Source organism: Pantoea sp. R13S299 (assembly GCF_048515925.1).
GTDB lineage: Bacteria > Pseudomonadota > Gammaproteobacteria > Enterobacterales > Enterobacteriaceae > Pantoea.
In genome coordinates this window covers 1-56,900 of sequence record NZ_JBLYEF010000006.1, presented here as the reverse complement: position 1 = coordinate 56,900, position 56,900 = coordinate 1, and the positions used below count along the sequence as shown (strand labels likewise).

Here is a 56,900-nt window from a genome sequence, read left to right as displayed (position 1 = left end):
GTTCCGCCTGTTCTATCTGGTGCGCCGCATAGCGCAGGGACGGGTTGCACAGGTTTTTGCGACCCGTGGCGACCTGCACCACTACCAGCAACGCCATCGCCGGGTTCCTGGTTCACTGCTCTATTTCCCGACCCGGATGCCAGCCGCCGCCGTTGAGTCTGCGCCGTCAGAGCCGTTTACGCTGCTGCTGGGCAACTCGGGCGATCCGAGTAACCGGCACATTGAAGGCTTAAAGGCGATTCACGCACAGTTTGGCGAGCGGGTGCGTATTGAGGTGCCGCTGGGCTATCCGCCAGGCAATGAGGCATACATCAGTCAGATTCAGGCCGCAGCAGAGAGGCTGTTCCCTGACGGTCAGGTGAATCTGATGCGTGAAAATCTGGCATTTGATGATTACTTAGCGCTGCTGGCACGCTGCCATGTCGGCTATTTTATGTTTGAACGTCAGCAGGGGGTGGGAACACTCTGTCTGCTGATCCAGGCCAACGTGCCGTTTGTCCTGACCCGCAAAAATCCATTCTGGCGTGATGTGGCTGAGCAGCAGCTTCCGGTATTGTTCAGCGAAGATACGCTGTCGCCTGCGGTCATCGCCGAGGCACGCCGTCAGCTGATGAGCCTTGATAAACAGGCAATTGCCTTTTTTGCGCCGGGCTATCTGGCTGGCTGGCTGGCAGCGTTACAGCTCAGTGAAGGGGAGTTGCCATGAGTCTTATGCAATTTGGCGGCCTGCTGGTGGTCTATCTGCTGTCGCTGGTTTTTATTCTGACCCTGACCTGGCGGGAGTTTAAGCGCGTCCGTTTTAACTTCCATCTGTTCTTTACACTGCTGTTCCTGCTGACCTTTTATTTCGGCTTCCCGCTGACCGCCGTGCTGGTGTTTCGCTTTAATGTTGAAGTGGTGCCGGTGGAGAATCTGCTGGAGGCGCTGCTGTCGGCGACGGCGTTTTACGCTATCTATTACGTCAGTTATAAAGTGCGGCTGAAACCTGCCGGTGCGCCTCCGGCGAAGCCCTGGCTGCAGATGAATCGGGTTGAAACCCACCTGACCTGCGTGATTCTGGCGCTGGTGGCGCTGGGAACCGTAACAGTGTTCTTCATCCACAATGGTTTTCTGCTGTTCCGCCTGACCGCCTATAACCAGATTTTCTCCAGCGAAGTGTCGGGCGTGGCGCTCAAGCGCTTCTTCTATTTCTTTATTCCGGCGATGTTGATCCCCTATTTTCTGAGTCCGACGCGACGCAACTGGTTGCTGTTCCTGGTCGTGACGGTAGCCTTTGGTTTGCTGACCTATGCACTGGTAGGCGGCACCCGCGCCAATATCATTATTGCGTTTGCCCTGTTCCTGTTCATCGGGATTACCCGTGGGTGGATCACGTTGTGGATGCTGGCAACGGCAGGCGTACTGGCGATTGCGGGGATGTTCTGGCTGGCGCTGCGCCGCTATAACCTCGACGTGATGGGCGATGAAGCGTTCTATACCTTCCTCTATCTGACGCGTGATACCTTCTCGCCGTGGGAGAATCTTGCCCTGCTGCTGGATAACTACGCCAGAATTGAGTTCCAGGGACTGGCACCGTTGTGGCGTGATTTTTATGTGTTTATTCCGACCTGGCTCTGGCCCGATCGGCCGCTGGCGGTGTTAAACAGTGCGAACTACTTCACCTGGGAAGTGCTGAACAACCATTCTGGCCTGGCGATTTCCCCCACGCTGATCGGGTCGCTGGTGGTGATGGGCGGCGTCTGGGCGATTCCCATCGGTGCTGTCGCGGTTGGGATGATTATTAAGGCCTTTGATGCGATTTATCAGCGTGGCTGCCTTGAGACCAACCGCTATACCGGCGCCATCCTGCAAAGCTTCTGTTTTGGCGCGGTGTTTAACATGATTGTGCTGGCCCGCGAAGGCCTCGATGCGTTCGGTTCTCGCGTGGCGTTTTTCTGCATCATTTTTGCTGCCTGTCTGGGCATGGCTAAATTACTTTTCTGGTTACTGGATCGCGCAGGTTTGATTCGCGACCGCAGCAGGCGGGTATTGCACAGCCCGCTCTGATTAACCTCTGGGATTGACAGAAGATATGACAACGTTAACTGAGACGCCGCAGTACCGTATTCGCGGCGTTGATTTGTATGGCTTCGAAAACATGCCGTCGGCGGTAAATTTCCTGATGCCGCCGCAGAGCGTTCGCAGCGGTATTTTAGTGGCGATTAATGCAGAGAAGATCCTGACCGCTGAGCGGGATGAGGGATTACGCACGCTGTTAGCGCAGGCGGAATATGCGTATGCCGATGGCATCAGCATTGTGCGTTCGATTCGTAAAAAATATCCGCAGGCGTCGGTGCAGCGCATTGCGGGTGCTGATCTATGGGAAGCGCTGATGGAACGCGCCGGGCGTGAAGGGACGCCGGTGTTTCTTATCGGCGGTCGTCAGCAGGTGCTGGATGAGACCTGTAATAAGTTACGTCGTCAGTGGAATGTGAATATTGTTGGCGCACAGGATGGCTATTTTGCGCCAGCCGATCAGGATGCGCTGTTTGCCAGGATTGCGGGCAGCGGCGCGAAGCTGGTGACAGTCGCCCTTGGATCGCCACGTCAGGAGCTGCTGATGCTGGCGTGCCGTGCGCACTGGCCTGATGCACTCTATATGGGTGTAGGTGGAACCTACGATGTTTTCACCGGCCATGTGAAGCGTGCGCCTAAGATCTGGCAGCGTCTGGGGCTGGAGTGGCTCTATCGTCTGATTCGACAGCCGAGTCGCCTGCGCAGACAATTAAAACTGCTTAAATATTTGCGCTATCACTGGCGCGGCGATCTCTGATATTGCTGATAAATGCCGCATTTTTAGGCGTTGTGAGAGAGGAAATGCACTATTTGTCGAGAAAGTGCACAAAGCGTAATCAAACGCGTCTTTTTATTTAAAAAGCACTAGACACGATGGGCGCTTATCTCTAGTATGCACATCCGCAACGGCGCTACGCGCCCGTAGCTCAGCTGGATAGAGCGCTGCCCTCCGGAGGCAGAGGTCTCAGGTTCGAATCCTGTCGGGCGCGCCATATCGTTTGTGCGCATGAGCTTCGGTGGTTGATTTACCGCGGTTGGCAGTAGAGATTTAAATGCTGCAGGTTTTAAATCTGTAACATTAAGAATTGTGGTGGCTATAGCTCAGTTGGTAGAGCCCTGGATTGTGATTCCAGTTGTCGTGGGTTCGAGTCCCATTAGCCACCCCAGATTTTGCTGGGAAACGCGAAGGTGGCGGAATTGGTAGACGCGCTAGCTTCAGGTGTTAGTGTCTTAACGGACGTGAGGGTTCAAGTCCCTCTCTTCGCACCAGGCAAAACAGTTAAAAAAATCGGCGAGTAGCGCAGCTTGGTAGCGCAACTGGTTTGGGACCAGTGGGTCGGAGGTTCGAATCCTCTCTCGCCGACCATTTTTAGAAACCTGTCTGAAAAGACAGGTTTTTTTTCGTCTGTAGAAAAGTGGGTGAGGACCTTTGCAGAAGGTTTAAGCGGGTACGGCGAGATAAGTTTGCTGTAAATCTGAGCCTGCGAAGGGAACACGGTCAGATCGGAAAGTCGCTAATGCCATCCATGGCCGCTCGGCCCGCACCGTCCCTGGCGCGGGACGCTTTCCTCTTCTGACCGTGTTCCCTGCGCGTTGAGCATATTTATTGGTGCAAGAGTCACTCTGCTTTGGATCCGTCAGTCGTCTGAAATGCCCATGTGAGTTCCTGATGCGTCTGCCATACGTGAAGCGAAGGGAGCATACGCCTGTAGCAAAGCATCGCGGGCCAGGGATGGGCCGCGCTGAGCCTGCCAGGGATGGCGTCTTTTGCGTCTTTGCGAAAGGCGTATGCTCCCTGAAGCCCGCACAGCAGTGAGAGAGGGCGGTGCGTTGCAACCAAAGCTACTCTGCTTTTATTTGGCCAACAGTCTGAGCAACGTCGTGAATCGCAGACAAATAAGCTATTGTAATTGTTGAAATTACCGTAAGAATCACCTCGCTGTCTCCATTCAGAGACAGAGAAAATGCCAGCTGTCGCCTGATACCGACACTTCCTGCCGTACCTCGCTGTAGAAAGCCTTAACGCTCTGCTTAATATATTGATTTATAGGTATTTTAAAAATAAATCTTAACCTGGCACGGCTTGTGCAATACTTCTGCTGTAGATGCTCATTCCACCTCTTATGTTTGCTGATGCTACATAAACCTGGGAATGATGCAGAGCCAATTTTAGGTACCTGTTGTCTGCCTGCCTGTATCGCAAAAGCCTTACAGGGTTAACAGACACCACGTTGAGTCAGGTACCTCCCGGTTGTCTTACCGACCTGATCTTACACCTGCCAATGGCAGGTGTTTTTTTTTGCCTGCGAGAACAGGGCGGCAGATTGCGGGCACAAAAAAGCCGGGCAAGCCCGGCTTTATCCTGTCTTACAACGGCATCAGACGTTGGGATTATTCTTCAGCGTCAGCAGTAATCCTTCACGACGCATCTTCGCGGCCTCTTCCGGACGATGCAGACGATCATAAACATCCGCCAGCCACGCATAATCGAAGGCATCCGGACGCTGTGCCAGCGCCTGCTGCAGCGCTTCAGCAGCCTGCTGCCATTCACCATGACGCATCAGCAACTGACCCAGCGTACTGTGCAGCAACGGCGTTGCACCATGCTGTTTGATCTGATGGCGTAATGCTTTCTCCAGCGCTTCCGGATTGCCGCTTTTGATGCGAGGCATCAGCAGCACCAGACGATCGTCATAATGACGCTTGAGGCCTTCCAGCACGATCGACTGCGCGGTGTCGTGATCGTTACACTCAATCAGATGATCCGCCATAGCGACCTGCAGTGTCGTATCCTGACGGGTCTTGCGGCTCAGCGTGCTCCACCAGCGCTTCAGGCCATCGCTGCCCTGGTCGGCCATCGCCTGATTCATCAGACCCAGCCAGGCCTGCTGCTGCAATGCATCGCGATGCGGCTCATCGCCAACCTGCGACTTCTGCATAGCAGGCAGAATATCCAGCAGGGCACTCCAGGCACCGGTGCGGACATACGCCTGTTCAGCCAGACGCAGCACTTCAGGGTGACGCGGAGCCACTTCCAGCAGACGGTCAATGCTGTGACGCGCAGCGTGATCTTCGTTACGGGCCAGCTGAATACGTGCGCGGGCAATTTCCACCGGGATGGTATTGCTTTCAGACAGCTCAGCGGCACGTTCAAGATGCTGATTGGCACGAATTTCATCACCACGCTGCTGGGCGGCTTCGGCTGCCAGCAGATAGTTGGCTACCGGCACATCGGCGTGATCGGCATCTTTAGACAGCAGTTTCTCCACCTGACGGTGGTCGCCTTCGGCCAGCTTCATCAGCGCCGACTGAGTATGACGCTGAGCGCGACGGCGTTTACGTCCGGTAAACCAGCCACGGGTACGCGCGCCGGTGTGCAGCACGCGGCGCAGCAGCCATTCCACGGCCAGAATCACCAGCAGGCTCAGGATAAGAATAATCACCAGGCCGGTCACGCTGGTTTCGATGTTCCAGTTATCGGTCTGAATCAGCACATAACCCTGATGACCGGCAATCATCGGTCCCAGCACTACGCCAGCAATCAGCAGGATAAAGAGGATAAATACCTTAAGCATGCTTAGCCTCCCTGCTGATTAGCAGCGGCAGAAGGTTGCGCTAACAGGTTCCGCACGCGGGTCTGCATCAGCTGTTCCAGCAATGGCTGACTTTCCAGGTTATCCGGCAGATCCATATTGATGTTCTGTTGGCTCAGCTCATCCAGCTGGGCAAGGAAGGCTTTGGTGGCGGCATCATTGGTGTCGTACCAGGCGCGAACCCAGGCGGACACGGTATCGATAGATTGTTTATAAATCTCATCCTGATGACGCGGTACGGCCTGCGCAGCAATCAACAGACGCGAGCGGATATTCTCACGCAGGTAAACATCCTGATTCGGTGCCAGCAGCGGCTGTGCAGTGTTATCGCGGCGGCGGATGGTAATAAAGTCATCCATGAAGTTATGCCAGCTTTTCACCAGATTCTGACGCCATTCGCGCACGGAACCTGAGAGTTCGCCGCCATCGCTGTCCATCGGCGCATCATCACTGTCGTTGTCGGCCAGACGCAGATTATCGACATTGTTCGAGAGCTGATTCAGCTTGAGGATCACGCCGTCGTAGTCGACCTGCGTAACAGAAGAGAGGTTACTGATATCCTGGGTCAGCGCACGACGCACATTCATGACGCTGGGATCGTTCATATCGGCCAGGCTGGCATCAGCGCTTTTCAGCAGTGCAGCAGCGGTCGTGACATCCTGATCGCTCCAGAGTTTACGGCCTGCCAGTTTCACCAGATAGTCCGCCTGTGCCAGCAACCAGCTGCGCACGTCGTTGCCAGAGATCACGGCCACTTTTTCACGCAGGGTTTCCAGCTCTTTAGCTGACGCACTCTGCTGTTGCTGCGCCGTCTGCAACGCGGTTTCGGCGCCACTCAGTTGCTGTGTCAGCTGCTGCTTATCGCTGCTGGCCTGCTGCTGCAACGCGCTTAACTGATCGCTCAGCTTCTGATTGGTTTGTGCCTGTAAATCAGCCTGATGTTTCCCGTTAAGGTATAAACCCGCACCAATCGCCAGCGCTATGACAATCGCCACTGCTCCCAACACCATGCCACCATTTTTCGCATTACGCGGTGGTGTGCTGTTGCTGGAAGGAGAGCGGTCGACCGCTGGGGTGGTTTCTTCAACCATGGCGGAGGAGTCTTTTTGTTCCGTCATATGTGGCACATCCCATTGTTAAAGTTCAGCGTAACGCGCGCAGCAGCGCATCGTTATCGGCACCATCGGCTACCTGAATATCCTGCCAACCTAATCCAGCGGCCAGGGTAGCCAAACGTTCACTGACGACAATCAGTCGGCAGTGGAGCAGCCATTCCTCGCGATCAACCGCAGGGAACAGCGAAAAGAGCTGTTGTAACATTTCACCGCTGGTCACTACCAGCACAGAGACGCCGCGATCGCGCCAGCGGCGGCCTTCAATGGGTCCATCATAATGCTTCTGGCAGCGCTGATAGCACGCAGCAAACGTCACCTCAGCACCTCGCCGGGTTAAGGTCTCTGCCAGCAATTCGCGACCGGGATCGCCACGCAGAATCAGCGCACGTTTACCGGCAACCTGCTGAAGCGTGTTTATCTGGATCAATTCCTCACTGGTTTCATGAGCATGAGGCCAGGTCACCTGCTGTCCGCTGACGGTGTGAAACGCCAGCGCGGTGCTGCGACCAATTGCATAATAGTCCAGCTCAGTGGGCCATGCTTTGATCGCGTGCTGTGCGTAGTGAATAACCTGCTGAGAAAGGATAAAGACGAGGTCGCCAGCACGAAGTCCGGCGAGCTTCTGGGGCAGAGAGGCGAGGTCAGCGCCCGGCGCAAACTCGATCAGCGGCAGGCTCCACGCCTGTTTGCCAAGGGCATGCAGGCGTGACACCAGCTCTGCCGCTGCGGGTTCCGGGCGCGTCACCAGGATGGTCATGCCGGCGGCTGCCCCTGGTAAACTTCTTTCAGGATTTCACGTGCGCCGCCATTCAGCAGTTCATCGGCCAGTGAAATGCCCATCTGTTCTGCCTGCGCGCGTGGACCACGACGTTCACCGCTGACCATCACCCGGCCATCCGGTGCGCCGACCATGCCGCGCAGCCAGAGGTCATCGCCTTCCAGCACCGCGAAACTGCCGATGGGTACCTGGCAGCCACCCTCTAAGCGGGTATTCATGGCGCGTTCCGCTCTGACACAAACTTCGGTGTCATCGTGGTTCAGTGCCCGTAACAGGTCAATTAAGACGCTGTCGTCCAGACGGCATTCAATGCCGACCGCACCCTGACCCACAGCGGGCAGGGAGACTTCGGCAGGCATCGCCTGGCGAATGCGATCTTCCAGTCCCAGGCGTTTCAGCCCGGCGACGGCAAGAATAATCGCGTCATACTCGCCGGCATCGAGCTTGCCGAGGCGGGTGCCCACATTGCCACGCAGCGAGCGGATCACCAGATCCGGGCGGCGCGCGCTAATCTGGCACTGACGACGCAGGCTGGAAGTGCCGACGATGGCACCCGGTGGCAGCGCGTCAATAGAGTCATAATGATGAGAAACGAACGCATCGCGCGGATCGTCGCGCTCGCAGATGGTCACCAGGCCCAGACCTTCAGGGAAACTGACCGGCACATCTTTCATAGAGTGCACCGCCATATCGGCACGGCCATCCTGCATCGCCAGCTCAAGCTCTTTGACAAACAGACCCTTGCCACCCACTTTTGCCAGCGGGGTATCAAGGATAATGTCACCTTTCGTGACCATAGGCACCAGCTCAACGCGCAGTCCCGGATGGGCACTCATGAGGCGTTGCTGTACATAATGTGCCTGCCATAATGCGAGCGGGCTTTGTCTTGTAGCAATTCTGAAAATTTTGTCTAACATGCTGTTAACCATTTTTATCGTTCACTGAATATCCTATCATCTCTGGGTGAATACTGTCAGTTTCAACGGATTGAAAACGGTCTGCGCGTGGTTTCAGGCCCGGTTTATCAAGCCATAACGTGGGAACCCGTGCTGAACAGGCGGGAAGCGGGTAAGAACGTGCTAAACTGTTAAGTAGCGCAACTTTCTTTACGGTCAATCTGGCGAGTGTTAGATTGATCACGTTTCCAGCAATTATCTGCCCACTTTTTACTTTAATAAGCGGCAGAGCGTGGAAACAGGGTGCTTAAACACTGGGACAATCAGGCGAAACGTCTTGTACCTCTACATTGAGACACTGAAACAGAGACTGGATGCAATTAACCAGCTGCGCGTTGATCGTGCGCTGGCTGCCATGGGACCCGCTTTTCAGCGCGTCTACAGTCTGCTGCCAACCTTATTACATTATCAACACCCTCAGATGCCGGGTTACCTTGAAGGTAGCGTTCCACATGGCATCAGCTTCTACACGCCTGATGAAAATCAGCGCCAGCTGCTGGCCGATCTCACCGGCGACAGCGACCTGCGCCATGCCGATGCGCCGAAAGGCGAAATGCCGATTACGGCGATCTACTCCATGGGCAGTACCTCCTCAGTCGGCCAGAACAGCGTCTCGGATCTCGATATCTGGGTCTGCCATCAATCCTGGCTCGATAATGAAGAGCGCCTGAATCTGCAGCGTAAATGTACGCTGCTGCAGAAGTGGTGCGTCTCGATGGGCGTGGAAGTCAGTTTCTTCCTGATTGACGAGAATCGCTTCCGTCATAACGAAAGCGGCAGCCTGGGCGGTGAAGACTGCGGCTCAACCCAACACATTTTACTGCTGGATGAGTTTTACCGTACCGCGGTTCGTATGGCGGGCAAACGCCTCCTGTGGAATATGGTGCCGGGTGAAGAAGAGCATCATTACGACGACTACGTAATGTCGCTGTACGCCAAAGGCGTGCTGACCCCGAATGAGTGGCTCGATCTGGGCGGCCTCGGCACGCTGTCGGCAGAAGAGTATTTCGGTGCCAGCCTGTGGCAGCTCTATAAAAGTATCGACTCGCCTTATAAAGCCGTACTGAAAACGCTGCTGCTTGAAGCCTACAGCTGGGAATACCCGAATACGCAGCTACTGGCGATGGATATCAAACAGCGCCTGCACGACGGTGAAATCATCTGCTTCGGACTCGATCCTTATTGCATGATGCTGGAACGCGTCACGCACTACCTGACCAGCGTGGACGATCAGCCGCGCCTTGACCTGGTGCGTCGCTGTTTCTATCTCAAAGTGTGTGAAAAGCTCAGCACCGAAGATCATCAGCACCGTACCGGCTGGCGTCGCGAGATTTTATCGCAGCTGGTGAAAGAGTGGGGCTGGAACGAAGAGAAGATCGCCATTCTGGACAACCGCGCCGAGTGGAAAATCGAGCGGGTGCGTGAAGCCCATAACGAATTGCTGGATGCGATGATGCAGAGTTATCGCAACCTGATCCGCTTTGCCCGCCGCAATAACCTGAGCGTCAGCGCCAGCCCGCAGGATATCGGTGTATTGACCCGTAAACTGTATGCCGCGTTTGAAGCGCTGCCGGGCAAAGTGACGCTGGTGAATCCGCAGATTTCGCCCGATCTCTCTGAACCGAATCTGACCTTTATTCATGTGCCGCCTGGCCGCGCCAACCGTTCCGGCTGGTATCTCTATAATCAGGCACCGGATATGGATTCGATCATCAGCCATCAGCCGCTGGAATATAACCGCTACCTGAACAAGCTGGTGGCGTGGGCATGGTTCAATGGTCTGCTGACCCGTAAAACCCGGCTGCATATTAAAGGCAATGAGATTTGCGATCTGGCGCGCCTGCAGGAGCTGGTTAACGATGTTTCCAGCCACTTCCCGCTGCGTCTGCCTTCGCCGACGCCAAAAGCGCTCTACAGCCCGTGCGAAATCCGGCATCTGGCGATTATTGTTAACCTTGAGCATGACCCGACTGCGGCCTTCCGCAATCAGGTGGTGCACTTCGACTTCCGCAAGCTGGATGTCTTTAGCTTTGGTCAGCAGCAGCAGTGCCTGATTGGCAGCATCGATCTGCTCTATCGCAATTCCTGGAATGAGGTGCGTACGCTGCACTTCAGCGGCGAACAGGCGATGATCGAAGGGCTGAAAACCATTCTCGGCAAGATGCATCAGGATGCCTCACCGCCGGATACGGTGGAAGTGTTCTGCTACAGCCAGCATCTGCGCGGTCTGATTCGCACGCGCGTGCAGCAGCTGGTCTCAGAATGTATTGAGCTGCGCCTCTCCAGCACACGTCAGGAGCCTGGTCGCTTTAAAGCGCTGCGCATGGCGGGTGAGACCTGGGGACTGTTCTTTGAACGCATGAGCGTCTCTGTGCAGAAGCTGGAAAACGCGGTGGAGTTTTATGGCGCGATCTCCAACAACAAGCTGCACGGGTTGTCGATCAAAGTCGAAACGAATCAGACGCCGCTGCCACCCGTGGTCAACGGCTATGCCAGCGAAGGCATCATTCAGTTCTTCTTTGAAAACACCACGGATGAGCGCGGCTTCAATATCTACATTCTCGATGAGACCAATCGGGTTGAGGTCTATCATCACTGTGAAGGCAGTAAAGAGGAGCTGGTGCGCGACGTCAGTCGCTTCTACTCCTCATCGCACGATCGCTTCACCTATGGATCGAGCTTTATCAACTTCAACCTGCCGCAGTTCTATCAGATTGTGAACACCGGAGAGCGATTCCAGGTGATTCCGTTCCGTAGTCAGACGCTGACGCAGCTGTGTACGACGCAGCCTGACAACGACAACAGCGACTATCAACCGCGCTATCAGGTGCATTGATGCTGACGGGCTGCCTGCGCTCTGCAGGTGGCCGCTATCTTTCTGGCTTGTCACCCGGCTCACGCTATTAGCGGGGATTTCCTGTTGCTTTTCCACCTTCAACTGCGATGATAAGCATCCAGGTAAAGGACATGAAGAGCATAAAGAATGAAGAAAGTAATAAGCCTGTTGGCCATGGCACTGGCAATAACCAGCCTTACAGGTTGTGGTCTGAAAGGACCGCTCTACTTCCCGCCGAAGGATCAGCCGAAGAAACAACAATCGCCGACCGAAAGCCAGAAAGCGGATGCCACGAAAGCCGATGTTGGCGGTCTGGTGACCGGCAATTCAGGCGCACAAGCGAACTAATCTGATGGCTTATCCGGCGGAGCAAAAAATGCAGTTCTCCAAAATGCACGGTCTCGGCAACGATTTTATGGTTGTGGATGCGGTGACACAAAACGTCTTCTTCTCGCCGGAATTGATCCGCCGGCTGGCCGATCGTCATCTGGGGATCGGTTTTGATCAGCTGCTGATTGTTGAACCGCCTTACGATCCCGATCTCGATTTCCACTATCGCATTTTCAACGCTGACGGCAGTGAAGTGGCCCAGTGTGGCAACGGTGCGCGCTGCTTTGCCCGCTTTGTTCAGCTGAAAGGGCTGACCAACAAAACCGATATCCGGGTCAGTACCCAGAATGGCCGCATGGTCCTCACCGTGACGCCTGATGATCAGGTGCGTGTGAACATGGGCGAGCCCAACTTCGAGCCTCAGCAGGTGCCATTCCGCGCCAACAAAGCCGAAAATCTCTATCTGCTGCGCGTGGCCGAGCAGACGGTGATGCTGGGTGCGGTGTCGATGGGTAATCCTCATTGCGTTATTCAGGTGGAAAGCGTTAAAACCGCACAGGTTGAACTGCTGGGCCCGATTCTGGAGAGCCACGAGCGCTTCCCGGATCGCGTCAATGTCGGTTTTATGGAGATCATTAATCCCGAACATATCCGCCTGCGCGTCTACGAACGCGGAGCGGGTGAAACGCAGGCGTGCGGCAGTGGCGCCTGTGCTGCCGTTGCATGCGGCATTCAGCAGGGCATTCTGGCACCGAAAGTGCGTGTCGATCTGCCTGGCGGAACGCTACACATTGCCTGGAAAGGTGCCGGTCAGCCGCTCTACATGACCGGGCCTGCGACACACGTCTACGATGGGTTTATTCATCTATGAAAAATATCGAAGAGCAGGCTGACAGTTCGGTTCTGCTGGACGATCAGGCCGTCAGTGATTATCTGCGGCAGAATCCTGATTTCTTCATCCGCAATGCCCGCGAAGTGGAACAGATGGCTGTGCCGCATCCGGTGCGCGGCAGCGTCTCACTGGTCGAGTGGCATATGGCGCGGCAACGCAACCATATCCAGCGGCTGGAAGAAGAGATCACGCTGCTGATGGAGCAGGCCAGCGCTAACCACGAACTGTTTGACCGTCTGCTGTCGCTGGAAAGCCATCTGGCCGCGGCTGACTCGCTGCAGGATATGCTCAACCGTCTGCATCGCTGGGCGCGTGAGCTGGGTCTGGCGGGCGCCAATGTGCGGCTGTTCAGTGATAAATGGCTGCTGGGCGCGCCCTCCGATTTCTTTCAGCTAAGCCTGTCGCGTCAGGCGTTTGAACCGCTGCGTATTCAGCGCTTCGGCAACCAGCATCACTATCTCGGCAATATTAACGGGCCGGAACTGTTGTTGCTGTTGCCGCAGGCCAAAGCGATCGGCTCGGTTGCGATGTCGCTGATGGGCGAAGAGGGCGATCTCGGCGTGCTGGTGTTCAGCAGTCGCGACAGCCAGCACTATCAATCGGGGATGGGGACACTGCTGTTACAGCATCTGTCGCAGATGATGCCTGATCTGCTTTCCCGCTGGGTTGAACGCGCATGAGCAGCGCGCTGCAGGAGGCCGTCGACGGATTCCTGCGCTTCCTGAAAGTGGAGCGCCAGCTCAGTCCGTTAACCCAGAGCAGCTATGCGCGACAGCTTGCCGCGTTGCTGGCGATTGCGGATGAGATGAAGCTCAGCAGCTGGGCAGAGCTGGAACCCGCGCAGGTGCGCAGCATGGCCGCACGCAGTCGTCGCGCCGGACTCTCTGCCAGCAGCCTTGCGCTGCGTCTCTCCGCCCTGCGCAGTTTTCTCGACTGGCAGGTGAGCCAGGGTTTGCTTTCCGCTAATCCGGCCAAAGGGGTGATGACGCCGCGTAAAGCGCGCCATCTGCCTAAAAATATTGATGTTGATGAAGTCAATCAGCTGCTGGAGATCGACCTGGACGATCCGCTGGCGGTGCGTGACCGGGCGATGCTGGAAGTGATGTATGGCGGCGGTCTGCGTCTCTCCGAACTGGTGAATATGGATTGCCGCCACGTCGATCTCGATTCAGGCGAAGTATGGGTCGTGGGTAAGGGCAGCAAAGAGCGGCGCGTACCGATTGGCCGCACGGCGGTCACCTGGATCCAGCACTGGCTGCCGCTGCGTGAAACCTTTGGCGGCCAGGATGATGCGCTGTTTCTGTCGACGCGCGGCAACCGCATCTCGCCCCGTAACGTGCAGAAACGCTTTGCCGAGTGGGGCATCCGTCAGGGTCTGGCGAGCCATATCCATCCGCATAAGCTGCGACACTCCTTTGCCACGCACCTGCTGGAGTCCAGCGGCGACCTGCGCGCCGTGCAGGAGTTGCTGGGGCATGCGAATCTGTCGACCACCCAGATCTACACCCATCTCGACTTCCAGCATCTGGCTTCGGTGTACGATGCTGCGCATCCCCGCGCCAAACGAGGAAAGAACGAATGAAGTTTTATCGTCCGCTGTCGGCCATAAAAGCCATGACCTTCGACCTTGATGACACGCTTTACGATAACTACCCGGTGATTCGTCGTACCACGCTGGAGTCCCATGCGGCGTTGCAGGCTTACCATCCGGCGCTGCGTGACTTCACGCCGCAGGATTATCAGCAGTTGCGTGACGACCTGCTGCAGCGTGAGCCTGAAATCTATCATGACGTATCGGAGTGGCGACGCCGTTCGGTGGAGCTGGCGATGCTGAATGTCGGCCTCTCTGCTGCTGAAGCCACTGCGGGCGCGGCAGACGTGATGGCGGTCTTCCATCAGTGGCGCAGTCAGGTTGAGATGCCGGATGAGACACATCAGACGCTGAAAGCACTGGCGGAAAAAATCCCGCTGGTGGCGGTCACCAACGGCAACGCCTGCCCGGAAAAAATGGGCATTGCGCAATACTTCCAGTTCACGCTGCGGGCCGGGCCTGATGGCCGCGCCAAGCCGTGGCAGGATATGTATCAGCTTGCCGTGCAACGCCTTGATATTGCCCCGCACCATATTCTGCATGTGGGTGATGACCTCACCACCGACGTCGCCGGTTCACTGCGCTGCGGACTGCAGGCCTGCTGGATTAACCTGCGGCAGGGCAACCTGATGCATATCCCGGATGCGCGCCTGTTGCCGCATGTCGAAATTTCGCGGTTGGCATCACTCACCTCACTGCTATAATGGCTGTAAATTTATCCAGTCGTCTCTTCTTCTCTGCTTTGCCGCTGTCCCTTATCCGGCATCAGTGTCGCCGCCTGACTGGCAGCGACACTGCCTTGCGGCAGGCGGAATAAACCGCGCGACGACGACGCTTTTTCTCTGGTAAACGGTGCTTATGGACGTTTCTGAACTGCTCGATGGTTTGAATGACAATCAGCGCGCTGCCGTTGCGGCTCCGCGCAGTAACCTGCTGGTGCTGGCAGGCGCGGGCAGTGGTAAAACGCGGGTGCTGGTGCATCGCATTGCCTGGCTGATGTCAGTAGAGAATTGCTCGCCCTATTCGATTATGGCGGTGACCTTTACCAACAAAGCGGCCGCAGAGATGCGTCACCGTATCGAGCATCTTATCGGCACCAGTCAGGGCGGAATGTGGATAGGGACCTTCCACGGCCTGGCGCACCGCTTACTGCGCGCTCATCATCTTGACGCCGGTCTGCCGCAGGATTTCCAGATCCTCGACAGTGAAGATCAGCTGCGGCTGCTCAAGCGCCTGATCAAATCCATGAATCTTGATGACAAGCAGTGGCCTGCGCGCCAGGGCATGTGGTACATCAACGGCAAAAAAGATGAAGGCCTGCGGCCAAAACATATCGAAAGCTACGGCAATCCGATTGAGCAGACCTGGCTGCGCATTTATCAGGCCTATCAGGAAGCCTGTGATCGCGCCGGTTTGGTCGACTTTGCCGAGCTGCTGCTGCGCGCCCATGAGCTGTGGCTCAACAAGCCGCACATTCTTAATCACTACCGCGAACGCTTTACCAACGTGCTGGTAGATGAGTTTCAGGATACTAACAACATTCAGTACGCCTGGATTCGGATGCTGGCGGGCGACAGCGGTCGTGTGATCATCGTGGGTGATGATGATCAGTCGATCTACGGCTGGCGCGGCGCGCAGGTTGAGAATATTCAGCGCTTTCTGCAGGATTTCCCTGGCGCGGAAACGATCCGTCTGGAGCAGAACTACCGCTCGACTAATAACATCCTGAAAGCCGCCAACGCCCTGATCGCCAACAACAATGGCCGCCTGGGGAAAGAGCTGTGGACCGAAGGCAGCGATGGTGAACCGATCTCTATCTACTGCGCCTTTAATGAGCTGGATGAAGCACGCTTCGTGGTCAACCGCATCAAGGTCTGGATGGAGAACGGCGGCGCGCTGAACGACTGCGCCATTCTCTATCGAAGCAATGCCCAGTCGCGTGTGCTGGAAGAGGCGCTGCTGCAGAGCAGCATGCCGTACCGTATTTATGGCGGCATGCGCTTCTTCGAACGTCAGGAGATCAAAGATGCGCTCTCCTATCTGCGCCTGATGGCCAACCGCAACGATGACGCAGCGTTTGAGCGCGTGGTGAATACCCCGACGCGCGGCGTGGGCGATCGCACGCTCGATGTGGTGCGTCAGACGGCGCGTGAACGTCAGATGACGCTGTGGCAGGCAACGCGGGAACTGCTGCAAAGCCGCGCGCTGGCTGGCCGGGCCGCCTCTGCGCTGCAGCGCTTCTGTGAGCTGGTCGATTCACTGGCGACCGAAACCGCCGATTTACCGCTGCATGTTCAGACCGACCGGGTTATCAAAGACTCTGGCCTGTGGCTGATGTATGAGCAGGAAAAAGGCGAGAAGGGCCAGGCGCGTATCGAAAACCTTGAGGAATTGGTGACGGCAACACGCCAGTTCAGCTATCAGGACGAAGATGAAGATCTGATGCCGCTGCAGGCCTTCTTATCTCATGCCGCCCTTGAAGCGGGTGAAGGTCAGGCCGACAAATGGCAGGATGCGGTTCAGCTGATGACGCTGCACTCAGCAAAAGGGCTGGAGTTCAGCCAGGTCTTTATCGTCGGCATGGAAGAGGGCATGTTCCCAAGCCAGATGTCGCTGGATGAAGGCGGGCGTCTGGAAGAGGAGCGTCGTCTGGCGTATGTCGGCGTAACCCGTGCGATGATCAAGCTGACACTGACCTACGCGGAAACCCGCCGACTCTATGGTAAGGAAGTGTATCACCGGCCTTCCCGTTTCATCGGCGAACTGCCCGAAGCGTGCATCGAAGAAGTCCGTCTGCGTGCCAGCGTCAGCCGCCCGGTAAGTCATCAGCGGATGGGTGCCCCGGTGACCAAAAATGACAGCGGATTCGCGCTGGGACAGCGTGTTCATCACGCTAAATTTGGCGAAGGCACCATCATTAATCTGGAAGGCAGCGGTGAGCACAGCCGCCTGCAGGTGGCGTTTCAGGGGCAGGGAATCAAGTGGCTGGTGGCGGCTTACGCGAAGCTGGAAACGCTTTAGCGTGCGGTTGACGGCTTTTTCGTCTCAGCGTAACATGCGCCCACTATTATCATGAGAGGACAATGCCTTGGACACGCCCAGTCGATGCTGGCTCAATGACCTGGATACCAGGAATAACATCTAAGGCTACCTCTTTACGCGGGTAGCCTTAGCGGTTATCAGCGACCTCCCTTTTTGATTCCGTCGCACGAGTCAGCACTGATTTATCTCTGAAACTCTGTTTCCGTGTTCAGGCCGCACGTTCCATGTTGAGGAACGGCGGACTGCCTTGTCCCATTTAGTCTGCAATGGGGAGTATTGCTATGCTGAGCGCATTTAAACTGGATCACAGTCGCCTGACGCGACTGGAGCTGGAAGACGAAAACGACAAACTGACCACCTCCGTCTGGGTCGATCTTATCGAGCCGGAAGAGGGTGAGCGTGACCGCGTACAATCGGAGCTGGGTCAGAGCCTGGCAACACGGCCTGAGCTGGAAGATATCGAGGCCTCGGCACGTTTCTTCGAAGATGAAGATGGGCTGCATATTCACTCCTTCTTCTTCTATGAAGATGCTGACGATCACGCCGGTAACTCCACCGTGGCGTTCACCATCCGTGAAGGCCGCCTCTATACGCTGCGCGAACGTGAGCTGCCCGCTTTCCGTCTCTATCGTATGCGCGCCCGTAACCAGACTCTGATCGACGGCAATGCTTTTGAACTGCTGCTCGACCTGTTTGAAACCAAAATCGAACAGCTGGCGGATGAAATCGAGAACATCTATAGCGCACTGGAGAAACTCAGCCGGGTGATCATGGAAGGTCAGCAGGGCGAAGAGTACGATCAGGCGCTGTCGCGGCTCGCGGAACTGGAAGATATCGGCTGGAAGGTGCGTCTGTGTCTGATGGATACGCAGCGCGCGCTGAACTTCCTGGTGCGTAAAGCGCGTCTGCCGGGTAATCAGCTGGAGCAGGCGCGGGAAATTCTGCGCGATATCGAATCGCTGCTGCCGCATAACGAATCACTGTTCCAGAAGGTCAACTTCCTGATGCAGGCGGCGATGGGCTTTATCAACATCGAACAGAACCGCATCATCAAGATCTTCTCGGTGGTCTCCGTGGTGTTTCTGCCGCCAACGCTGGTCGCTTCCAGCTACGGGATGAACTTCGAGTTTATGCCGGAACTGAAGTGGAGCTTCGGTTATCCTGCGGCCATCGGCCTGATGATTCTGGCCGGACTGGCACCTTATCTCTACTTCAAGCGCAAAAACTGGCTTTAAAAAAGCCACGGGCCATCTCAGATGGCCCGTTCTGCTGGCTCCCATCCCGATTTCTGCGTACTCTGACCCTCCTGTTTTTACAAATAATTAACTTCTTATGGACGCTTTTTCGTTGCGTACGCAGTGGACGCTGCTGCTGCTGATCTCCGTGTTACTGGGTGCGGTGCTGCACTATTTTCACGTGCCTGCCGCGCTGTTACTGGGGCCGATGATTGTGGGTGTGGTGATGGGGCTGTTGGGTGCCACGCTGCGCATTAACAGACGGTTCTTCCTGCTTGCTCAGGCCGTTCTGGGCTGCATGATTGCCCAGAGCCTGTCGCCCTCCATTCTGACACCGCTGATTCAGGACTGGCCGATCGTGCTGGCAGTACTACTGCTGACGCTGGCGGCCAGCGGCCTGTCCGGTTTTCTGCTGGTACGCTTCAGTCATCTGCCCGGCCCGACCGGCGCGTGGGGATCGTCGCCCGGCGGTGCCTCAGCTATGGTAGCGATGGCAGGGGACTTTGGCGCTGACGTCCGGCTGGTCGCTTTTATGCAGTATCTTCGAGTGCTGTTTGTCGCTTCGGCGGCCGCGCTGGTGGCGCGCATCGGGCTGGGTGATCAAGCCCACAGCGTTTCGCTGCTCTGGTTCCCCGCGCTGAATCGCGGCTTTGCCATTACTCTGGTGGTGATGCTGGCGGGCGCGTGGCTGGGCACACGACTGCGCATTCCTTCTGGCGCGCTGCTGCTGCCCGCGCTGGCGGGCGCGGCACTGAACAGCAGTCATATCGCGGTGTTACAGGTGCCGGAATGGCTGCTGGCCGTGGCCTATGCTCTGATTGGCTGGAGCGTGGGATTGCGTTTCACCCGCCCAATCTTTCTGCTGGCGCTGCGCACGCTGCCGCAGATGCTGGCCTCGATCTTCGGGCTGATGCTGTTGTGTGGCGGGCTGGCGTGGATGCTGACGCGAATGCTGGATATCGATTTGATGACGGCTTATCTCGCCACCAGTCCAGGCGGCCTGGACACGGTGGCGATTATTGCTGCGGGAACTCAGGTCAACATGGCATTTGTGATGGCGATGCAGACGTTGCGTCTCTTTACCATCCTGCTGACTGGCCCGGCTTTAGCGCGTTTTATTTCACGCTATGCGCGCACGGGAACGGGAGCGGAATGAAAACGCGACCGCATCGCAGACAAACACCAGCAGCGCCAGCCAGATAAAGGCAAAGGTCACCAGCTTGTCTGGCGTGATGGTTTCACCGTAAAACACTACCGCCAGCACAAACATCAGCGTCGGGCCGAGGTACTGGAAGAAGCCCACGGTGGAGAGGCGCAGCCGGCTGCAGGCCGCCGCAAACAGCATCAGTGGAATGGTGGTCACAATGCCGGCAGCGATCAGCTTCAGGTTGAGACTCAGCGGGTTAGCCGATAAGTGGCTGGTGCTGCTGTCGGCAAAGCCAAACAGGTAAATCGCCGCCAGCGGGAACAGCCACAGGGTTTCAATCAGCATGCCGCTCTGCGCATCGACCTGAATCTTTTTGCGCAACAGACCGTACAAGGCAAAGCTCAGCGCCAGACCCAGCGCGATAATCGGTAACGATCCAAACTGCCACAGCTGTACCAGCACGCCGACGGCTGCCAGCAGCACGGCCAGCCACTGCAGGCGGCGAAAACGTTCGCGCAAAAACAGCATGCCGAACACCACGTTGATCAGCGGGTTAATAAAGTAGCCCAGGCTGGCTTCCAGCATATGTTGATTGTTGACTGCCCAGATAAACAGCAGCCAGTTACCGCCGATAGTGATGGCCGTCAGCGCCAGCAGCAGCACTTTTTTAGGCTGGCGTATCACGCTGCGCACGCCTGGCCAGCTGCGACTCAGCGTAATCAGCAACAGCATAAAGAGTGCCGACCAGATCACCCGGTGCGTCATGATTTCTGTGGCGGGAACCTGTTTAACCAGCTTGAAATAGGCGGGCGCAATGCCCCAGATAAAGTAAGCGCCCAGTGCAAAGCCAACGCCCTGGCGGGTTTGTTGCGTATCCATATGCGATCCATTCAATGGCGTGGTTAGCCGATAAGATAGGTGGCGGTTGCAGTAGCGATATAGTCGCCCTGCTGATTGTGCAGCTCCACGCGCGCCACGGCGACTTTGTTACCAGCGCGCAGCAGGCTGCTGGTGGCGGTGAAACGTTCGCCGCGTCCGGGACGCAGATAGTCAACGCGCATATCAATGGTGCCCATGCGCGACAGACGCTGGCGCAGGTCCGCTTCGCTGATGCTCTCCTGACGGGTTAACGCATTACTGACGCAGACCATACCCGCCGCAACATCCAGTACCGACGCGATTACGCCGCCGTGCAGAATCTGCTGCGCCTGGTTGCCCACCAGCATGGTTTTGTTATTGAAGCTGATCTCTGCGTAATCCGCGTCGAGGCGCATCAGCTCCAGGCCCAGCGCCTGGTTAAACGGCATGTGATAAACAAAAATTTCGCCGACCAGCTGGCGAGCGTTCTGCTGTGTCAGCACGGGTGATGACATGATGATGTGTCCTGAAAAAATCGGGCCAGAGGGGCGCGTAATATGAACGAGTTGTGTATTCTATTCCGCCTGCGAGGGTGTTTCCAGTTTAAGAAATCAGCACTCATGCTCACTGCCATTTGCGTGTAGAATGGCCTGCTTTTTACGACACCCTTTCAGTTATTCTGATACGCAGCTGCTCACCGGAGAATTATATGCGTAAGCATCGCGCCTTGCTGGCGGCAATGTTGATATTTCCTGCGCTGGCGCAGGCGGATGAAGCCCGGATTAAAGAGGTTCATGACGCGCCACAGGTGCAGGGCAGCATTATTGCTAACCTGCTGGAGAAGCATGATAACCCGTTTGTTCTCTATCCTTATGAGAACAACTATCTGCTCTACACCTACACCAGCGACCTCAATAAAGAGGCGATCTCCTCCTATAACTGGGGAGAGAATGCGCGTAAAGATGAAGTGAAATTCCAGCTCAGCCTGGCGTTTCCGCTATGGCGCGGTATTCTGGGCGACAACTCGGTGCTGGCAGCCTCTTATACCCAGCGTTCCTGGTGGCAGCTGTCGAATAGCGCGGAGTCATCGCCATTCCGTGAGACCAACTATGAGCCGCAGATTTTCCTCGGCTGGGCGACTGATTACTCGCTGGGTGGCTGGACGTTGCGTGATGTCGAAGTGGGTCTGAATCACCAATCCAACGGACGAAGCGACCCGACCTCGCGCAGCTGGAACCGCGTCTATGCACGTCTGATGGCGGAGAACGGTAACTTCCTGGCGGAAATCAAACCCTGGTATCGTATCCCTGAAGGGGCGAGCAGCGATGATAACCCGGATATCACTAAATACATGGGTTACTACCGCACCCGTCTGGGCTATAAGTTAGGCGACAGTATCTTCAGCGTGGAAGGCAACTACAACTGGAACAGCGGTTATGGCGGCGCGACGATGGGCTGGAGCTACCCTATTAGTGAGCATGTCCGCTTTTATACTCAGGTGTTTAGCGGCTACGGTGAATCACTGATCGATTACAACCATCGCCAGACGCGTGTTGGTGTGGGTGTAACACTTAACGACTTGTTCTAATCCCTAACGAAAGACAGGAATCGCGTGGCAACCTCGGCAGTTCTTAATCAGGAAGCGCTGGCACAGCAGGTATTACAGGATACCTTCGGCTACCAGCATTTTCGTCCCGGTCAGCAGACGATCATCAATGAGGCGCTGAGCGGGCGCGATTGTCTGGTGGTGATGCCCACCGGCGGCGGTAAATCGCTCTGCTATCAGATCCCGGCGCTGGTGCGCGAGGGGCTGACGCTGGTGGTGTCGCCGCTGATCTCGCTCATGAAAGATCAGGTCGATCAGCTGCTGGCGAACGGCGTGGCAGCAGCCTATCTTAACTCCACCATGACGCGCGATCAGCAGCAGACGGTGATGGCGGACTGCCGCACCGGTCGGGTTAAGCTGCTCTATATCGCTCCTGAACGTCTGATGATGGATAACTTCCTGGAAAGCCTGGCGCACTGGCAACCCGCGATGCTGGCGGTGGATGAAGCGCACTGTATTTCCCAGTGGGGCCACGATTTCCGCCCGGAATATGGCGCACTCGGGAAGATGCGTCAGCGCTTCCCGGAATTGCCGGTGATGGCGCTGACCGCGACTGCCGACGAAACCACCCGCAACGACATCGTTAACCTGCTGCACATGCAGGATCCGCTGATCCAGATCAGCAGCTTTGACCGCCCTAATATCCGCTACACGCTGGTGGAGAAGTTCAAACCGACCGATCAGCTGCTGCGTTACGTGCAGGATCAGCGCGGTAAGTGCGGCATTATCTACTGCAACAGCCGGGCGAAGGTGGAAGACACCGCCGCGCGACTGCAAAGCCGGGGTTTCAGCGTCGGAGCCTACCATGCCGGGATTGACAGCGAACAGCGTGGCCGGGTGCAGGAAGCATTCCAGCGTGACGATCTGCAAATCGTGGTGGCGACGGTGGCCTTTGGTATGGGCATCAACAAACCCAACGTCCGTTTTGTGGTCCACTTCGATATTCCGCGTAACATCGAGTCCTATTATCAGGAAACCGGGCGAGCCGGACGTGATGGTCTGCCCGCCGAAGCGATGATGCTCTACGATCCGGCCGATATGGCCTGGCTGCGAAAATGCCTTGAAGAGAAAGTGCCGGGGCCGCTGCAGGATATTGAGCGCCACAAGCTCAACGCCATGGGCGCGTTTGCCGAAGCGCAGACCTGTCGCCGTCTGGTACTGCTGAACTATTTTGGTGAGGGTCGCCAGCAGCCGTGCGACAACTGCGATATCTGTCTCGATCCGCCCAAACGCTATGACGGCCTGGTTGAAGCGCAAAAAGCGCTCTCCGGCATCTACCGCGTCGGGCAGCGTTTTGGTATGGGCTACATTGTTGAGGTGCTGCGCGGGTCCAATAATCAGCGCATCCGTGAACAGGGCCATGACAAACTGCCGGTCTATGGACTGGGCAAAGATCAGAGCCACGAACACTGGGTCAGCGTGTTGCGTCAGTTAATCCATCTGGGGCTGGTGACGCAGAACATCGCTATGCACTCAGCGTTACAGCTCACCGAAGCGGCGCGTCCGGTGCTGCGCGGTGAAGTGCCCCTGATGCTGGCGGTGCCGCGTTTAATTACTGCGAAGATTAAGAGCAGCAGTCCGGCGAAGTTCCACGGTGGCAACTACGATCGCAAACTGTTCGCCAAGCTGCGTAAGCTGCGCAAAGCGATCGCCGATGAAGAGAATATTCCGCCTTACGTGGTGTTCAATGACGCCACACTGATAGAGATGGCAGAACAGATGCCGGTCAGCGCGTCGGAGATGCTCAGCGTCAACGGCGTGGGTCACCGCAAACTGGAGCGCTTTGGCAAACCTTTCCTGGTGATGATCAAAGAGCATCTTGACGATGAAGAGTAAAGGACACTAATCATGCTGATGTTATTCGCAACCGTGGCGCTGGTTCATCTGGTGGCGCTGATGAGCCCCGGCCCCGATTTCTTTTTCGTATCACAGACCGCCGCCAGCCGCTCGCGCAAGGAAGCGATGATGGGTGTGCTGGGCATTACGCTGGGCATTGTGGTCTGGGCGGGCGTGGCGCTGATGGGGCTGCATCTGATTCTGGAAAAAATGGCCTGGCTGCACCAGATCATCATGGTCGGCGGTGGTCTTTATCTGCTGTGGATGGGCTGGCAGCTGATGTGTTCAGCACATCAGCGTCACAAACAGCCGCAGCAGGATGAGCCGGTGGTTGAGCTGCCGAAACGCGGCATGAGCTTTCTCAAGGGCCTGCTGACCAACCTGTCGAATCCTAAAGCAATTATCTACTTCGGCAGCGTCTTCTCGCTGTTTGTCGGCGACGATGTCGGTTCGGCGGAGCGCTGGGGTCTGTTCCTACTGATTGTCGGTGAAACCTTTGCCTGGTTTACCCTGGTAGCGGCTATCTTTGCGCTGCCGTGGATCCGCACCCGCTATCAGCGGCTGGCGAAATGGGTTGATGGCATGGCAGGCGTCCTGTTTGCCGGTTTTGGTATCCACCTGATTATTTCGCGTTAAGCCCTTATGCCGGAGAGCGCGCTGCGCATCCGGCAGTCATTTCACCTCCTGTCGCCTCTCTCTGAACTTCGCTTGTGTGACGGCTGTCACAATCCAGGCCTGCTGATGCCTCTCTGCTGGAACCGCAGATAAATAGTCACCATTCGTTAATTAATGAAACCATCACCTCCGGTATGGTCGTACCGACGGACTATTTTTTCATGGAGATGATGATGAGAGTAAAACCCCTGTTACTGCTGTTAATCGCGGCCTGCATCAGCGCCTGCGCCTCACCTGATGCTGCCCATTACCGTGCCCCTGATCCGGCGAAAGCAGATAGGGTTTCGACTATCCTTGCGCAGACACCTCCGGCGTCAGAGCAGCCGCAGGGCGAGAGGATTAGTCAGATCTCTGCCACTTTTCTCGGTACGCCCTACCAGGCGGATACGCTGATCGGCTCGCCCGGTACGCCGGAAGCGCTGGTGATCAATTTCAACGGTGTGGATTGCTTCACGCTGCTTGATTACGTGCAGGCGCTGAGCCGCAGCCACGATCGCGCCAGCTTTGAGGCCAGCCTGATTCGGACCCGCTACGCTGGCGGTGATGTCAGCTACCTGAAACGCCGGCACTTTTTTACCGACTGGTTTGCTGTTAGCCCGCGCAATGCCGATGACATAACCCGCACCCTCAGCCCGGATGCGGTGACGGTAGTGAAGCAACTGAACCGTCAGGCCAGCGGAAAAGAGAGGTTGCCCGGTCTGGGTGTGGTTCCTCGCCGCATAACTTACATTCCAGCCCGCGCGATCACCGTACAGGTGCTGAAGCAGATACAGACCGGCGATTACATTGGGGTTTACACGCCCGCTCAGGGGCTGGATGTCTCACATGCTGGCATTGCCGTGCGGCATGATGGCCGCTTGTGGTTCAGGAACGCCTCTTCGCTGGCCGCTAATCGCAAAGTTGTCGATGCGCCGTTCAGTGAATATATGCGGTCTAAACCGGGCATCATTGTGTTGCGTGCAGTGCCGCTGACTGCGCCGTAACGGCATCCGGGAAGAAGGGATTAAACAGGGAGTGTTGGCGCCGACCTCAGCGTGTCGGCGCGTAAAGTCTTAGGCGATTTTTCTGGCGCTGGCCAGCAGCGCGCCAACTGCCATAAACAGCCCGCCGAAAATACGGTTCATCAACTTCATCTGTTTTGGCCCTTTAATCCAGCCAGCAATGCGCGTTGCCAGCGTGGCGTAGCCAATCATCACGATGATATCGACCACCACGGTGGTCACGCCCAGCACCAGATACTGCATAAATAGCGGCTGATGTGGCTGGATAAACTGCGGGAACAGGGCAGCCAGAAAGACGATGCTTTTCGGGTTGGTCAGGTTAACCAGCACGGCACGTTTGAACAGGCGACGACGTGGCATCGCTTTGGCAACCGCATCCAGATCGATGCCACCCGCTGATCGCCACTGCTGAATACCCAGCCAGACCAGATAGGCTGCACCGGCCCATTTCAGAATTTCAAATGCCAGCAGCGACTGAGAAAACAGTGCGCCCAGACCGATGCCGACCAGCACGATGTGCAGTGCCAGGCCAACCTGCAAACCGGAGATAGAGGCCACTGTGCCGCGATAGCCGTGGCTGATACCGGTACTCATGGTGTTGATTGCGCCGGAACCGGGCGACAGGCTCAGGATTGTGGTGGTAAGCAGATAGGTCAGCCACCATTCGATGGTCATGGGTCAGGCTCTCTTTAGTAGCGGAATTGTGACACAATACGCCAGAAATAAGCGCGGCGCTATGGCCTGCGCAGGGCATTCAGGACTCTGTATCCGGTCATCAGGAGGGCGAATGAATCAACACAAAGCCAGCTGGCTGCGACGGGAAAAAGCCTTTGCTGCCTTCGCCACCGGGCCGCTGCTCGATTTCTGGCACCGTCGTGAAGAGCTTGAGTTTACCGGCGTGGGTAATCTGACGCTGCGCTATGTCCGCTTCACATCGCCGCAACACAAGCGTGTGATCCTGATTGTGCCGGGACGCATCGAGAGTTACATAAAATATCCTGAGCTGGCGTACGATCTGTTTCACTGCGGATTTGATGTGGTGATCCTTGACCATCGCGGTCAGGGGCGTTCCGATCGCCTGCTGGAAGATTCACACCGTGGTCACGTGGCGGAATTTACCCATTACGTCGACGATCTTGAAACGCTCTATCTGAAAGAGATTGTCAGCGGCCATTATCAGCAGCGCTATGCGCTGGCTCATTCGATGGGCGGTGCAATCCTGACGCTGTTTCTGGCGCGTCAGCCGCAGGCGTTTCATGCGGCAGCGCTGGTGGCACCGATGTTTGGTATCGCCTTGCCGCTGCCCTCATTTCTGGCCCACCGCATCCTGGACTGGGCGGAGAAACGTCCGGCCATGCGCGATGGCTATGCGCTGGGCACCGGACGCTGGCGCGCGCATCCGTTTGGTATTAACCGGCTGACGCACAGCACCGAGCGTTACCGGCGAAACCTGCGTTTTTATGCGGACGATCCGGCGATTCGCGTGGGCGGGCCAACCTACCATTGGGTACGCGAAGGCATCCATGCGGGTCGCAACATCATCAGTCAGGCCGATAAGATCACCACGCCGCTGCTGCTGTTACAGGCCAGCGATGATCGGGTGGTCGACAATCGTTCACAGGACCTGTTTTGTGCCGCGATGGCCGCGGCGGGTCATCCGTGTGAGGGCAATAAGCCACGGGTGATCGAGGGTGCGCGTCATGAAATCCTGTTTGAAAAGGATGAGATGCGCGCCGAAGCACTCAATGCAGTGGTCGACTTTTTTTCATCGCACCACTGACGTAATTTATCCGACCGGTTTAAACCGGCAGAACCAGATACCCGAGGTTTTCATGTATCACATCGTTGCATCCGATCTGGATGGCACGCTGCTTTCCCCCGAACATCGTCTGACTCCTTTTGCGCGTGAAACGCTGCAGCAGCTGGTCGCGAAAGATATTCACTTTGTGTTCGCCACCGGCCGTCATCATATCGATGTCGGACAGATGCGCGACAGTCTGGCGATTCCGGCCTATATGATCACCTCAAACGGCGCACGCGTGCACAACGCAGAGGGCGAACTGGTGTTCAGTCATAATCTGGATGAGGATATCGCCAGCGATCTGTTTGGCCTGCAATATCATCACAGCGATATTCTGACGCACGTTTACCGCGACGATGAGTGGTTTGTCAGCCGTTCAAGCCCGGCTGAGCAGGACTATTTCCGCGAGTCGGTCTTCAACTATCAGGTCTATGAGCCGGGCCTGCTGCCAACCGATAACATCAGTAAGGTCTTCTTTACCTGCGAAAATCCCGAGCATCTGATTCCGATGGAGCAGGCGATTGAAGCGCGCTGGGGCGATCGGGTTAACGTCAGTTTCTCGCTGCCGACCTGTCTGGAAGTGATGGCGGGCGGCGTGTCGAAAGGGCATGCGCTGGAAGCAGTCGCGAAGACGCTAGGCCACACGCTGAAAAGCTGTATCGCCTTTGGCGATGGCATGAATGATGTGGAGATGCTGAGCATGGCGGGTAAGGGCTATATCATGCAGAATGCCCATCAGCGGTTGAAAGATACGCTGCCGGAGCTGGAGGTGATTGGTTCGAATGCTGATGATGCGGTGCCGCAGACGCTGCGCACGCTCTATCTGGCTTAAGCCGTTAGCGTAAAAAGGGCCGTTATCCGGCCCTTTTTTATTGCCGTCAGGCGAGGGTCTTTTTGTGTTTGTGTTCGCTGACCATCGTCAGTAACAGCAGAATAACCGCCAGCACACAGCCTGCAATCATCACTATGAAGCCGCCGTCCCAGCCGAAGTAATCGACGGTGTAACCGACAATGGCGCTGGCCGCGACCGATCCACCCAGGTAGCCGAACAGGCCGGTAAAGCCCGCCGCCGTTCCCGCCGCTTTTTTCGGTGCCAGCTCCAGCGCGTGCAGACCAATCAGCATCACCGGACCGTAGATCAGGAAGCCAATCACGATCATGCAGGCCATGTCGACGCCAGGATTGCCCGCCGGGTTGAGCCAGTAGATCACGGTCGCGATGGTCACCAGCGTCATAAAGAACACCCCGGTCGCACCGCGATTACCACGGAATACTTTGTCCGACATCCAGCCGCACAGCAGCGTTCCCGGAATCCCCGCATACTCATAGAGGAAGTAGGCCCACGACGATTTATCCAGCGTGAAGTGTTTTACTTCGCGCAGATAGGTCGGTGACCAGTCGAGGATGCCGTAGCGCAGCAGATAGACAAACACGTTAGCCAGCGCGATGTACCACAGCAGTTTGTTCGGCAACACATACTTCATGAAGATCTGTTTTGCCGTCAGCTCCTCTTCGTGGCTGGCATCGTAGTCAGGCGGATAGTCGTTTTTATACTCTTCAATCGGCGGCAGACCGCAGGATTGTGGCGTATCGCGCATCAGCGCAAAGGCCAGAATCGCAATGGCAATCGCGCCAAACGCTGGCATGTAGAGTGCCGCTTTCCAGTCGTTGAACCACGCCATACCGAGCAGGAACAGCAGAGGCGGAATGCCGCCGCCCACGTTATGGGCACAGTTCCAGACCGAGACGATCCTGCCGCGCTCTTTCTGTGACCACCAGTGAACCATGGTGCGCCCACAGGGTGGCCAGCCCATGCCCTGGAACCAGCCGCAGACAAACAGCAGCACGAACATCACCATGATGCTGGAGGTCGCCCAGGGGACGAATCCCATAATCAGCATTACTGCCGCAGCCAGAATCAGACCGGCCGGTAAGAAGACGCGCGGGTTTGAGCGGTCAGAGACCGAGCCCATGATGAATTTTGAAAAGCCGTAGGCAATGGAGATGCCGGACAGGGCAAAACCGAGATCGCCTCGTGAAAAACCCTGCTCCACCAGATAGGGCATGGCGAGTGCGAAGTTTTTTCTGACCAGGTAGTAGGCCGCATAACCAAAGAAGATCCCGATGAAAATTTGCCAGCGCAGACGACGGTAGAGCGGATCAACGTGATCCTCCGCCACCTGCGGCTGACGTGGTGCAGGTTTAAAAATGCTCAGCATCAGTGAGGCCCTCCAGGGCACATTATGATTTTTGATTCCCAGCAGGTTGGGGCAGAAAAGAGCAGAACAAAATGGACGCAGGATGTTCCATTTCGCGCAAAGAATAATGTTAGTTGCGCAACGTTACTGTGATGAATGACACATTTGTTACAGTTTTATTACAGTTGAGAGCGAAAGTGATCACGTGATGGATTATTTCGCGCATTTTATCTGGCTGAAAACCTATTCAGCCGCCAGTTATGTCAGGGAGTGTAAGCAGGCTATCCAGTGGTTATTCTGATCGCCTGGTTTGTAATCAGATGTCAACCAGATTTCACAGCCTGACGGCGGCACATTGTTTACACTGGCGGCCTGTTCATTTCGGGGTCGTCGCCGTGTTTTTATTAATCATTACCACCATCCTGTGGGCTTTTTCGTTCAGCCTGATTGGCGAATACCTTGCCGGGCAGGTGGACAGCTGGTTCTCTGTACTGATGCGTCTGGCGCTGGCTGCGCTGGTGTTTTTACCGTTCCTGCGCTGGCGTGGTCATCGTCCTTCAACGCTGCTGCTTTACATGCTGGTGGGGATGCTGCAGCTGGGTGTGATGTATCTGCTGAGCTTTGAAGCCTATCTCTACCTTAGCGTGTCGGAGTTCCTGCTGTTTACGGTGATGACGCCGCTCTATGTGACGCTGATTTACGATCTGATCAGCCGTCGTCCGCTGCGCATTGGCTATATCTTCAGTGCGCTACTGGCGGTGGCTGGCGCGGCCATTATTCGCTATGACAAAGTCAGCGATCATTTCTGGTTTGGTCTGCTGTTAGTGCAACTGGCAAACATCTGCTTTGCGGCAGGAATGGTGGGCTATAAGCGTCTGCAGGAGACCCGCCCGATGCCGCAGCACACGGCCTTCTCCTGGTTCTATCTGGGTGCGGTGTTGATTGCGGTGATCGCGTGGTGTGCCTGGGGCAATCCGCAGAAGCTGCCGACCACCTCACTACAGTGGGGCATTCTGGTCTGGCTGGGCGTCGCCGCTTCCGGTCTCGGCTATTTCATGTGGAACTACGGTGCAACGCAGGTCGATGCTGGCACGCTGGGCATTATGAATAACATGCACGTGCCCGCCGGGCTGCTGGTGAATCTGGCTATCTGGCAGGAGAAACCGCACTGGCCGAGCTTTATTGCGGGCGCGCTGGTGATCATCGCCTCGCTGTGGGTGCATAAGCGCTGGGTAGTGGGGCGCGGTCAGAAGTGACTTTGCTGGTGGTCGGGTGCGTTCTGCCCGCAGAAAGGGTCTGCAATTTAAAGACGGCGTAAAGTATGAGTTGCTTCTCTGCGATAGACACTCGACGCCGTGATCCGACACCAGCCTCTAATGAGCTGGACGGCCATTATCACTTACTTACTCTGTCTGGTTATCTCAGATAGGGTATCTTCATACCAAATAATCCATTAAGTACCCGGAATATTTTATTAACCAGCAGACTGTTTTTATTAACGGAGCTTAACTGCACGACTTCCGCGCTGGCACTTTCTGTTCCTGCACCGCTGGCCTGGCTTGTTTCAAAATGAGTTAATTCACGCATATTTCTTCCTGATTGAATGATTGAAAGTTAACCCGGCAAGGTGCGAATCAGGTATTGACTGCGCCCCACCAGAATCAATCATGCATCAGGAAACATTATGAAATAAATAGTAATATCTTTAAAGGCCTCGTTATGGGATCTCTGATCTTTCAGAAAAAAGATCGGCGCCGCCAGGCCTCTATTTATCGCGCGGGGCTTGTGACGGACGCTGAATCATCGCCAGCCCTTTCAGGAAGTTACGCAGAATCTGGTCGCCGCACTCGCGGTAGTTCTTATGATCGGGCTTGCGGAAAATCGCGCCGATTTCGGCCTGTGAAACGGTAAAATTCACGCGTTTCAGGACATCCGGGATGTCGGTGGTTTTCAGATCAAAAGCGATGCGCAGCTTTCTCATGAAGATGTTGTTAGTCATCCTGCGCTCAATCGATGGCGCGGGTGCATCTTCGCTTTTGCCACGACGGTAAAAGATCAGGCCATTCAGGAAATAACCCATCAGCACATCGGGGCAGGGACGGAACGCCGCATCGTCATCTTTTTTCAGCCACGCCTGAATATCCGCCACTGGCACGTCACATTGCGCCAGCTTAAAAATCTCCACCATTTTGGCATCGCTCAGGTTGAGCATGTAGCGCACGCTGCGCAGAATATCATTGTTAGTCATGGTGAGATCTTCTCATGGTCAGTCGACAGGCTGCGCATTATAGGGGATTTTGACCGCGTTCGCGCAGGTTTGTGTCCGCCGGATTACCGCTGTAATACCGTACCGGGCAGCGCGGCGTCGCGCACAAACGGCAGATGCTCACAGGCGTGCTGACGGGCAAAGCGGATAAACGCTTCCAGTACCGGCTGACGCTGCTCACCTTCACGAACGGCCGCATAAAGACGGCTCCACAGGCCATCACCCAGCGTGCGCGTGACGACCAGACCCTGCTTCTCAAAACTCTCTACCACCCAGTGCGGCAGTGCAGCAATCCCCATTCGCGCCGAGACCATCTGAATCATCAGCAGGGTGTTATCCACACTTTTCAGGGCCGGACTGACGCCAGCAGGCTGCAGGAAGTGGCGCCAGATATCCAGACGCTGACGCTGCACCGGATAGATCATCAACACTTCATTGGCCAGATCTTCCGGCGAAATCTGCTCAACCTGTGCCAGCGGGTGATCCGTTGCCAGTACCAGGCGCACTTCATAGTCAAACATCGGTGAGTAGAACAGGCCGGAGCGCGCCAGGATATCGGAGGTCAGCACCACATCCAGCTCACCCTGTTGCAGAGCAGGCTGCGGATCAAAGGTCACGCCCGATTTGAAATCCATCACCACCTGCGGCCAGCTCTGACGGAACTTATCCAGCGCCGGGGTCAGCCACTGAATGCAGCTATGACACTCAATCGCCACCCGCAATGTGGTCTGATGCGGCTCATGGCAGGCCTGCAAAGCCTGCTGGATTTGCGGCAGCACCTGCTCTGCCAGCTGCAGCAGAATATCGCCCTGCGGTGTAAAGCGCAGTGGCTGACTTTTACGCACGAACAGGCGGAATCCCAGCCGCTGCTCCAGATCGCTGAACTGGTGAGACAACGCCGATTGCGTCTGATGAAGCTGGGCCGCCGCCGCCGCCAGCGATCCTGTATTGCGCAGAGCCTGAAGCGTCCGCAGGTGCTTGAGTTCGATCATGAGAGTCCTTCACATCGAAAGTGAACATATTGCGCTTGAGCAACATACAGTACCCGCAGAGTATAGCAGTGTAAACATCTGGACGGCTAAACATCTTTGGCTGCCCATTTAAGCCAAAGTGAAAGATTATCTGGAGAACAGCACATGACTATCCTCAACCATACCCTCGGCTTTCCCCGAATTGGCCTGCGCCGTGAACTGAAAAAAGCACTGGAGAGTTACTGGGCGGGCGATAGCACGCAGCAGGCGTTACGGGCGACGGGCCGCGAACTGCGTGCGCGACACTGGCAACAACAGAAAGAGGCGGGCGTCGATCTGCTGCCGGTCGGCGATTTCGCCTGGTATGATCATGTGCTGACCACCAGCCTGCTGCTGGGCAACGTGCCTGCGCGTCATCAGAACCACGATGGCACCGTTGATCTGGATACGCTGTTTCGCGTGGGGCGCGGGCGTGCGCCGACCGGCGAGCCTGCGGCGGCGGCAGAAATGACCAAATGGTTTAACACCAACTATCACTACATCGTGCCGGAATTTACCCAGGGCCAGACATTTAAACTGACCTGGACTCAGCTACTGGACGAGGTTGATGAGGCGCTGGCGCTGGGCCATAACATCAAGCCGGTACTGCTCGGGCCGGTAACCTATCTGTGGCTGGGCAAAGTCAAAGGCGAGCCATTTGATCGTCTGTCGCTGCTGGAGGCGATTCTGCCGGTCTATCAGCAGGTGCTGGCGGAACTGGCAACGCGCGGCATCGAATGGGTTCAGATTGATGAACCCGCCCTGGCGCTGGAGTTGCCTCAGGTGTGGCGCGAAGCCTTCCAGCCGACGTATGAAGCCCTGCAGGGCCACTGCAAGCTGCTGCTGACCACCTATTTTGACAGCATCGGACAGAACATGGATGTGATTCGTGCGCTGCCGGTGCAGGGCCTGCATGTCGATCTGGTTCATGGCCGCGATGATATTGAGCAGCTGAATCAGCAACTGCCCGCCAGCTGGCTGCTGTCGCTGGGGGTGATTAACGGACGCAACGTCTGGCGTGCCGATCTGAGCCACTGGTTCAGCCGCCTGCAACCGCTGATCACCCAGCGTGACCAGGTGTGGATCGGCTCTTCCTGCTCCCTGCTGCACAGCCCGATCGATCTGAGCGTCGAGACCCGTCTGGATGATGAAGTCAAAAGCTGGTTCGCCTTTGCGCTGCAGAAATGCGCTGAGCTCTCGCTGCTGAGTCAGGCTCTTAACAATAATGATGCGGCCTCGCTGGACGCCTGGAGCGCACCGGTGCGCGCCCGTGCCCACTCTCGCCGCGTACATAATGCCGCGGTAGGCCAGCGTCTGCAGGCCATTACGCCACAGCACAGTGAACGCCTGAGTGCCTACCCGGTGCGGGCAGTGCTGCAGCGTCAGCGTTTCAATCTGCCCGCCTGGCCCACCACGACCATCGGTTCTTTTCCACAGACCACTGAAATTCGTGGCCTGCGCCTCGACTTTAAGCAGGGCCTTCTCGACAGCAATCATTACCGTACCGGCATCGCGGAGCATATTAAGCAGGCGATTATCGAGCAGGAGCGGCTGGGGCTGGATGTGTTGGTGCACGGTGAAGCGGAACGTAACGATATGGTTGAGTATTTCGGCGAGCATCTTGATGGCTTTGTCTTTACCCGGAATGGCTGGGTACAGAGCTACGGTTCTCGCTGTGTGAAACCGCCTGTGATCATCGGCGATATCAGTCGTCCGGAGGCGATCACCGTTGAGTGGGCCAGATATGCTCAGTCGCTGACTGACAAGCCGGTAAAAGGGATGCTGACCGGCCCGGTGACGATTCTCTGCTGGTCATTCCCGCGTGAAGATGTGTCACGTGAAACCATTGCGAAGCAGATCGCGCTGGCGCTGCGTGACGAAGTGGAAGACCTGGAGAAGGCGGGCATCGGGATTATTCAGATTGATGAGCCGGCACTGCGTGAAGGTCTGCCACTGCATCAGTCTGAGTGGGCGGACTACCTGAACTGGGCGGTGGAGGCATTCCGGCTGAATGCGGCGGTCGCGCGGGATGAAACCCAGATTCACACGCATATGTGTTACTGCGAGTTCAACGACATTATGGATGCTATCGCGGCGCTGGATGCTGATGTGATCACGATTGAAACCTCACGGTCTGACATGGACCTGCTGGAGTCGTTTGAAGATTTCGAGTATCCGAATGAAATCGGCCCGGGCGTCTATGACATTCACTCGCCTAATGTCCCCAGCGTGGAGTGGATAGAAGCGCTGTTGCTGAAGGCGGCGAAACGAATTCCGGAAGCGCGGCTGTGGGTGAACCCGGATTGCGGTCTGAAGACACGAGGCTGGACGGAGACGCGTCAGGCGCTGGCGAATATGGTAACGGCGGCGAAGAAACTGCGTGGTGAGACGGCGTAGGAAAGGAGCCAGGTGGCAAAAAACAGGGGCGCATAAGCGCCCCTGTTTTCATCTATTTTGATGCCACGCCATACTGCCTGAACCAGGCCAGCATACGCTGCCAGCCATCATTGGCTGATTCAGCATGGTAACTCGGACGGTAGTCAGCATTAAACGCATGTCCCGCCTCGGGATAGACGATGATCTCGGCGGTCGCATTGGCGGCATGCAACGCCTGACGCATCTGCTCGACGCTCTCCAGTGGAATGCCATCATCCTGACCACCATACAAACCTAACACCGGCGCACTCAGATCGACCGCAACATCAATCGGATGCTTCTGCTGCTTCAGCGTGCGCTCACCGGTCAGTCGTCCATACCATGCCACTGCGGCGCGCAGCTGCGGGTTATGTGCTGCGTAGAGCCAGCTGATGCGGCCACCCCAGCAAAAACCGGTGATGCCCATGCGACGGATATCGCCGCCGTTGCGCGCAGCCCAGTTAGCGGCATGATCGAGATCGGCCAGCACCTGCGTGTCAGGCACTTTGCTGACCAGCTCGCTAAACAGCGTCGGGATATCAGTGTATTCAGAAGGATCACCCTCGCGGAAATAGAGCTCGGGCGCGATCGCCAGATAGCCTTCCAGCGCCAGTCGGCGGCAGATATCCCGGATGTGTTCATGCACACCAAAGATCTCCTGCACCACCAGTACGACAGGCAACGGGCCTTCCGCGGAGTGGGGCTTTGCAAAAAATGCTGGCATGTTTTCGCCCTGGCTTGGCACTGAGGTTTCACCTGAGTGAATGGCCGGGCTTTCGGTAATGATGGTCGTAGAGGCGGTAGGCTGCACGGCAGGGGCAAAGCCGCCCGTCGCCGGTTTTTGTGCCATATTATCACTGGGTTTCATTATTCTCTCCGTGCAAGCATTTGCGCAATCACGTAACTATAGCCTGGCTGTAAAGCCTGTGCGCCAGGTGTCGGGTAACAGAATCAGCAGCGAATAAAATCACCCACCTCTTTAACATTGCGCTGACCCTGACACAGCCTCGCTAATGGCTATCCGGACCAGTAAGATTTGATTGTGTGATAGCTATCACAATTTATCTTCCGTGAAATGTAACTTTCATTTTCTTAAGTGAAAGCTGTCACATATTTATCGGGCGTGCTGGCGTAGAGTGGCGCGCTACCTTCTATTAACAGGAGTCTGAAAATGACACAGTCTGACGTTTTCCATCTTGGCCTGACTAAAGCCGATCTGCAGGGCGCCACCCTGGCGATTGTGCCGGGCGATCCGGAGCGTGTGAAGAAAATTGCCGGACTGATGGAAGATGCCACGCATCTCGCCTCACACCGTGAATTTACCTCATGGCTGGCAAAAATTGATGGTAAGCCGGTCGTGGTCTGCTCAACCGGCATTGGCGGTCCTTCCACGTCGATTGCCGTCGAAGAGCTGGCACAGCTCGGCGTAAGGACCTTCCTGCGTGTCGGTACGACTGGCGCGATCCAGCCCCATATCAATGTCGGCGATGTCCTGGTGACCACCGCGTCTGTACGCCTGGACGGTGCCAGCCTGCATTTTGCGCCGATGGAGTTCCCGGCAGTGGCGGATTTCGCCTGCACCACCGCACTGGTTGCCGCCGCAGAAGCCTGTGGCGCGAAGACCCATATTGGCATTACCGCCTCCTCTGACACCTTCTATCCGGGCCAGGAGCGTTACGACACCGTGTCAGGTCGTGTCGTCAGTCGCTTCAAAGGATCGATGAAAGAGTGGCAGGAGATGGGCGTGCTTAACTATGAGATGGAATCCGCTACGCTGTTAACCATGTGCGCCAGCCAGGGTCTGCGAGCCGGCATGGTCGCGGGCGTGATTGTGAACCGCACTCAGAAAGAGATCCCGGATGCGGTTACCATGAAACAGACAGAAAGCGACGCAGTGAAGATTGTGGTCGAAGCGGCGCGTCGTTTATTATAACGACTGCGTCTGGCAGCAGGTTTTTGTCCAGACTCAAAACCTGCTGCCGGTAGTTAACGGCGCGTAACATCAGTGAAACCTGAGAGTGTTTATGCGCAAAACCCTTCCTGTCCGACGTCCTCTTCCTGGCGCAAATCCTGCCGCACTCAGTGCCCGGCTGGAACGCAGTGCCGAATGTTTCCGCGCCGCCATGCAACAGGGCGACTATCCGCTGGCAGCCCAATGCTGCGAAGAGGTGCTGCGCTCAATGCCCAACCAGATGCAGGTGCTGAGCGACTACGCGCTCTGTCTGCTGCGTCTGGGTCAGCACAATAAAGCGTACAAAATCTATCAGAAGATTTATCAGTCACCGCCCGCTGTGCAGGCTACAGCCTCTGAAACCTGGCTGGATGGCCTGACCGAAGTGTGTGGCTGGCTGGATAAAAAGGACGAGGTGGCGCGTCACGGTCTGGCGTCGCTGATGCGTTCTGATGCGCGTTTTAGTCAGGGGCAGCGCATGGCGTTTCCCGCTCCGCAACCTGAGCCTGTCGATCTCAGTCAGCCGCACCAGAATGTCATCGCCTTCAGCCTGTATGGCGATCAGCCGCGCTACTGTGAAACCCAGATTAAAAACGTTGAAGTTGCGCCTGAGTTCTATCCCGGCTGGGTCTGCCGCATCTACCTGGATGACAGCGTGCCGCAGCATGTCTGGCAGCGTCTTGACCAGCCGCACGTCCAGCTGGTCGATATGTCTCACGAAAAAACGGTGTATCCAACCCTGTGGCGTTTTCTGGTGCTCGACGATCCGGCTGTGAAGCGCTTTATCGTGCGTGATGCCGACTCGCTGCTCTCGGAGCGCGAAGCGGCGGCGGTTAACGCCTGGCTGGCATCGCCTTACTGGTTCCACCATATGCGTGACTACTTCTCTCATACCGAACTCTTGCTGGCAGGGATGTGGGGCGGCTGTCACGGCGTCTTCCGGGGTGTGGAACAGGCGATGCGTGATTTTATTGCGCAGTATCAGGGCAGCGAACGCTTCACCGATCAGTATTTCCTTAAGGTGGCATTGTGGCCGACAGTGCGTGAAAGCCTCCTGAGCCATGATGAGCTGTTTCATTTCCATCAGGCTCAGCCGTGGCCTGACCATGCGCCTGTGCGCTGGCAGACGCCGCATTTCCATGTGGGCAGCAATGCCGGTTTTGCCAGTATGACCGGCAAATCCAGCGCCGCTGAGGGAAGCAGACAGCGCGTCGCGATCACCTCGGGCGGGGCAACCTGGCACTATCTGGCGCAGGTTAAAAAGGGTGAGTGGCTATTGCCCATGCCGTTTTTTCTGATTGATGAGTGGCAGGCTGGCAAGCTCACGGTGGTGGCGCTGTAAGGCGCTGAATCCTGCTAAAATTATCTGGACATTCATACAGTGCGACTCTACCTTTCCCTCAGCAGCCTGAGTCGCGAGGGAAATCATGGATCAGCACATCATTATCAGCGCCTGTCTGGCGCTTGCCGGGTTAGGGATTGGCTGGATGCTGGCACAGTTACGTGCCGGCCATCAGGTCGCCAGTTTCCAGACCGAGCGCCGTCTGCAGGAAGAGGCGCAACAGCGTCAGCAGCAGCAAATCGAACAGCTTCAGCAGCAGACGCAGCAGCGTGAGCAGGAGCTTCGTCAGCTGCACGGCGCGCTGAGCGGCGCCAATGAGCGACTGCAACAGCTTGATTACTGGCGTAATGAAAGTGAGCAGCTTAATCGTGAACTGCGCAATCAGCTGGAGGTTAACAGCGCGCAGGAAGCGGAGCTGCGCGAAGTCACCATCCGCCTTGAAGAGACCCGTTTCGCGGCTGAAGAGAAACAGCGCCTGCTGACCAATAGTGAACAACGCCTCAGCGCCCAGTTTGAAAACCTCGCCAACCGTATCTTCGAAAACAGCGGCCGTCGCGTCGATGAACAGAACCGCCAGAGTCTGGACGGGCTGATTGGTCCGCTGCGTGAACAGCTTGATGGCTTCCGGCGTCAGGTGCATGAGAGCTTTGGCGCAGAGGCGCGCGAACGGCACACGCTGACCCACGAAATCCGACAGTTACAGCAGCTGAATGCGCAGATGGCGCAGGAGGCACTGAACCTGACCAAAGCGCTGAAGGGCGACAATAAAATTCAGGGGAACTGGGGTGAAGTAGTGCTGAGCCGCGTACTGGAAGCCTCCGGACTGCGTGAAGGCTACGAATATGAAACCCAGGTCAGTATTCAGTCCGAACAGCAGGGCAGGATGCAGCCGGATGTGATTGTGCGTCTGCCGCAGGGCAAAGATGTGGTGGTAGACGCCAAAATGACGCTGGTGGCTTACGAGCGCTACTTCAATGCGAATGACGAGATCGAACGTGAGCAGGCGATCCAGGAGCATGTCGCGGCCATGCGGGCGCATATTCGTCTGCTGGGGCGAAAGGATTATCAGCAATTGCCCGGCTTACGATCGCTGGATTATGTGCTGATGTTCATTCCGGTTGAGCCCGCCTTTTTGCTGGCAATTGACCGCCAGCCTGAGCTGATTGGCGAGGCGCTGCAGCAAAACATCATGCTGGTCAGCCCCACCACGCTGCTGGTGGCATTGCGGACCATTAATAATCTGTGGCGCTATGAGCATCAGAGCCGCAATGCGCAGCGTATTGCCGATCGGGCTACGCGGCTCTATGACAAGATGCGGCTGTTTGTCGATGATATGAGCGGCATTGGTCACAGCCTGGATAAGGCGCAGAATAGCTATCGCGAGGCGATGAAAAAGCTGTCAGAAGGGCGTGGCAACCTCATCGCCCAGACGGAAGGATTTCGCGCGCTGGGCGTGGAGATCAAACGGCCCATCAACCCGCAGCTGGCCGAACGAGCCATGCCGGAAAACCGGGCGGATGAGGATGCAGATGACGACAGGGATGCGGATGAGAGCGAGCAGCGTGTGAGACGCCTCCACGAATAGTATGGGCGCAGCGTGCCTGACTTCCGTGACTCTGATACACTTCGGGAAGTATTGTTTGTGGAGCAGGTAAAACCGATGGCAGATGAATCACAGCAGGAAACTACCCATTTTGGCTTTCAGACGGTCGCCAAAAGCGAAAAAGCTGACAAAGTCGCGGACGTGTTTCACTCCGTAGCGGCAAAATATGACCTGATGAACGATTTGATGTCGTTTGGCGTCCATCGTATCTGGAAGCGTTTTACCATTGACAGCAGCGGCGTACGTCGCGGTCAGCGCGTGTTAGATCTGGCGGGTGGTACCGGCGATCTGACCGCTAAATTCTCTCGCCTGGTGGGCGAGACCGGTCAGGTTGTCCTGGCCGATATCAACAGCTCTATGCTGAATATGGGCCGCGAAAAGCTGCGCAATCAGGGCGTGGTTGGCAACGTGAGTTACGTACAGGCCAACGCAGAAGCTCTGCCTTTCCCCGATAACTATTTCGACTGCATCACCATCTCCTTTGGTCTGCGCAACGTCACGGAAAAAGAGAAGGCGCTGGCCTCGATGTTCCGCGTCCTTAAGCCGGGCGGACGTCTGCTGGTGCTGGAGTTCTCTAAGCCCGTACTGGATCCGCTGAGCAAAGCGTATGACGCTTACTCGTTCCACATTCTGCCGCGCATCGGACAGCTGGTGGCGCAGGATGCAGAGAGCTATCGCTATCTGGCCGAGTCGATCCGCATGCATCCCGATCAGGAGACCCTGAAAGCGATGATGAATGATGTTGGTTTTGAAAATACCACTTACTCCAATATGACCGGCGGCATTGTGGCGCTGCATCGTGGATTTAAGTTCTGAGTGAGATGGTAATGAACCTGACGCCCTTGATTACCGCGGGCCTGGAAACGGCGCTGAACCGTATTCTTTATCGCGATCGCGGCCTGAAACCGGCGCGGCAACGCCTGAATGGCAAAGTGCTGACGCTGCGCCTCAATGAGTTCTCTCATCCGCTGGTGCTGGTCTTCAGTGAACAGCAGCTGGACGTGTTAGCGGACTGGCAGGATCGCAGTGACTGCACGGTGATTACTTCGCTGAAAACCCTGCCGAAACTGCGCGATCGCCAGCAGCTGACGCCGCTGATCCGCAGCGGTGAGCTGCAGGTTGAAGGCGACCTGCAGGTGGTGCAGCAGTTCTCCGCGCTGATGGATCTGGCTGAGCTGGATCCGGCCGAATATCTGGCTCCCTGGGTGGGCGATATCGCCGCACAGGGCATCAGTCAGCGCTCTCAACAGGCATTACGCTTTTTCAAAGGTGAAGTGCAGCGTCGCCAGGATTATCTCGGACAGGCCATAACCGAAGAGTGGCGTGTTGCGCCTGGCTCGCTGGAGTTAGCCTGGTTTGCTGAGGAGGTCGACGCGATGGAACGTTCGCTTGAGGCGCTCGATGCGCGTCTGGCGCAGCTGGAGGCAAAATGAGTTTTGGAGAGATCCGCCGCTTATATCTGATCATGAAGGTCTTTCTGACCTATGGCCTTGATGAACTGATTCCTCAGACACGCCTCACTTTCCTGTTTCGCCTGTGGCGTCGCTCTGTTTTCTGGATCCCGAATCTGCATCAGCATGAACCCATCGGCGCACGTATGCGTATGGCGATGGAGCAGCTGGGTCCGGTCTGGATCAAGTTTGGCCAGATGCTGTCGACCCGTCGCGATCTCTTCCCGCCGCTGATCGCTGATCAACTGGCGATCCTGCAGGACCGCGTTGCGCCCTTCGATGGCGTCAAAGCTAAAGCGCAGATTGAAGCCTCAATGGGCGCACCGATTGAAACCTGGTTTGATGATTTTGATATCAAGCCACTGGCGTCAGCATCCATTGCGCAGGTGCACACCGCTACGCTGAAATCCACCGGCAAGAAAGTGGTGATCAAAGTGATTCGCCCCGATATTTTGCCGGTGATTAAAGCGGACATGAAGCTGATCTATCGCCTGGCTCGCTGGGTTCCGCGTCTGCTGCCGGATGGCCGCCGTTTGCGTCCGGTCGAGGTAGTGCGTGATTATGAAAAAACCCTGCTTGATGAGCTGAACCTGTTACGTGAAGCGGCAAACGCCATTCAGCTGCGCCGGAATTTTGAAGACAGCCGCATGCTCTATGTGCCGGAAGTTTATTCCGACTACTGCAGCGAAACCATGATGGTAATGGAGCGCATCTACGGCATTCCGATTTCAGACGTTGCTACGCTGGAGCGTCATGGCGTGAACATGAAGCTGCTGGCTGAACGTGGCGTGCAGGTCTTCTTCACCCAGGTGTTCCGCGACAGCTTCTTCCATGCGGATATGCATCCAGGCAACATCTTTGTCAGCTACGAGCATCCGGAAGATCCGCAATATATCGGCATTGACTGCGGTATCGTGGGTTCACTCAACAAAGAAGATAAGCGTTATCTGGCGGAAAACTTTATCGCCTTCTTCAACCGTGATTACCGTAAGGTTGCGGAGCTGCACGTTGATTCCGGCTGGGTGCCGCCCGATACCAACGTTGAGGATTTCGAGTTTGCGATTCGTACGGTCTGTGAGCCTATTTTTGAAAAGCCACTGGCTGAGATCTCCTTCGGGCATGTGCTGCTGAACCTGTTTAACACGGCACGCCGCTTCAATATGGAAGTGCAGCCGCAGCTGGTCCTGCTGCAAAAAACGCTGCTCTATGTGGAAGGCATCGGCCGTCAGCTCTATCCGCAGCTCGACCTGTGGAAGACAGCCAAGCCGTTCCTGGAAGAGTGGATTAAGGATCAGGTCGGTTTGCCTGCCATTATCCGTGCGGTGAAAGAGAAAGCGCCATTCTGGGCTGAGAAGCTTCCCGAGTTGCCCGAACTGTTTTACGACAGCATGCGTCAGCACAAACTTTTACGGCACAGCGTCGATAAATTAGTAGGCGATATGAATGCGCAGCGCGTCCGTCATCATCAGGCGCGTTACCTGTTTGGTGTCGGTGCCACGTTGCTGTTAAGCGGAACGGCCGTGCTGCTCACCCGACCGGATTGGGACTTCTTCCCGGCGGTGTTAATGGCAGCGGGAATCGTTTCCTGGTTAATCGGCTGGCGTAAGACAAACTGATTGTCACGTCCGTCTAAAAAAAGGTAATGTCGCTGGCTCAGGCCCGGTTGAAAAGGGCACTCTGTGGTGCATTACCTCATCGTTTTCACAGAATATTAGAGGCTATCTCATGGGCGGTATCAGTATCTGGCAATTGTTAATCATTGCCGTCATTGTTGTACTTCTGTTCGGTACCAATAAATTGCGTAATCTGGGTTCAGATTTAGGTTCTTCGATTCGTGGCTTCAAAAAAGCTATGAGTGACGAGGACGATAAAAAGGATCAACCGAAAGAGCAGGATGCTGACTTCGCGGCCAAAACGCTGGCTGATAAACAGCAAACTTCGGCTACCAAAGAAGACGCCAAGAACGACAAGCAGGTGTAAACCGTGTTCGATATTGGTTTTAGTGAACTGGTATTGGTGTTCGTTATCGGGCTGATTGTACTCGGCCCGCAACGTTTACCGGTTGCGGTGAAAACCGTGGTCGGCTGGATCAGGGCGATTCGTTCGCTGGCAGCCAATGTACAACATGAACTGGCGCAGGAGCTCAAACTGCAGGAGCTTCAGGATAGCCTGAAAAAGGTGGAAGAAGCGAGCCGTGGCACGCTCTCACCTGAGCTGAAAGAGTCAATGGAAGAGCTGCGTAAAACTGCGGATTCAATGAAACGCTCGGTCAGTCAGAGCATCGACATTGAAAAAGAGGAAGACGAGGCAAACACCATTCATTCGGCCCAGCACAGGCACGCGCCTCAGCCCGCTGCTGAAACGGGGCAGGCTTCTGATTCCGGCCAGGCTGAGCCTTCAGCGACGCCGGCTACTGCAGAACATCAGGCCAGTGCGCCGGCACAGGCCCCTGCTCCGGTTTCAGACTCTGTCACGGCAGTGCAACCTTCTGCGGCACCTTCCGCAGTTGCCCCGGCCCCGGCACAGGCTCCGTCAGCGGTTTCATCCGCTCCGGCTGTGCAATCTTCTGCCGCACCTGCCGCCGTGGCCAGCGCTCCGGCACAGGCACCCGCTGCTGATGTTGCCAGACCCACTGATTCTGCGCGTAATTCCGCGACCACCTCTTCTGCAAGTGATGAACGATAATGGCCGTTGAAGATACCCAACCGCTCATCAGTCATCTGATTGAGCTGCGTAAGCGACTACTGAACTGCATCCTCGCCGTACTGGGGATTTTCCTGGTGCTGGTTTACTTCGCGAATGACATCTACCAGCTGGTCGCGGCTCCGCTGATCAGCCAGATGCCGGTCGGCTCCAGCATGATTGCGACCGATGTGGCGTCGCCGTTTTTCACCCCGATTAAGCTGACTATTATTGTGTCGGTGTTTCTTGCGGTGCCGGTGATCCTCTATCAGGTCTGGGCTTTCATCGCTCCGGCGCTCTACCGGCATGAGCGTAAGCTGGTTATGCCGCTGCTCTTTTCCAGCACCTTCCTGTTCTATTTCGGCGTGGCGTTTGCCTATTTCGTGGTCTTCCCGCTGGCATTTGGTTTTTTCACCAAGACCGCGCCGATCGGCGTCACCGTCGCAACGGATATCTCTAAATACCTCGATTTTGTCATGACGCTGTTTATGGCATTTGGGGTGGCGTTTGAAGTGCCGGTAGCGATTGTGTTGCTGTGCTGGACCGGCATCACCAGTCCGGAAGATCTGAAGAAGAAACGTCCCTATATTCTGGTCGGCGCCTTCGTTGTCGGGATGCTGCTCACACCGCCGGATGTTTTTTCACAAACTTTGCTCGCTATTCCGATGTACTGCCTGTTTGAAGTCGGCGTATTCTTTTCCCGTTACTATGTGGGTAAAGGCCGCCGGGCACAGGATGAGGACGAGAACAGCGACTCCTGATGCTGACAGCTTTACCCGCACAGGCGGGAAGCGATCAAGCCAAACCGCCCTGATGGGCGGTTTTTGTTTATAAACAGTGGGAAAAATTATGTTTGATATCGGTGTAAACCTGACCAGCACGCAATTCGCCTCCGATCGGCAAAAGGTGGTTAAACGCGCGCGTGATGCGGGCGTCACCGGGATGCTTATTACCGGCACTAACGCGCTGGAGAGCCAGCAGGCTCAGCGACTGGCTGAAGCGCAACCTGATTTCTGCTGGTCCACCGCAGGCGTTCACCCTCACCATGCCAGCGAATGGTCTACGGAAATTGCCAGCACCCTGCGTCGCCTGGCTGAAAAACCGGAAGTGGTGGCTATCGGTGAGTGCGGACTCGATTTCAACCGCAATCTGTCAGCGCATGAGCAGCAGGAGTATGCGTTTGACGCGCAGCTGGCTCTGGCCGCGGAGCTCAATATGCCGGTGTTTCTGCATTGCCGTGAAGCTCATGAACGTTTCGCGGCGGTTCTTGCGCCCTGGCTGCTAAAACTGCCGGGTGCGGTGATCCACTGCTTTACCGGCACGCGTGACGAACTGGAAGCCTGTCTGGCAATGGGATTATCGGTGGGGATTACGGGCTGGGTATGCGATGAGCGTCGTGGTCTGGAACTGCGCGAGCTGCTGCCACTGATTCCCGCCGATCGTCTGCTGCTGGAAACCGATGCGCCTTATCTGCTGCCGCGCGATATGCGCCCGCGCCCGACTTCACGCCGGAACGAATCCTGCTTTTTACCGCATATTGTTAATCAGGTGGCGACATGGCGGGGCGAGGATGCTGAGGAACTGGCGGTCCGCATCGATCAGAATGCGCGGACATTGTTCAGACTGGTTTAAAGCTTGCGGAACTGCTTGTTATCCACGCTGCGCATCACCTGCTTGTTCAGCAGATTAAGCAACAGAATCGAGCGCGTTTCACCATCCGGCTCGGCAAAAATGGCGCGCAGCCCTTCAAACGTCCCTTCGGTGATGACCACTTCATCGCCGCTTTGTGGGGTCTCAGGATCAAGCAGGATTTGTGGGACGTCGGTCTCCAGCGCTTCAATCACGGCCGATGGTACAGTCGCGGGCGTGGTGCCGAAGCGCACGAAGTGACTGACACCGCGCGTGCTGCTGATGGTTGTGGTGTGAATCGCTTCCGGATCGAATTCGATAAACAGATAGTTTGGAAACAGTGGCTCACTTACCGTGGTGCGTTTGCCGCGCACGATCTTTTCCAGAGCGATCATTGGACTAAGGCAATTCACTTCCTGCCGCTCCAGATGCTCCTTCGCGCGCAATAGCTGTCCACGTTTGCAATAGAGTAAGTACCAGGATTCCATAACTGCTCCCATTGAATGGACGCTAAGAATAGCAAACCTGCTGACAGAGTTATAGCGCAGGGGCAGGGTAAAGCGTCCCGCAGTGAAAATAAACTGAGAATTTTCCTAACATACCGGCGGGCAGCAGAAAAGGAGGCAGGAAATGGACGTCACCTTATTAAGCCGCCGTATAAACCTCAGCATATCCGCTTAATCAGACCTATAATGGCCGATTCACTCTGGCCGGAAAGCTAAAGCCGCATGAAATATCACGATTTAAGAGACTTTCTCGCGCTGCTCGAACAGCGCGGTGAGCTAAAGCGCATAACCCAGTCGATCGACCCTGAACTGGAAATGACCGAAATTGCCGATCGCACCCTGCGTGCCGGTGGCCCCGCCTTGCTGTTTGAAAACCCGAAAGGGTACGACATGCCGGTACTGTGCAATCTGTTCGGCACGCCAAAGCGCGTGGCAATGGGCATGGGCCAGGAAGAGGTCAGCGCACTGCGTGAAGTGGGTAAACTGCTGGCCTTCCTGAAAGAGCCGGAGCCGCCAAAAGGGTTCCGCGATCTGTTCGACAAGATGCCGCAGTTTAAGCAGGTCCTGAACATGCCGACTAAGCGCGTGCGCAATGCACCCTGTCAGGAAGAGGTGTTCAGCGGCGATGAAGTTGATCTGACGCGCATTCCGGTGATGAAGTGCTGGCCGGGTGATGCGGCACCGCTGATTACCTGGGGACTGACCGTGACGCGCGGCCCTCACAAAGAGCGGCAGAATCTCGGTATCTACCGGCAGCAGGTGATCGGTAAAAATCGTCTGATTATGCGCTGGCTGTCGCATCGTGGCGGCGCGCTTGATTATCTGGAGTGGACGAAAGCGCATCCGGATGAGCGTTTTCCGGTCTCAGTAGCGCTGGGTGCCGATCCCGCGACCATCCTCGGTGCCGTCACGCCGGTGCCGGATACGCTGTCAGAATATGCGTTTGCCGGTTTGCTGCGCGGTAATAAAACCGAAGTCGTGAAATGCCTCTCGAACGATCTCGAAGTGCCGGCCAGTGCGGAAATCGTGCTGGAAGGCTATATCGAAGCGGGCGATATGGCACCGGAAGGACCTTACGGCGACCACACTGGCTACTACAATGAAGTAGATAGCTTCCCGGTGTTTACCGTGACGCATATTACGCAGCGCCATAAGCCTATCTATCACTCCACCTATACCGGCCGTCCGCCGGATGAACCTGCGGTGCTGGGTGTGGCGCTGAATGAAGTACTGGTGCCGATTCTGGTGAAGCAGTTCCCGGAGATCGTAGACTTCTATCTGCCGCCTGAAGGTTGCTCCTACCGCCTCGCGGTTGTGACGATTAAAAAGCAGTACGCAGGGCATGCCAAACGTGTCATGTTTGGCGTCTGGTCGTTTTTGCGGCAGTTCATGTACACCAAATTTGTTATTGTGTGTGACGATGACGTTAATGCGCGTGACTGGAACGACGTGATCTGGGCGATCACCACGCGTATGGATCCGGCCCGCGATACGGTATTAGTGGAAAATACCCCGATCGATTATCTCGATTTCGCCTCGCCTGTTTCCGGGCTGGGATCGAAGATGGGGATGGATGCGACCAATAAGTGGCCCGGTGAAACGCAGCGCGAATGGGGTACACCCATCGTTAAGGATCCTGCGGTCACGGCGCGCATTGATGCTATCTGGGATGAGCTAGGTATTTTTGATCAGCCGCCACAGCGTTGATGGCGAGCACAACCATAAAGACGACCCGACAGAGGGAACGCATGACAACGTTAAGCTGTAAAGTAACTTCAGTTGAGGCGATTACCGACACGGTCTATCGCGTTCGCCTGATCCCTGAAGCGGAATTCAGTTTTCGCGCGGGACAGTATCTGATGGTAGTGATGGATGAGCGCGACAAGCGTCCGTTCTCACTAGCCTCAACGCCGATGGAAAAAGATATCATCGAGCTGCATATCGGCGCGTCCGATCTGAACCTCTATGCCATGGCCGTTATGGATCGCATCCGTAACGATCGCCAGATCACAGTTGATATGCCGCACGGCGATGCCTGGTTGCGCGAAGAGAGCACTAAACCGCTGATTCTGATTGCAGGCGGCACCGGTTTCTCCTATGCCCGTTCCATTCTGCTCACCGCACTGGCGGAACAGCCAGAGCGCGATATCGCCATTTACTGGGGCGGACGCGAACTCAAGCATCTCTACGATATGGACGAGCTGGATGCGCTGGCGGTGAAACATCCGAACCTGAAGGTGATCCCGGTCGTCGAGCAGCCTGAAGCAGGCTGGCAGGGTCGTTCAGGCACGGTTCTGACGGCCGTAATGCAGGACTTCAGCACGCTGAGCGAGCATGAGATCTACATCGCCGGACGTTTTGAGATGGCGAAGATTGCCCGCGATCGTTTCTGTGCCGAACGTGGCGCAGTGGAATCACAGATGTATGGCGATGCGTTTGCCTTTATCTGATTCCCGGTAGCAGCCTGTAGCAGACAGAAAAAACCCGCCGGTTAACGGCGGGTAAATCTGACAAAGTAAGACTCAACGTATTACAGACGCTCGAATACGGTCGCGATCCCCTGTCCCAGTCCGATGCACATGGTGGCGAGACCAAAACGGGCATCGCGTCGTTCCATAATGTTCAGCAGCGTAGTGCTGATGCGCGCACCGGAACAGCCCAGCGGATGGCCTAAAGCAATCGCGCCGCCATTCAGATTGACCTTTTCATCCATCAGCTCCAGCAAACCTAAGTCTTTAATGCAGGGCAGCGTCTGCGCGGCAAAGGCTTCGTTCAGCTCAAACACGTCGATATCACTGACGCTCAGTCCCGCCCGTTTCAACGCCAGTTTGCTGGCCGGTACCGGTCCGTAGCCCATGATCGACGGATCACAGCCGACCACTGCCATGCTGCGGATACGAGCGCGTGGTGTCAGCCCCAGTTCACGGGCGCGTGATTCACTCATGATCAGCATGGCGGCCGCACCATCTGACAGCGCTGAAGACGTACCTGCCGTAACGGTGCCATTCACCGGATCGAAGGCGGGTTTGAGCGCCGCCAGTCCTTCGGCGCTGGTCTCCTCACGGATCACCTCGTCGAAATCATAGCGTTTGAGAATGCCGTCACTGTCGTGACCATAGGTGGCGACAATCTCTGTTGCGAAATCTCCACGCTGGGTGGCCTGCCATGCGCGCTGGTGCGAACGCAGGGCAAACGCATCCTGCTGCTCACGGCTGATATGATGCATACGCGCCAGCATCTCGGCAGTTAAGCCCATCATGCCCGCGGCTTTGGCAACGGTGCGGCCCAGGCCGGGATGAAAGTCCACGCCGTGATTCATTGGCACATGTCCCATATGCTCCACGCCACCAATCAGGCAGCACTGCGCATCGCCAACCATAATGGCGCGGGCCGCATCGTGCAGCGCCTGCATGGAGGAACCACATAGCCGGTTAACGGTCGTGGCCGGCACAGAGTGCGGGATTTCGGCCAGCAGCGCGGCGTTACGCGCGATATTAAATCCCTGTTCCAGCGTCTGCTGTACGCAGCCCCAGACGATGTCGTCGAGGGATGTCGGGTTCACCACCGGGTTGCGGCTCAGAATTTCGCGCATCAGGTGCGCAGAGAGATCTTCAGCGCGCACGTTTCGAAAGGCTCCACCTTTTGAACGTCCCATTGGCGTGCGCACCGCATCAACAATCACCACATTTTCCATCTTCTTGCCCTCAGGCGCTTTTCAGCGCGGCTTCATCAATCGGTTTGGCGGCGGGATACCAGCTTTCATGCTGATGGGCTTTCTGCACCAGCAGCTCAGGCAGGGCATACAGGCCGCCGAGCGTGCTATAGCGCCGGGCCTGATCGACCACATTGCTGTTGCCAAGAGTATCGAGGTAGCGGAAAGCACCACCACGGAATGGCGGGAAGCCGAGGCCATAGACCAGCGCCATATCCGCTTCTGCTGGCGAAGCGATAATCTTCTCTTCCAGGCAGCGCACCACTTCATTCAGCATCGGCAGCATCATGCGGTTCAGGATCTCTTCGTCACTGAAAACCCGCGCGGGCTGACAGACCTGTTGCAGCAGCGAATCCACCTCCGCATCCGGCACTTTCTTCAGCTTGCCCTTTTTATCCTCTTCCCAGCGCCAGAAGCCTTTGCCATTTTTCTGGCCAAAACGACCAGCCTCAAACAGCAGGTCGATCGCATCGCGATAGTCATGCTTCATACGATCCGGGAAACCATCCGCCATAACGCTTTGCGCGTGGTGTGCGGTATCGATGCCTACTACATCCAGCAGCCATGAGGGACCCATCGGCCAGCCGAACTGTTTTTCCATCACCTTATCAATCTGACGGAAATCAGCGCCATCGCGCAGCAGCAGGCTGAAAGCAGCGAAGTAGGGGAACAATACCCGGTTCACGAAGAAGCCCGGACAGTCATTCACCACGATCGGCGTTTTGCCCATCTTGCTGGCCCAGGCCACCACTTTACTCAGGGTCGCTTCACTGGTTTTCTCGCCACGAACCACTTCAACCAGCGGCATACGCGGCACCGGATTGAAGAAGTGCATGCCACAGAAGTTTTCCGGGCGCTGCAGCGCCTGCGCGAGCTGGCTGATTGGAATGGTCGAGGTATTAGAGGCCAGAATCGCGTCTTCACGCAGATGCTGTTCGGTTTCAGCCAGCACTTTGGCCTTGATCAGCGGGTTCTCAACCACTGCTTCCACCACCACATCGGCCTGGTCAAAACCGGCGTAATCCAGCGTGGGCTGGATAGTGGCGATCACACTGGCGAGTTTGTTGCCGTCAATTTTGCCGCGCTCCAGCAGCTTATTAAGCAGCTTGCTGGCTTCGTTCATCCCCAAGGTTAACGCCTGTGGGTTAATGTCTTTCATTCTGACCGGTACGCCTTTCCAGGCCGACTGATAGCTGATGCCGCCACCCATGATGCCTGCGCCCAGTACGGCCGCCTGAGACGGTGCGCCGCTTTCGCTGCCGCGCTTTTTCGCCAGGCTTTTCACGTACTGATCGTTGAGGAAGATGCCGACCAGTGCGCGGGCTTCATCAGACTGTGCCAGCGGCACAAACGCCGCGGTTTCAAGTTTCAGCGCATCATCACGGCCAAGACTGGCCGCCGCTTCAATGGTTTTTACTGCCATCAGCGGAGCGGGATAATGTTTCCCTGCGGTCTGCAGCACCATCGCTTTCGCAATTGTGAAGCTCATGGCCGCTTCAATCGGACTGAGCTTCAGTGGAGCCAGTTTCGGTGCCCGGCGCGCGCGCCAGCTGCCATCAGTGGCGGCGGCTTTGAGCATCGTGATCCCCGCCTCGCGCAGTTTTTCGCGAGCGACCACCGCATCGACCAGACCGAGTTTCAGGGCAGCATTGCCATCGACATCTTTGCCCGCCGCAATAATTTCCAGCGCACTGTCGGCACCCAGCAGGCGCGGCAATCGTACGCTGCCGCCAAAGCCGGGCATGATGCCGAGTTTTGTTTCCGGCAGTCCAATGCGGGCGTCCGCAGTGGCGATACGCAGGTCGGTTGCCAGTACGCATTCACATCCGCCGCCCAGCGCATAGCCGTCAATGGCGGCCAGGGTCGGCACCGGCAAATCTTCCAGACGGTTGAAGATGCTGTTAGCGTAGCTCAGCCACTGACTCAGCTTTTCGGTAGGTGCATCAAACAGGGAAAGGAACTCGGTGATATCCGCGCCCACAATAAAAGCCGGTTTAGCGGAGCTCAGCAGCAGGCCGCGCAGTTCTGGCTGCTGTTCCAGCACCGCAATCGCCTCGCCCAGACTGGCGACGGTTTGCGTATCAAGCTTGTTGACCGAGCCTGTAGCGTCAAAAACCAGCTCGGCGATGCCATCGTCCAGCCAGTGAAGAGTAAGGTTAGCGCCTTGGTAGAGCATGTGCGTCTCCTGAAACCGCGAAAGGTGATCTGGTCATACCAGATGATCGTGAGTGTGGGAGCGATGTTAATTATTTGCAAACTGCTCTTTGCTTATTTGCTAACAAGATCACAGCTCCGCCGACTTCGGCATCTGCGCAAGGGGTATGCTAAACTTGCGGCCATTTCGCGACACTGGAGAGACGTCAATGGATTCACTGAAGACCTTGTATCACGCGCATATCGCCACGTTGCAACAACGGGCGCAGCAGGTGCTGGCACGCAATAAACTGGATGCGATGTTGATCCATTCCGGTGAGTTGTTGACGGTGTTTCTGGATGACCACACCTATCCGTTCAAGGTGAATCCACAGTTTAAGGCCTGGGTGCCGGTGACGCAGGTGCCTAATTGCTGGCTGTGGATTGATGGGGTGAACAAACCTAAACTGTGGTTCTACTCTCCGGTGGATTACTGGCATAACGTTGAACCGCTGCCGGATAGCTTCTGGACCGGGGATGTCGAGGTTATCGGCCTGAAAGATGCGGATGAGATTGCGCAACTGCTGCCTGCACAGCGAGATAACGTCGCCTATATTGGCCCGGTCAACGCGCGCGCGACTCAGCTCGGTATTGCCTCCGGCAATATCAATCCCAAAGCGGTGATCGATTTCCTGCATTTCCATCGCAGCATCAAAACAGATTATGAACTTGCCTGTATGCGCCAGGCGCAGAAGCTGGCGGTTGCTGGCCATCGGGCAGCGAAAGAGGCGTTCTCGTCAGGCTTAAGCGAGTTTGATATCAACCAGGCCTATCTGACTGCGACCGGTCATCGCGACACCGATGTGCCTTACGGCAATATCATTGCGCTGAATGAACACGCTGCGGTGCTGCACTATACCCGGCTGGACCATCAGCCACCGGCGAAACGCCACAGCTTTTTGATTGATGCGGGTGCTGAGTATCTTGGCTACGCCGCCGATCTGACCCGCAGCTATGCGGCGCAGAGCAGTTCGCTCTATGCCAGAATGGTTGAGGCGATGAACGCGGAAGAGCTGGCGCTGATAGCTACGCTGAAAGCAGGTGTCCGTTACACCGATTATCATCTTCAGATGCACCAGCGTATTGCGAAGATGTTGCTGAAGTTTGAGCTGGTGCAGGGAATCAGTGAAGAAGCGCTGGTGGCTGAAGATCTGACCGGCCCGTTTATGCCACATGGCCTGGGGCATCCGCTGGGTCTGCAGGTGCATGACGTTGCGGGTTTTATGCAGGATGATCAGGGCACGCATCTGGCCGCGCCTGCGCAATACCCTTATCTTCGCTGCACCCGCGTGCTGCAACCGGGCATGGTATTAACCATCGAGCCAGGCTTCTATATTATTGACTCCTTACTGGCGCCGCTGCGTGCAGGCCGTTTCAGTCAGCACTTTAACTGGCAGGCTATCGATGCGCTTCGGCCTTATGGCGGGATTCGTATCGAGGATAACGTGGTGATCCATACGCATCGCGTTGAGAACATGACCCGCGATCTGCATCTGGCCTGATGGAGGCCTTTGATATTCCCGCTGTGCCCGTGAGCAGCAGTGAGGAGACGATCAAAAAGAGTCGCTTCATTACGCTGCTGGCGCACACCGAGGGGGCAGAGGCGGCGCGCGCCTTTGTTCAGCAGGTTAAAAGCGAGCATCCCGCTGCCCGGCATCACTGCTGGGCATGGGTTGCGGGTGCGCCTAATGATTCCCAACAGCTCGGCTTCTCTGATGATGGTGAACCTTCGGGTACGGCAGGGAAACCGATGCTGGCGCAGCTGATGGGCGCAGATATTGGCGAGATTACCGCCGTGGTGGTGCGCTATTACGGCGGCATCATGCTGGGAACCGGGGGCTTAGTGAAAGCCTATGGCGGTGGCGTTCAGCAGGGGCTTAAGCTGCTGCCACGGCAGCGCAAAGTGCCGATGAAGTTGTTTACGTTGCAGTGTGACTATCCACAGCTCAGTGATGTTGAACGGCTGGTTCAGCGTTTCGACGGTAAGGTGACCGACAGTCAGTTTCAGGATCGCATTGCGCTGACGCTGGCTGTACCTTACGGACAAATCGACGGATTCAAAAAAAATCTGTCAGACTTTAGTCGGGGCGCGTTATCGCTGATCCCGCTCATACCCTGATGTTCATCTCTATTATTTAAAGGAACGGCTGAATGCACTTTCGCGCCATTACCCGCATAGTCGGTCTGCTGGTGATCCTCTTTTCAGTAACGATGATTTTGCCCGGCCTGGTCGCATTGATTTATCGTGATGGCGCGGGACGGGCATTTAGCCAGACCTTTATGATGGCGCTGGTGATCGGCTCGCTGCTGTGGTGGCCGAATCGCAAAAAGAAAACGGAACTCAAACCGCGGGAAGGGTTTCTGATTGTCGTCCTGTTCTGGACGGTGCTGGGCAGCGTAGGGGCGATGCCCTTTATCTTTGCCGAGCAGCCGCATCTTTCGGTGACGGATGCGTTCTTTGAATCTTTCTCTGGCCTGACAACGACCGGTGCCACCACGCTGGTGGGGCTGGACTCGCTGCCCAAGGCGATCCTCTTCTATCGGCAGATGCTGCAGTGGCTGGGCGGTATGGGGATCATCGTATTGGCGGTAGCGATACTGCCGATTCTGGGCGTTGGGGGCATGCAGCTCTATCGCGCTGAAATGCCGGGGCCGCTGAAAGATAACAAAATGCGGCCGCGTATTGCCGAGACGGCTAAAACCCTCTGGCTGATCTATGTTCTGCTGACGGTGGCCTGTGCGCTGGCACTGTGGCTGGCAGGAATGCCGGCCTTTGATGCAATCGGCCACAGCTTCTCGACCATCGCCATTGGCGGCTTCTCAACCCATGATGCCAGCATCGGCTATTTTCACAGTGGCACCATCAATACCATCGTGGCGGTGTTTCTGCTGATCTCAGGCTGTAACTATGGCCTGCACTTTGCCATGTTAAGCGGGCGCAATCTGCGCGTGTACTGGCGCGACCCGGAATTCCGCATGTTCATTGGTGTTCAGCTGACGCTGGTGTTGATCTGCACGCTGGTACTCTGGTTCCACAATGTTTACGACAGCGGTTGGCAAACGCTGAACCAGGCCTTCTTCCAGGTCGTTTCTATGGCGACGACGGCGGGATTCACGACCGACAGCATCGCACGCTGGCCACTGTTCCTGCCGGTGCTGCTGCTGTGCTCCGCCTTTATCGGCGGCTGTGCCGGTTCAACCGGTGGTGGCCTGAAGGTGATCCGCATCCTGCTGTTATGCAAGCAGGGTAACCGTGAGCTTAAGCGTCTGGTTCACCCGAATGCGGTCTACACCATTAAGCTGGGTAATAGGGCGCTGCCGGAACGAATCCTTGAGGCCGTATGGGGATTCTTCTCGGCTTATGCGCTGGTGTTCCTGGTCAGCATGCTGGCAATCATCGCCACCGGCGTCGACGATTTCTCGGCATTTGCTGCCGTTGCCGCGACGCTGAATAACCTCGGGCCGGGTTTAGGGGTTGTGGCCGATAACTTCACTTCAATGAATGATGTGGCGAAATGGATTCTTATCTCCACCATGTTATTCGGGCGTCTCGAGGTATTTACCTTGCTGGTGCTGTTCACACCTACTTTCTGGCGTGAATAATTAATAAGGATGCTGACATGAAAGCGCTGATTCTCTATTCCACCCGCGACGGACAAACAAAGAAGATTGCCTCTTCTATAGCTGAGGTGATCCATCAGCAGCAGCCATGTGATGTGCTGGACATTCAGGATGTCGCTCTGCCTGACTGGGCGCAGTATGATCGCGTGCTGATTGGTGCCTCTATTCGCTACGGTCATTTCCAGCCGGTCGTTGATAAGTTTGTGAAGCAACACCTTCAGGCGTTGCAGCAGCGTACCAGCGGTTTCTATTCGGTGAACCTCACGGCGCGCAAACCTGAGAAGCGTTCTCCTGAAACTAATGCTTATACGCAGAAGTTTCTGGCCAGTTCGCCGTGGCAACCTGATTGCTGTGCTGTGTTCGCGGGCGCACTCTACTATCCGCGCTATCGCTGGTTCGATCGCGTCATGATTCAGTTGATTATGCGTATGACAGGCGGTGAGACAGATTCAACGAAAGAAGTGGAGTACACGGACTGGCAGCAGGTACGCACTTTTGCCAATGATTTTGCACAGTTACCAGGCAAATCGTCGTGAAATAGCGCGATTTGATGAAAATTACTGCGAACGATAATCTTTTCGTAATAAACACTTGTCAGCCCGCGCGAACTCCCTATAATGCGCCTCCATCAACACGGAACACCGGCAACGGGAAACGGGTTGAGAGGCGCAGGAGACTGCGCCGCCAGAGAAAAACTTCTGAGAAAGAGGTTGACTCTGCAGGAGGAAAGCGTAATATACGCCACCTCGCGACAGGACGCTAAGGCACTGTTCGCACTGCTCTTTAACAATTTATCAGACAATCTGTGTGGGCACTCGCAGGATTGATATCAGCGTCTCCGGACGTAAAAAAATATCAAGCCTCACGAGTGAACACATAATGAAATTCATTATGACGTTTTACAGATGAGCACCGCTTAACTTGTTTAAGCAAATCAAACTTAAATTGAAGAGTTTGATCATGGCTCAGATTGA

52 protein-coding genes and 4 tRNA genes (1 of these 56 running past the window's edge) are annotated in these 56,900 nt (G+C 56.2%); 41 read left to right on the top strand and 15 right to left on the bottom strand.

Annotated elements, in window-relative coordinates:
- The 7 genes from ACN1CO_RS20745 to ACN1CO_RS20715 all read left to right on the top strand — a co-directional run.
- Positions 1-706: the 3' portion of a TDP-N-acetylfucosamine:lipid II N-acetylfucosaminyltransferase gene (locus ACN1CO_RS20745; protein WP_419140501.1), read on the top strand. 362 nt of this gene lie to the left of the window's left edge; only the last 706 of its 1,068 coding nucleotides appear in the window; its start codon lies beyond the left edge, outside the window; its stop codon occupies positions 704-706.
- Positions 703-2,046 carry an ECA oligosaccharide polymerase gene (wzyE, locus tag ACN1CO_RS20740; RefSeq protein ID WP_419140500.1) on the top strand — a complete coding sequence of 448 codons (1,344 nt, stop codon included), beginning with the start codon at positions 703-705 and terminating at the stop codon, positions 2,044-2,046. Before ACN1CO_RS20745 ends, wzyE begins: the two co-directional genes overlap by 4 nt.
- 25 nt (positions 2,047-2,071) lie before the next feature.
- Entirely contained in the window at positions 2,072-2,812 is a 741-nt protein-coding gene (gene wecG, locus ACN1CO_RS20735; protein WP_419140499.1) for a lipopolysaccharide N-acetylmannosaminouronosyltransferase, read from the top strand.
- Between the two features lie 158 nt (positions 2,813-2,970).
- Positions 2,971-3,047, top strand: a tRNA-Arg gene (locus tag ACN1CO_RS20730).
- A gap of 98 nt (positions 3,048-3,145) precedes the next feature.
- A tRNA-His gene (locus tag ACN1CO_RS20725) sits at positions 3,146-3,221 on the top strand.
- A gap of 16 nt (positions 3,222-3,237) precedes the next feature.
- Positions 3,238-3,324, top strand: a tRNA-Leu gene (locus ACN1CO_RS20720).
- Positions 3,325-3,344: 20 nt separating this feature from the next.
- Positions 3,345-3,421, top strand: a tRNA-Pro gene (locus tag ACN1CO_RS20715).
- Positions 3,422-4,433: 1,012 nt separating this feature from the next.
- Here ACN1CO_RS20715 and hemY read toward each other — a convergent pair.
- The 4 genes from hemY to hemC are packed head-to-tail and all read right to left on the bottom strand — an operon-like array spanning position 4,434 to position 8,458.
- Positions 4,434-5,630 carry a protoheme IX biogenesis protein HemY gene (gene hemY, locus ACN1CO_RS20710; RefSeq protein ID WP_419140498.1) on the bottom strand — a complete coding sequence of 399 codons (1,197 nt, stop codon included), beginning with the start codon at positions 5,628-5,630 and terminating at the stop codon, positions 4,434-4,436.
- Between the two features lie 2 nt (positions 5,631-5,632).
- Entirely contained in the window at positions 5,633-6,766 is a 1,134-nt protein-coding gene (gene hemX, locus ACN1CO_RS20705; protein ID WP_090966399.1) for a uroporphyrinogen-III C-methyltransferase, read from the bottom strand.
- A 25-nt stretch (positions 6,767-6,791) separates the two neighbouring features.
- On the bottom strand, positions 6,792-7,520 hold the full coding sequence (hemD, locus tag ACN1CO_RS20700) for a uroporphyrinogen-III synthase (protein WP_419140497.1): 729 nt from the start codon (positions 7,518-7,520) through the stop codon (positions 6,792-6,794).
- On the bottom strand, positions 7,517-8,458 hold the full coding sequence (hemC, locus tag ACN1CO_RS20695; protein ID WP_419140496.1) for a hydroxymethylbilane synthase: 942 nt from the start codon (positions 8,456-8,458) through the stop codon (positions 7,517-7,519). The genes hemD and hemC overlap by 4 nt, the downstream gene beginning before the upstream one ends.
- 316 nt (positions 8,459-8,774) lie before the next feature.
- Between hemC and ACN1CO_RS20690 the strand changes: the two genes are divergently transcribed.
- From ACN1CO_RS20690 to ACN1CO_RS20645, 10 genes are all read left to right on the top strand, one after another.
- The gene (locus tag ACN1CO_RS20690; RefSeq protein ID WP_419140495.1) at positions 8,775-11,333 is read left to right on the top strand and encodes a class I adenylate cyclase; all 2,559 of its coding nucleotides are present in this window, start codon (positions 8,775-8,777) and stop codon (positions 11,331-11,333) included.
- Between the two features lie 147 nt (positions 11,334-11,480).
- Complete coding sequence (gene lptM / locus ACN1CO_RS20685) at positions 11,481-11,681, top strand: LPS translocon maturation chaperone LptM (protein WP_419140494.1); 201 nt, start codon at positions 11,481-11,483, stop codon at positions 11,679-11,681.
- Positions 11,682-11,709: 28 nt separating this feature from the next.
- Positions 11,710-12,534: a diaminopimelate epimerase gene (gene dapF, locus ACN1CO_RS20680; RefSeq protein WP_419140493.1), complete on the top strand. Its 825-nt coding sequence runs from the start codon at positions 11,710-11,712 to the stop codon at positions 12,532-12,534.
- The gene (locus tag ACN1CO_RS20675; RefSeq protein ID WP_283546590.1) at positions 12,531-13,235 is read left to right on the top strand and encodes a DUF484 domain-containing protein; all 705 of its coding nucleotides are present in this window, start codon (positions 12,531-12,533) and stop codon (positions 13,233-13,235) included. The genes dapF and ACN1CO_RS20675 overlap by 4 nt, the downstream gene beginning before the upstream one ends.
- Positions 13,232-14,137 (top strand): tyrosine recombinase XerC, encoded by a 906-nt coding sequence (xerC, locus tag ACN1CO_RS20670; RefSeq protein WP_419140492.1) that lies wholly within the window; start codon positions 13,232-13,234, stop codon positions 14,135-14,137. The genes ACN1CO_RS20675 and xerC overlap by 4 nt, the downstream gene beginning before the upstream one ends.
- Positions 14,134-14,850 carry a 5-amino-6-(5-phospho-D-ribitylamino)uracil phosphatase YigB gene (gene yigB, locus ACN1CO_RS20665; protein WP_419140491.1) on the top strand — a complete coding sequence of 239 codons (717 nt, stop codon included), beginning with the start codon at positions 14,134-14,136 and terminating at the stop codon, positions 14,848-14,850. The genes xerC and yigB overlap by 4 nt, the downstream gene beginning before the upstream one ends.
- A 154-nt stretch (positions 14,851-15,004) precedes the next feature.
- Positions 15,005-17,167: a DNA helicase II gene (gene uvrD, locus ACN1CO_RS20660; RefSeq protein WP_419140490.1), complete on the top strand. Its 2,163-nt coding sequence runs from the start codon at positions 15,005-15,007 to the stop codon at positions 17,165-17,167.
- Between the two features lie 67 nt (positions 17,168-17,234).
- Positions 17,235-17,291, top strand: coding sequence for a YsgD/CorL family protein (gene ysgD, locus ACN1CO_RS20655; protein WP_369690086.1), 57 nt, complete (start codon positions 17,235-17,237; stop codon positions 17,289-17,291).
- Between the two features lie 178 nt (positions 17,292-17,469).
- Entirely contained in the window at positions 17,470-18,423 is a 954-nt protein-coding gene (corA, locus tag ACN1CO_RS20650; RefSeq protein WP_003854370.1) for a magnesium/cobalt transporter CorA, read from the top strand.
- Between the two features lie 97 nt (positions 18,424-18,520).
- Positions 18,521-19,579 (top strand): AbrB family transcriptional regulator, encoded by a 1,059-nt coding sequence (locus ACN1CO_RS20645; protein ID WP_419140489.1) that lies wholly within the window; start codon positions 18,521-18,523, stop codon positions 19,577-19,579.
- Here the strand turns inward: ACN1CO_RS20645 and rarD are convergent.
- Together rarD and ACN1CO_RS20635 are read right to left on the bottom strand one after the other, a co-directional pair.
- Positions 19,544-20,449, bottom strand: coding sequence for an EamA family transporter RarD (gene rarD / locus ACN1CO_RS20640; RefSeq protein WP_419140488.1), 906 nt, complete (start codon positions 20,447-20,449; stop codon positions 19,544-19,546). The genes ACN1CO_RS20645 and rarD overlap by 36 nt on opposite strands.
- Before the next feature lie 23 nt (positions 20,450-20,472).
- Entirely contained in the window at positions 20,473-20,943 is a 471-nt protein-coding gene (locus tag ACN1CO_RS20635; RefSeq protein WP_419140487.1) for a thioesterase family protein, read from the bottom strand.
- Positions 20,944-21,137: 194 nt separating this feature from the next.
- Between ACN1CO_RS20635 and pldA the strand changes: the two genes are divergently transcribed.
- The 4 genes from pldA to ACN1CO_RS20615 all read left to right on the top strand — a co-directional run bounded on the left by pldA (position 21,138) and on the right by ACN1CO_RS20615 (position 25,528).
- On the top strand, positions 21,138-22,016 hold the full coding sequence (pldA, locus tag ACN1CO_RS20630; RefSeq protein WP_419140486.1) for a phospholipase A: 879 nt from the start codon (positions 21,138-21,140) through the stop codon (positions 22,014-22,016).
- A 24-nt stretch (positions 22,017-22,040) separates the two neighbouring features.
- On the top strand, positions 22,041-23,870 hold the full coding sequence (recQ, locus tag ACN1CO_RS20625; RefSeq protein WP_419140485.1) for an ATP-dependent DNA helicase RecQ: 1,830 nt from the start codon (positions 22,041-22,043) through the stop codon (positions 23,868-23,870).
- A gap of 12 nt (positions 23,871-23,882) precedes the next feature.
- The gene (gene rhtC / locus ACN1CO_RS20620; protein WP_419140484.1) at positions 23,883-24,506 is read left to right on the top strand and encodes a threonine export protein RhtC; all 624 of its coding nucleotides are present in this window, start codon (positions 23,883-23,885) and stop codon (positions 24,504-24,506) included.
- Between the two features lie 212 nt (positions 24,507-24,718).
- Entirely contained in the window at positions 24,719-25,528 is an 810-nt protein-coding gene (locus ACN1CO_RS20615) for a DUF1460 domain-containing protein (RefSeq protein WP_419140483.1), read from the top strand.
- 69 nt (positions 25,529-25,597) lie between these two features.
- On the opposite strand, the gene rhtB is transcribed toward ACN1CO_RS20615, so the two are convergent.
- A complete protein-coding gene (rhtB, locus tag ACN1CO_RS20610) occupies positions 25,598-26,221 on the bottom strand; it encodes a homoserine/homoserine lactone efflux protein (RefSeq protein ID WP_003854387.1) in 624 nt (207 codons plus the stop codon).
- Between the two features lie 112 nt (positions 26,222-26,333).
- On the opposite strand from rhtB, the gene pldB reads away from it, so the two are divergent.
- Together pldB and yigL are read left to right on the top strand one after the other, a co-directional pair.
- Positions 26,334-27,326, top strand: a complete 993-nt coding sequence (gene pldB / locus ACN1CO_RS20605) for a lysophospholipase L2 (protein WP_419140482.1) — start codon at positions 26,334-26,336, stop codon at positions 27,324-27,326.
- A gap of 52 nt (positions 27,327-27,378) precedes the next feature.
- On the top strand, positions 27,379-28,179 hold the full coding sequence (gene yigL / locus ACN1CO_RS20600; protein ID WP_283546579.1) for a sugar/pyridoxal phosphate phosphatase YigL: 801 nt from the start codon (positions 27,379-27,381) through the stop codon (positions 28,177-28,179).
- Between the two features lie 46 nt (positions 28,180-28,225).
- Here the strand turns inward: yigL and glpT are convergent, their stop codons facing one another.
- Complete coding sequence (gene glpT / locus ACN1CO_RS20595) at positions 28,226-29,566, bottom strand: glycerol-3-phosphate transporter (RefSeq protein WP_419140481.1); 1,341 nt, start codon at positions 29,564-29,566, stop codon at positions 28,226-28,228.
- 374 nt (positions 29,567-29,940) lie between these two features.
- Between glpT and ACN1CO_RS20590 the strand changes: the two genes are divergently transcribed.
- On the top strand, positions 29,941-30,801 hold the full coding sequence (locus ACN1CO_RS20590; protein WP_419140480.1) for a carboxylate/amino acid/amine transporter: 861 nt from the start codon (positions 29,941-29,943) through the stop codon (positions 30,799-30,801).
- Positions 30,802-30,961: 160 nt separating this feature from the next.
- Here the strand turns inward: ACN1CO_RS20590 and ACN1CO_RS20585 are convergent, their stop codons facing one another.
- From ACN1CO_RS20585 to metR, 3 genes are all read right to left on the bottom strand, one after another.
- Entirely contained in the window at positions 30,962-31,132 is a 171-nt protein-coding gene (locus ACN1CO_RS20585; RefSeq protein ID WP_419140479.1) for a hypothetical protein, read from the bottom strand.
- Between the two features lie 178 nt (positions 31,133-31,310).
- On the bottom strand, positions 31,311-31,793 hold the full coding sequence (locus ACN1CO_RS20580) for a DUF1456 family protein (protein WP_419140478.1): 483 nt from the start codon (positions 31,791-31,793) through the stop codon (positions 31,311-31,313).
- An 83-nt stretch (positions 31,794-31,876) separates the two neighbouring features.
- Positions 31,877-32,803, bottom strand: a complete 927-nt coding sequence (metR, locus tag ACN1CO_RS20575; RefSeq protein WP_419140477.1) for an HTH-type transcriptional regulator MetR — start codon at positions 32,801-32,803, stop codon at positions 31,877-31,879.
- Between the two features lie 144 nt (positions 32,804-32,947).
- Between metR and metE the strand changes: the two genes are divergently transcribed.
- On the top strand, positions 32,948-35,218 hold the full coding sequence (metE, locus tag ACN1CO_RS20570) for a 5-methyltetrahydropteroyltriglutamate--homocysteine S-methyltransferase (protein ID WP_419140476.1): 2,271 nt from the start codon (positions 32,948-32,950) through the stop codon (positions 35,216-35,218).
- Between the two features lie 52 nt (positions 35,219-35,270).
- On the opposite strand, the gene ACN1CO_RS20565 is transcribed toward metE, so the two are convergent.
- A complete protein-coding gene (locus ACN1CO_RS20565) occupies positions 35,271-36,104 on the bottom strand; it encodes a dienelactone hydrolase family protein (RefSeq protein WP_283546575.1) in 834 nt (277 codons plus the stop codon).
- A 303-nt stretch (positions 36,105-36,407) separates the two neighbouring features.
- Here ACN1CO_RS20565 and udp point away from each other — a divergent pair, with 303 nt between their 5' ends.
- From udp to tatD, 10 genes are all read left to right on the top strand, one after another.
- Positions 36,408-37,169 carry a uridine phosphorylase gene (gene udp, locus ACN1CO_RS20560; protein ID WP_008926449.1) on the top strand — a complete coding sequence of 254 codons (762 nt, stop codon included), beginning with the start codon at positions 36,408-36,410 and terminating at the stop codon, positions 37,167-37,169.
- Positions 37,170-37,260: 91 nt separating this feature from the next.
- Positions 37,261-38,529, top strand: a complete 1,269-nt coding sequence (locus tag ACN1CO_RS20555) for a tetratricopeptide repeat protein (protein ID WP_419140475.1) — start codon at positions 37,261-37,263, stop codon at positions 38,527-38,529.
- A gap of 85 nt (positions 38,530-38,614) precedes the next feature.
- Positions 38,615-40,114 (top strand): DNA recombination protein RmuC, encoded by a 1,500-nt coding sequence (gene rmuC / locus ACN1CO_RS20550; RefSeq protein ID WP_419140474.1) that lies wholly within the window; start codon positions 38,615-38,617, stop codon positions 40,112-40,114.
- Between the two features lie 75 nt (positions 40,115-40,189).
- Complete coding sequence (gene ubiE, locus ACN1CO_RS20545; RefSeq protein ID WP_419140473.1) at positions 40,190-40,948, top strand: bifunctional demethylmenaquinone methyltransferase/2-methoxy-6-polyprenyl-1,4-benzoquinol methylase UbiE; 759 nt, start codon at positions 40,190-40,192, stop codon at positions 40,946-40,948.
- Between the two features lie 11 nt (positions 40,949-40,959).
- The gene (ubiJ, locus tag ACN1CO_RS20540; protein ID WP_419140472.1) at positions 40,960-41,565 is read left to right on the top strand and encodes a ubiquinone biosynthesis protein UbiJ; all 606 of its coding nucleotides are present in this window, start codon (positions 40,960-40,962) and stop codon (positions 41,563-41,565) included.
- Complete coding sequence (ubiB, locus tag ACN1CO_RS20535) at positions 41,562-43,199, top strand: ubiquinone biosynthesis regulatory protein kinase UbiB (RefSeq protein WP_283546571.1); 1,638 nt, start codon at positions 41,562-41,564, stop codon at positions 43,197-43,199. Before ubiJ ends, ubiB begins: the two co-directional genes overlap by 4 nt.
- 109 nt (positions 43,200-43,308) lie before the next feature.
- Complete coding sequence (tatA, locus tag ACN1CO_RS20530) at positions 43,309-43,563, top strand: Sec-independent protein translocase subunit TatA (protein WP_090966345.1); 255 nt, start codon at positions 43,309-43,311, stop codon at positions 43,561-43,563.
- 3 nt (positions 43,564-43,566) lie between these two features.
- Positions 43,567-44,268 (top strand): Sec-independent protein translocase protein TatB, encoded by a 702-nt coding sequence (gene tatB / locus ACN1CO_RS20525; RefSeq protein ID WP_419140471.1) that lies wholly within the window; start codon positions 43,567-43,569, stop codon positions 44,266-44,268.
- Positions 44,268-45,026: a Sec-independent protein translocase subunit TatC gene (tatC, locus tag ACN1CO_RS20520; protein ID WP_419140470.1), complete on the top strand. Its 759-nt coding sequence runs from the start codon at positions 44,268-44,270 to the stop codon at positions 45,024-45,026. The genes tatB and tatC overlap by 1 nt, the downstream gene beginning before the upstream one ends.
- Positions 45,027-45,114: 88 nt before the next feature.
- The gene (tatD, locus tag ACN1CO_RS20515) at positions 45,115-45,897 is read left to right on the top strand and encodes a 3'-5' ssDNA/RNA exonuclease TatD (RefSeq protein WP_419140469.1); all 783 of its coding nucleotides are present in this window, start codon (positions 45,115-45,117) and stop codon (positions 45,895-45,897) included.
- Here tatD and rfaH read toward each other — a convergent pair.
- Entirely contained in the window at positions 45,894-46,382 is a 489-nt protein-coding gene (gene rfaH / locus ACN1CO_RS20510) for a transcription/translation regulatory transformer protein RfaH (RefSeq protein WP_090966337.1), read from the bottom strand. The two genes, tatD and rfaH, sit on opposite strands and share 4 nt — an antisense overlap.
- A gap of 240 nt (positions 46,383-46,622) precedes the next feature.
- Between rfaH and ubiD the strand changes: the two genes are divergently transcribed.
- Both ubiD and fre read left to right on the top strand, forming a co-directional pair.
- Complete coding sequence (gene ubiD / locus ACN1CO_RS20505) at positions 46,623-48,107, top strand: 4-hydroxy-3-polyprenylbenzoate decarboxylase (protein ID WP_419140468.1); 1,485 nt, start codon at positions 46,623-46,625, stop codon at positions 48,105-48,107.
- A 41-nt stretch (positions 48,108-48,148) separates the two neighbouring features.
- On the top strand, positions 48,149-48,850 hold the full coding sequence (gene fre / locus ACN1CO_RS20500; RefSeq protein WP_008926461.1) for an NAD(P)H-flavin reductase: 702 nt from the start codon (positions 48,149-48,151) through the stop codon (positions 48,848-48,850).
- A gap of 80 nt (positions 48,851-48,930) precedes the next feature.
- Here fre and fadA read toward each other — a convergent pair whose 3' ends face one another.
- Positions 48,931-50,094, bottom strand: a complete 1,164-nt coding sequence (gene fadA / locus ACN1CO_RS20495) for an acetyl-CoA C-acyltransferase FadA (protein ID WP_419140467.1) — start codon at positions 50,092-50,094, stop codon at positions 48,931-48,933.
- Positions 50,095-50,104: 10 nt separating this feature from the next.
- The gene (gene fadB / locus ACN1CO_RS20490) at positions 50,105-52,288 is read right to left on the bottom strand and encodes a fatty acid oxidation complex subunit alpha FadB (protein WP_419140466.1); all 2,184 of its coding nucleotides are present in this window, start codon (positions 52,286-52,288) and stop codon (positions 50,105-50,107) included.
- Positions 52,289-52,475: 187 nt separating this feature from the next.
- On the opposite strand from fadB, the gene pepQ reads away from it, so the two are divergent.
- The 4 genes from pepQ to hemG are packed head-to-tail and all read left to right on the top strand — an operon-like array spanning position 52,476 to position 56,462.
- Positions 52,476-53,807, top strand: a complete 1,332-nt coding sequence (gene pepQ, locus ACN1CO_RS20485) for a Xaa-Pro dipeptidase (protein ID WP_419140465.1) — start codon at positions 52,476-52,478, stop codon at positions 53,805-53,807.
- A complete protein-coding gene (locus tag ACN1CO_RS20480; RefSeq protein WP_419140464.1) occupies positions 53,807-54,424 on the top strand; it encodes an IMPACT family protein in 618 nt (205 codons plus the stop codon). Before pepQ ends, ACN1CO_RS20480 begins: the two co-directional genes overlap by 1 nt.
- A gap of 32 nt (positions 54,425-54,456) precedes the next feature.
- On the top strand, positions 54,457-55,908 hold the full coding sequence (gene trkH, locus ACN1CO_RS20475; protein ID WP_004571219.1) for a Trk system potassium transporter TrkH: 1,452 nt from the start codon (positions 54,457-54,459) through the stop codon (positions 55,906-55,908).
- 17 nt (positions 55,909-55,925) lie between these two features.
- Entirely contained in the window at positions 55,926-56,462 is a 537-nt protein-coding gene (gene hemG, locus ACN1CO_RS20470; RefSeq protein WP_419140463.1) for a menaquinone-dependent protoporphyrinogen IX dehydrogenase, read from the top strand.
- Positions 56,463-56,900 lie beyond the last annotated feature (438 nt).

Excerpts from the sequence above, each read along its gene's own strand:
- wzyE (WP_419140500.1), top strand. The coding sequence starts at position 703 with ATGAGTCTTATGCAATTTGGCGGCCTGCTGGTGGTCTATCTGCTGTCG.
- wecG (WP_419140499.1), top strand. The coding sequence starts at position 2,072 with ATGACAACGTTAACTGAGACGCCGCAGTACCGTATTCGCGGCGTTGAT.
- hemY (WP_419140498.1), bottom strand. The coding sequence starts at position 5,630 with ATGCTTAAGGTATTTATCCTCTTTATCCTGCTGATTGCTGGCGTAGTG.
- hemX (WP_090966399.1), bottom strand. The coding sequence starts at position 6,766 with ATGACGGAACAAAAAGACTCCTCCGCCATGGTTGAAGAAACCACCCCA.
- hemD (WP_419140497.1), bottom strand. The coding sequence starts at position 7,520 with ATGACCATCCTGGTGACGCGCCCGGAACCCGCAGCGGCAGAGCTGGTG.
- hemC (WP_419140496.1), bottom strand. The coding sequence starts at position 8,458 with ATGTTAGACAAAATTTTCAGAATTGCTACAAGACAAAGCCCGCTCGCA.
- lptM (WP_419140494.1), top strand. The coding sequence starts at position 11,481 with ATGAAGAAAGTAATAAGCCTGTTGGCCATGGCACTGGCAATAACCAGC.
- dapF (WP_419140493.1), top strand. The coding sequence starts at position 11,710 with ATGCAGTTCTCCAAAATGCACGGTCTCGGCAACGATTTTATGGTTGTG.
- ACN1CO_RS20675 (WP_283546590.1), top strand. The coding sequence starts at position 12,531 with ATGAAAAATATCGAAGAGCAGGCTGACAGTTCGGTTCTGCTGGACGAT.
- xerC (WP_419140492.1), top strand. The coding sequence starts at position 13,232 with ATGAGCAGCGCGCTGCAGGAGGCCGTCGACGGATTCCTGCGCTTCCTG.
- yigB (WP_419140491.1), top strand. The coding sequence starts at position 14,134 with ATGAAGTTTTATCGTCCGCTGTCGGCCATAAAAGCCATGACCTTCGAC.
- uvrD (WP_419140490.1), top strand. The coding sequence starts at position 15,005 with ATGGACGTTTCTGAACTGCTCGATGGTTTGAATGACAATCAGCGCGCT.
- corA (WP_003854370.1), top strand. The coding sequence starts at position 17,470 with ATGCTGAGCGCATTTAAACTGGATCACAGTCGCCTGACGCGACTGGAG.
- ACN1CO_RS20645 (WP_419140489.1), top strand. The coding sequence starts at position 18,521 with ATGGACGCTTTTTCGTTGCGTACGCAGTGGACGCTGCTGCTGCTGATC.
- rarD (WP_419140488.1), bottom strand. The coding sequence starts at position 20,449 with ATGGATACGCAACAAACCCGCCAGGGCGTTGGCTTTGCACTGGGCGCT.
- ACN1CO_RS20635 (WP_419140487.1), bottom strand. The coding sequence starts at position 20,943 with ATGTCATCACCCGTGCTGACACAGCAGAACGCTCGCCAGCTGGTCGGC.
- pldA (WP_419140486.1), top strand. The coding sequence starts at position 21,138 with ATGCGTAAGCATCGCGCCTTGCTGGCGGCAATGTTGATATTTCCTGCG.
- rhtC (WP_419140484.1), top strand. The coding sequence starts at position 23,883 with ATGCTGATGTTATTCGCAACCGTGGCGCTGGTTCATCTGGTGGCGCTG.
- ACN1CO_RS20615 (WP_419140483.1), top strand. The coding sequence starts at position 24,719 with ATGAGAGTAAAACCCCTGTTACTGCTGTTAATCGCGGCCTGCATCAGC.
- rhtB (WP_003854387.1), bottom strand. The coding sequence starts at position 26,221 with ATGACCATCGAATGGTGGCTGACCTATCTGCTTACCACCACAATCCTG.
- pldB (WP_419140482.1), top strand. The coding sequence starts at position 26,334 with ATGAATCAACACAAAGCCAGCTGGCTGCGACGGGAAAAAGCCTTTGCT.
- yigL (WP_283546579.1), top strand. The coding sequence starts at position 27,379 with ATGTATCACATCGTTGCATCCGATCTGGATGGCACGCTGCTTTCCCCC.
- glpT (WP_419140481.1), bottom strand. The coding sequence starts at position 29,566 with ATGCTGAGCATTTTTAAACCTGCACCACGTCAGCCGCAGGTGGCGGAG.
- ACN1CO_RS20585 (WP_419140479.1), bottom strand. The coding sequence starts at position 31,132 with ATGCGTGAATTAACTCATTTTGAAACAAGCCAGGCCAGCGGTGCAGGA.
- ACN1CO_RS20580 (WP_419140478.1), bottom strand. The coding sequence starts at position 31,793 with ATGACTAACAATGATATTCTGCGCAGCGTGCGCTACATGCTCAACCTG.
- metR (WP_419140477.1), bottom strand. The coding sequence starts at position 32,803 with ATGATCGAACTCAAGCACCTGCGGACGCTTCAGGCTCTGCGCAATACA.
- metE (WP_419140476.1), top strand. The coding sequence starts at position 32,948 with ATGACTATCCTCAACCATACCCTCGGCTTTCCCCGAATTGGCCTGCGC.
- ACN1CO_RS20565 (WP_283546575.1), bottom strand. The coding sequence starts at position 36,104 with ATGAAACCCAGTGATAATATGGCACAAAAACCGGCGACGGGCGGCTTT.
- udp (WP_008926449.1), top strand. The coding sequence starts at position 36,408 with ATGACACAGTCTGACGTTTTCCATCTTGGCCTGACTAAAGCCGATCTG.
- ACN1CO_RS20555 (WP_419140475.1), top strand. The coding sequence starts at position 37,261 with ATGCGCAAAACCCTTCCTGTCCGACGTCCTCTTCCTGGCGCAAATCCT.
- rmuC (WP_419140474.1), top strand. The coding sequence starts at position 38,615 with ATGGATCAGCACATCATTATCAGCGCCTGTCTGGCGCTTGCCGGGTTA.
- ubiE (WP_419140473.1), top strand. The coding sequence starts at position 40,190 with ATGGCAGATGAATCACAGCAGGAAACTACCCATTTTGGCTTTCAGACG.
- ubiJ (WP_419140472.1), top strand. The coding sequence starts at position 40,960 with ATGAACCTGACGCCCTTGATTACCGCGGGCCTGGAAACGGCGCTGAAC.
- ubiB (WP_283546571.1), top strand. The coding sequence starts at position 41,562 with ATGAGTTTTGGAGAGATCCGCCGCTTATATCTGATCATGAAGGTCTTT.
- tatA (WP_090966345.1), top strand. The coding sequence starts at position 43,309 with ATGGGCGGTATCAGTATCTGGCAATTGTTAATCATTGCCGTCATTGTT.
- tatC (WP_419140470.1), top strand. The coding sequence starts at position 44,268 with ATGGCCGTTGAAGATACCCAACCGCTCATCAGTCATCTGATTGAGCTG.
- tatD (WP_419140469.1), top strand. The coding sequence starts at position 45,115 with ATGTTTGATATCGGTGTAAACCTGACCAGCACGCAATTCGCCTCCGAT.
- rfaH (WP_090966337.1), bottom strand. The coding sequence starts at position 46,382 with ATGGAATCCTGGTACTTACTCTATTGCAAACGTGGACAGCTATTGCGC.
- ubiD (WP_419140468.1), top strand. The coding sequence starts at position 46,623 with ATGAAATATCACGATTTAAGAGACTTTCTCGCGCTGCTCGAACAGCGC.
- fre (WP_008926461.1), top strand. The coding sequence starts at position 48,149 with ATGACAACGTTAAGCTGTAAAGTAACTTCAGTTGAGGCGATTACCGAC.
- fadA (WP_419140467.1), bottom strand. The coding sequence starts at position 50,094 with ATGGAAAATGTGGTGATTGTTGATGCGGTGCGCACGCCAATGGGACGT.
- fadB (WP_419140466.1), bottom strand. The coding sequence starts at position 52,288 with ATGCTCTACCAAGGCGCTAACCTTACTCTTCACTGGCTGGACGATGGC.
- pepQ (WP_419140465.1), top strand. The coding sequence starts at position 52,476 with ATGGATTCACTGAAGACCTTGTATCACGCGCATATCGCCACGTTGCAA.
- ACN1CO_RS20480 (WP_419140464.1), top strand. The coding sequence starts at position 53,807 with ATGGAGGCCTTTGATATTCCCGCTGTGCCCGTGAGCAGCAGTGAGGAG.
- trkH (WP_004571219.1), top strand. The coding sequence starts at position 54,457 with ATGCACTTTCGCGCCATTACCCGCATAGTCGGTCTGCTGGTGATCCTC.
- hemG (WP_419140463.1), top strand. The coding sequence starts at position 55,926 with ATGAAAGCGCTGATTCTCTATTCCACCCGCGACGGACAAACAAAGAAG.